Source organism: Burkholderiaceae bacterium DAT-1 (assembly GCA_019084025.1).
Taxonomy (GTDB): domain Bacteria; phylum Pseudomonadota; class Gammaproteobacteria; order Burkholderiales; family Chitinimonadaceae; genus DAT-1.
Window position 1 is genome coordinate 56,628 of sequence record JAHRBI010000004.1, and the last position, 55,435, is coordinate 112,062.

The 55,435-nt window shown below is 54.7% G+C and carries 60 protein-coding genes and 3 tRNA genes (2 of these 63 only partly in view); 50 read left to right on the top strand and 13 right to left on the bottom strand.

Annotated features, from left to right (window positions below):
* Positions 1 to 192, bottom strand: the start of a protein-coding gene (locus KSF73_08750) for a glycosyltransferase family 39 protein (protein ID MBV1775804.1). The gene continues 1,473 nt to the left of window position 1, outside the view; the window shows 192 of its 1,665 coding nt (coding positions 1–192); its start codon is at positions 190 to 192; its stop codon lies beyond the left edge, outside the window.
* Positions 193 to 259: 67 nt separating this feature from the next.
* A complete protein-coding gene (locus tag KSF73_08755) occupies positions 260 to 877 on the bottom strand; it encodes a Smr/MutS family protein (GenBank protein ID MBV1775805.1) in 618 nt (205 codons plus the stop codon).
* A gap of 121 nt (positions 878 to 998) precedes the next feature.
* Here KSF73_08755 and KSF73_08760 point away from each other — a divergent pair, with 121 nt between their 5' ends.
* Positions 999 to 2,660, top strand: a complete 1,662-nt coding sequence (locus tag KSF73_08760) for a hypothetical protein (protein MBV1775806.1) — start codon at positions 999 to 1,001, stop codon at positions 2,658 to 2,660.
* A 71-nt stretch (positions 2,661 to 2,731) separates the two neighbouring features.
* On the opposite strand, the gene trxB is transcribed toward KSF73_08760, so the two are convergent.
* A complete protein-coding gene (gene trxB / locus KSF73_08765; protein MBV1775807.1) occupies positions 2,732 to 3,682 on the bottom strand; it encodes a thioredoxin-disulfide reductase in 951 nt (316 codons plus the stop codon).
* A 318-nt stretch (positions 3,683 to 4,000) separates the two neighbouring features.
* Here trxB and rpsB point away from each other — a divergent pair, with 318 nt between their 5' ends.
* The 22 genes from rpsB (at position 4,001) to ung (ending at position 24,388) form a co-directional block, all read left to right on the top strand.
* On the top strand, positions 4,001 to 4,720 hold the full coding sequence (rpsB, locus tag KSF73_08770; protein MBV1775808.1) for a 30S ribosomal protein S2: 720 nt from the start codon (positions 4,001 to 4,003) through the stop codon (positions 4,718 to 4,720).
* Between the two features lie 97 nt (positions 4,721 to 4,817).
* Complete coding sequence (gene tsf, locus KSF73_08775) at positions 4,818 to 5,690, top strand: translation elongation factor Ts (protein ID MBV1775809.1); 873 nt, start codon at positions 4,818 to 4,820, stop codon at positions 5,688 to 5,690.
* A gap of 153 nt (positions 5,691 to 5,843) precedes the next feature.
* Positions 5,844 to 6,563, top strand: coding sequence for a UMP kinase (gene pyrH / locus KSF73_08780; GenBank protein MBV1775810.1), 720 nt, complete (start codon positions 5,844 to 5,846; stop codon positions 6,561 to 6,563).
* A 77-nt stretch (positions 6,564 to 6,640) separates the two neighbouring features.
* Positions 6,641 to 7,198 carry a ribosome recycling factor gene (frr, locus tag KSF73_08785; GenBank protein MBV1775811.1) on the top strand — a complete coding sequence of 186 codons (558 nt, stop codon included), beginning with the start codon at positions 6,641 to 6,643 and terminating at the stop codon, positions 7,196 to 7,198.
* An 81-nt stretch (positions 7,199 to 7,279) separates the two neighbouring features.
* Positions 7,280 to 7,963 (top strand): di-trans,poly-cis-decaprenylcistransferase, encoded by a 684-nt coding sequence (uppS, locus tag KSF73_08790; GenBank protein MBV1775812.1) that lies wholly within the window; start codon positions 7,280 to 7,282, stop codon positions 7,961 to 7,963.
* A gap of 1 nt (position 7,964) precedes the next feature.
* Entirely contained in the window at positions 7,965 to 8,789 is an 825-nt protein-coding gene (locus KSF73_08795; GenBank protein ID MBV1775813.1) for a phosphatidate cytidylyltransferase, read from the top strand.
* Between the two features lie 51 nt (positions 8,790 to 8,840).
* Positions 8,841 to 10,028: a 1-deoxy-D-xylulose-5-phosphate reductoisomerase gene (ispC, locus tag KSF73_08800; protein MBV1775814.1), complete on the top strand. Its 1,188-nt coding sequence runs from the start codon at positions 8,841 to 8,843 to the stop codon at positions 10,026 to 10,028.
* Entirely contained in the window at positions 10,025 to 11,386 is a 1,362-nt protein-coding gene (gene rseP, locus KSF73_08805) for an RIP metalloprotease RseP (GenBank protein ID MBV1775815.1), read from the top strand. The genes ispC and rseP overlap by 4 nt, the downstream gene beginning before the upstream one ends.
* Positions 11,387 to 11,456: 70 nt before the next feature.
* A complete protein-coding gene (gene bamA, locus KSF73_08810; protein MBV1775816.1) occupies positions 11,457 to 13,739 on the top strand; it encodes an outer membrane protein assembly factor BamA in 2,283 nt (760 codons plus the stop codon).
* Positions 13,740 to 13,769: 30 nt separating this feature from the next.
* Complete coding sequence (locus KSF73_08815) at positions 13,770 to 14,279, top strand: OmpH family outer membrane protein (GenBank protein ID MBV1775817.1); 510 nt, start codon at positions 13,770 to 13,772, stop codon at positions 14,277 to 14,279.
* 17 nt (positions 14,280 to 14,296) lie between these two features.
* Positions 14,297 to 15,340: a UDP-3-O-(3-hydroxymyristoyl)glucosamine N-acyltransferase gene (lpxD, locus tag KSF73_08820; GenBank protein MBV1775818.1), complete on the top strand. Its 1,044-nt coding sequence runs from the start codon at positions 14,297 to 14,299 to the stop codon at positions 15,338 to 15,340.
* 14 nt (positions 15,341 to 15,354) lie between these two features.
* Positions 15,355 to 15,792: a 3-hydroxyacyl-ACP dehydratase FabZ gene (gene fabZ / locus KSF73_08825; protein MBV1775819.1), complete on the top strand. Its 438-nt coding sequence runs from the start codon at positions 15,355 to 15,357 to the stop codon at positions 15,790 to 15,792.
* Positions 15,793 to 15,807: 15 nt separating this feature from the next.
* Positions 15,808 to 16,584 carry an acyl-ACP--UDP-N-acetylglucosamine O-acyltransferase gene (gene lpxA, locus KSF73_08830; protein MBV1775820.1) on the top strand — a complete coding sequence of 259 codons (777 nt, stop codon included), beginning with the start codon at positions 15,808 to 15,810 and terminating at the stop codon, positions 16,582 to 16,584.
* A gap of 24 nt (positions 16,585 to 16,608) precedes the next feature.
* Positions 16,609 to 17,781, top strand: coding sequence for a lipid-A-disaccharide synthase (lpxB, locus tag KSF73_08835; protein MBV1775821.1), 1,173 nt, complete (start codon positions 16,609 to 16,611; stop codon positions 17,779 to 17,781).
* Positions 17,778 to 18,368 (top strand): ribonuclease HII, encoded by a 591-nt coding sequence (gene rnhB, locus KSF73_08840; protein MBV1775822.1) that lies wholly within the window; start codon positions 17,778 to 17,780, stop codon positions 18,366 to 18,368. The genes lpxB and rnhB overlap by 4 nt, the downstream gene beginning before the upstream one ends.
* Before the next feature lie 140 nt (positions 18,369 to 18,508).
* A complete protein-coding gene (gene motA, locus KSF73_08845) occupies positions 18,509 to 19,369 on the top strand; it encodes a flagellar motor stator protein MotA (GenBank protein ID MBV1775823.1) in 861 nt (286 codons plus the stop codon).
* A gap of 28 nt (positions 19,370 to 19,397) precedes the next feature.
* Entirely contained in the window at positions 19,398 to 20,285 is an 888-nt protein-coding gene (gene motB, locus KSF73_08850; GenBank protein ID MBV1775824.1) for a flagellar motor protein MotB, read from the top strand.
* A complete protein-coding gene (locus KSF73_08855) occupies positions 20,282 to 20,998 on the top strand; it encodes a hypothetical protein (protein ID MBV1775825.1) in 717 nt (238 codons plus the stop codon). The genes motB and KSF73_08855 overlap by 4 nt, the downstream gene beginning before the upstream one ends.
* Positions 20,983 to 22,386 (top strand): hypothetical protein, encoded by a 1,404-nt coding sequence (locus KSF73_08860; protein ID MBV1775826.1) that lies wholly within the window; start codon positions 20,983 to 20,985, stop codon positions 22,384 to 22,386. The genes KSF73_08855 and KSF73_08860 overlap by 16 nt, the downstream gene beginning before the upstream one ends.
* Before the next feature lie 33 nt (positions 22,387 to 22,419).
* Positions 22,420 to 23,199 carry an RNA methyltransferase gene (locus KSF73_08865; GenBank protein ID MBV1775827.1) on the top strand — a complete coding sequence of 260 codons (780 nt, stop codon included), beginning with the start codon at positions 22,420 to 22,422 and terminating at the stop codon, positions 23,197 to 23,199.
* A 99-nt stretch (positions 23,200 to 23,298) separates the two neighbouring features.
* A complete protein-coding gene (locus tag KSF73_08870) occupies positions 23,299 to 23,703 on the top strand; it encodes a PilZ domain-containing protein (protein MBV1775828.1) in 405 nt (134 codons plus the stop codon).
* The gene (gene ung / locus KSF73_08875) at positions 23,624 to 24,388 is read left to right on the top strand and encodes a uracil-DNA glycosylase (GenBank protein MBV1775829.1); all 765 of its coding nucleotides are present in this window, start codon (positions 23,624 to 23,626) and stop codon (positions 24,386 to 24,388) included. The genes KSF73_08870 and ung overlap by 80 nt, the downstream gene beginning before the upstream one ends.
* A gap of 11 nt (positions 24,389 to 24,399) precedes the next feature.
* On the opposite strand, the gene lplT is transcribed toward ung, so the two are convergent.
* Positions 24,400 to 25,683, bottom strand: a complete 1,284-nt coding sequence (gene lplT / locus KSF73_08880; GenBank protein ID MBV1775830.1) for a lysophospholipid transporter LplT — start codon at positions 25,681 to 25,683, stop codon at positions 24,400 to 24,402.
* 199 nt (positions 25,684 to 25,882) lie between these two features.
* On the opposite strand from lplT, the gene KSF73_08885 reads away from it, so the two are divergent.
* The 11 genes from KSF73_08885 to KSF73_08935 all read left to right on the top strand — a co-directional run bounded on the left by KSF73_08885 (position 25,883) and on the right by KSF73_08935 (position 33,465).
* Positions 25,883 to 26,509, top strand: coding sequence for a DedA family protein (locus KSF73_08885; protein MBV1775831.1), 627 nt, complete (start codon positions 25,883 to 25,885; stop codon positions 26,507 to 26,509).
* A gap of 148 nt (positions 26,510 to 26,657) precedes the next feature.
* On the top strand, positions 26,658 to 27,884 hold the full coding sequence (locus KSF73_08890) for an aspartate kinase (GenBank protein ID MBV1775832.1): 1,227 nt from the start codon (positions 26,658 to 26,660) through the stop codon (positions 27,882 to 27,884).
* 77 nt (positions 27,885 to 27,961) lie between these two features.
* Positions 27,962 to 28,055, top strand: a tRNA-Ser gene (locus KSF73_08895).
* Between the two features lie 16 nt (positions 28,056 to 28,071).
* Positions 28,072 to 28,148: transfer RNA gene (locus KSF73_08900), tRNA-Arg, on the top strand.
* A 60-nt stretch (positions 28,149 to 28,208) separates the two neighbouring features.
* A tRNA-Arg gene (locus KSF73_08905) sits at positions 28,209 to 28,285 on the top strand.
* A gap of 499 nt (positions 28,286 to 28,784) precedes the next feature.
* On the top strand, positions 28,785 to 29,444 hold the full coding sequence (locus KSF73_08910; GenBank protein MBV1775833.1) for a hypothetical protein: 660 nt from the start codon (positions 28,785 to 28,787) through the stop codon (positions 29,442 to 29,444).
* Positions 29,445 to 29,608: 164 nt separating this feature from the next.
* On the top strand, positions 29,609 to 30,481 hold the full coding sequence (locus KSF73_08915; GenBank protein ID MBV1775834.1) for a MotA/TolQ/ExbB proton channel family protein: 873 nt from the start codon (positions 29,609 to 29,611) through the stop codon (positions 30,479 to 30,481).
* 3 nt (positions 30,482 to 30,484) lie between these two features.
* Positions 30,485 to 30,913 (top strand): biopolymer transporter ExbD, encoded by a 429-nt coding sequence (locus KSF73_08920; protein MBV1775835.1) that lies wholly within the window; start codon positions 30,485 to 30,487, stop codon positions 30,911 to 30,913.
* Between the two features lie 31 nt (positions 30,914 to 30,944).
* A complete protein-coding gene (locus tag KSF73_08925; GenBank protein ID MBV1775836.1) occupies positions 30,945 to 31,373 on the top strand; it encodes a biopolymer transporter ExbD in 429 nt (142 codons plus the stop codon).
* Positions 31,374 to 31,441: 68 nt separating this feature from the next.
* Positions 31,442 to 32,677, top strand: a complete 1,236-nt coding sequence (locus KSF73_08930) for a hypothetical protein (protein MBV1775837.1) — start codon at positions 31,442 to 31,444, stop codon at positions 32,675 to 32,677.
* A gap of 182 nt (positions 32,678 to 32,859) precedes the next feature.
* Positions 32,860 to 33,465, top strand: a complete 606-nt coding sequence (locus KSF73_08935) for a peroxiredoxin C (protein MBV1775838.1) — start codon at positions 32,860 to 32,862, stop codon at positions 33,463 to 33,465.
* A 77-nt stretch (positions 33,466 to 33,542) separates the two neighbouring features.
* Here KSF73_08935 and KSF73_08940 read toward each other — a convergent pair whose 3' ends face one another.
* Genes KSF73_08940 through KSF73_08950 form a run of 3 tightly spaced genes read right to left on the bottom strand, consistent with a single transcriptional unit; the run spans position 33,543 to position 36,448 of the window.
* Positions 33,543 to 35,156 carry an NAD+ synthase gene (locus KSF73_08940; protein ID MBV1775839.1) on the bottom strand — a complete coding sequence of 538 codons (1,614 nt, stop codon included), beginning with the start codon at positions 35,154 to 35,156 and terminating at the stop codon, positions 33,543 to 33,545.
* Between the two features lie 6 nt (positions 35,157 to 35,162).
* Positions 35,163 to 35,855 (bottom strand): SAM-dependent methyltransferase, encoded by a 693-nt coding sequence (locus KSF73_08945; GenBank protein MBV1775840.1) that lies wholly within the window; start codon positions 35,853 to 35,855, stop codon positions 35,163 to 35,165.
* A 17-nt stretch (positions 35,856 to 35,872) separates the two neighbouring features.
* The gene (locus KSF73_08950) at positions 35,873 to 36,448 is read right to left on the bottom strand and encodes a Maf family nucleotide pyrophosphatase (protein ID MBV1775841.1); all 576 of its coding nucleotides are present in this window, start codon (positions 36,446 to 36,448) and stop codon (positions 35,873 to 35,875) included.
* A 59-nt stretch (positions 36,449 to 36,507) separates the two neighbouring features.
* On the opposite strand from KSF73_08950, the gene KSF73_08955 reads away from it, so the two are divergent.
* The 8 genes from KSF73_08955 (at position 36,508) to fabF (ending at position 43,153) form a co-directional block, all read left to right on the top strand.
* On the top strand, positions 36,508 to 37,023 hold the full coding sequence (locus tag KSF73_08955; GenBank protein MBV1775842.1) for a DUF177 domain-containing protein: 516 nt from the start codon (positions 36,508 to 36,510) through the stop codon (positions 37,021 to 37,023).
* 43 nt (positions 37,024 to 37,066) lie between these two features.
* The gene (rpmF, locus tag KSF73_08960) at positions 37,067 to 37,246 is read left to right on the top strand and encodes a 50S ribosomal protein L32 (GenBank protein ID MBV1775843.1); all 180 of its coding nucleotides are present in this window, start codon (positions 37,067 to 37,069) and stop codon (positions 37,244 to 37,246) included.
* A 106-nt stretch (positions 37,247 to 37,352) separates the two neighbouring features.
* Positions 37,353 to 38,384 (top strand): phosphate acyltransferase PlsX, encoded by a 1,032-nt coding sequence (gene plsX, locus KSF73_08965; protein ID MBV1775844.1) that lies wholly within the window; start codon positions 37,353 to 37,355, stop codon positions 38,382 to 38,384.
* 167 nt (positions 38,385 to 38,551) lie between these two features.
* Positions 38,552 to 39,511, top strand: a complete 960-nt coding sequence (locus KSF73_08970; GenBank protein ID MBV1775845.1) for a ketoacyl-ACP synthase III — start codon at positions 38,552 to 38,554, stop codon at positions 39,509 to 39,511.
* A gap of 182 nt (positions 39,512 to 39,693) precedes the next feature.
* A complete protein-coding gene (fabD, locus tag KSF73_08975; GenBank protein ID MBV1775846.1) occupies positions 39,694 to 40,626 on the top strand; it encodes an ACP S-malonyltransferase in 933 nt (310 codons plus the stop codon).
* 54 nt (positions 40,627 to 40,680) lie between these two features.
* Positions 40,681 to 41,424, top strand: coding sequence for a 3-oxoacyl-ACP reductase FabG (gene fabG, locus KSF73_08980; protein ID MBV1775847.1), 744 nt, complete (start codon positions 40,681 to 40,683; stop codon positions 41,422 to 41,424).
* A 112-nt stretch (positions 41,425 to 41,536) separates the two neighbouring features.
* The gene (gene acpP / locus KSF73_08985) at positions 41,537 to 41,776 is read left to right on the top strand and encodes an acyl carrier protein (protein ID MBV1775848.1); all 240 of its coding nucleotides are present in this window, start codon (positions 41,537 to 41,539) and stop codon (positions 41,774 to 41,776) included.
* A gap of 135 nt (positions 41,777 to 41,911) precedes the next feature.
* On the top strand, positions 41,912 to 43,153 hold the full coding sequence (gene fabF / locus KSF73_08990) for a beta-ketoacyl-ACP synthase II (GenBank protein MBV1775849.1): 1,242 nt from the start codon (positions 41,912 to 41,914) through the stop codon (positions 43,151 to 43,153).
* 75 nt (positions 43,154 to 43,228) lie between these two features.
* Here the strand turns inward: fabF and KSF73_08995 are convergent, their stop codons facing one another.
* Together KSF73_08995 and KSF73_09000 are read right to left on the bottom strand one after the other, a co-directional pair.
* Complete coding sequence (locus tag KSF73_08995; GenBank protein ID MBV1775850.1) at positions 43,229 to 43,927, bottom strand: hypothetical protein; 699 nt, start codon at positions 43,925 to 43,927, stop codon at positions 43,229 to 43,231.
* Positions 43,912 to 44,832 (bottom strand): LysR family transcriptional regulator, encoded by a 921-nt coding sequence (locus tag KSF73_09000; GenBank protein MBV1775851.1) that lies wholly within the window; start codon positions 44,830 to 44,832, stop codon positions 43,912 to 43,914. The genes KSF73_08995 and KSF73_09000 overlap by 16 nt, the downstream gene beginning before the upstream one ends.
* Before the next feature lie 363 nt (positions 44,833 to 45,195).
* Between KSF73_09000 and KSF73_09005 the strand changes: the two genes are divergently transcribed.
* Complete coding sequence (locus KSF73_09005) at positions 45,196 to 45,489, top strand: hypothetical protein (protein ID MBV1775852.1); 294 nt, start codon at positions 45,196 to 45,198, stop codon at positions 45,487 to 45,489.
* Between the two features lie 156 nt (positions 45,490 to 45,645).
* On the opposite strand, the gene fnr is transcribed toward KSF73_09005, so the two are convergent.
* Positions 45,646 to 46,392, bottom strand: coding sequence for a fumarate/nitrate reduction transcriptional regulator Fnr (fnr, locus tag KSF73_09010; protein MBV1775853.1), 747 nt, complete (start codon positions 46,390 to 46,392; stop codon positions 45,646 to 45,648).
* A 164-nt stretch (positions 46,393 to 46,556) separates the two neighbouring features.
* On the opposite strand from fnr, the gene KSF73_09015 reads away from it, so the two are divergent.
* The 3 genes from KSF73_09015 (at position 46,557) to KSF73_09025 (ending at position 47,860) form a co-directional block, all read left to right on the top strand.
* Positions 46,557 to 47,228: a sulfite exporter TauE/SafE family protein gene (locus KSF73_09015; protein ID MBV1775854.1), complete on the top strand. Its 672-nt coding sequence runs from the start codon at positions 46,557 to 46,559 to the stop codon at positions 47,226 to 47,228.
* A 4-nt stretch (positions 47,229 to 47,232) separates the two neighbouring features.
* A complete protein-coding gene (locus KSF73_09020; GenBank protein MBV1775855.1) occupies positions 47,233 to 47,478 on the top strand; it encodes a hypothetical protein in 246 nt (81 codons plus the stop codon).
* A gap of 118 nt (positions 47,479 to 47,596) precedes the next feature.
* A complete protein-coding gene (locus tag KSF73_09025; GenBank protein MBV1775856.1) occupies positions 47,597 to 47,860 on the top strand; it encodes a hypothetical protein in 264 nt (87 codons plus the stop codon).
* Positions 47,861 to 48,019: 159 nt separating this feature from the next.
* On the opposite strand, the gene aroC is transcribed toward KSF73_09025, so the two are convergent.
* Complete coding sequence (gene aroC, locus KSF73_09030; GenBank protein ID MBV1775857.1) at positions 48,020 to 49,117, bottom strand: chorismate synthase; 1,098 nt, start codon at positions 49,115 to 49,117, stop codon at positions 48,020 to 48,022.
* Between the two features lie 188 nt (positions 49,118 to 49,305).
* On the opposite strand from aroC, the gene KSF73_09035 reads away from it, so the two are divergent.
* The 3 genes from KSF73_09035 to KSF73_09045 all read left to right on the top strand — a co-directional run bounded on the left by KSF73_09035 (position 49,306) and on the right by KSF73_09045 (position 51,567).
* Complete coding sequence (locus KSF73_09035) at positions 49,306 to 50,007, top strand: CoA transferase subunit A (protein MBV1775858.1); 702 nt, start codon at positions 49,306 to 49,308, stop codon at positions 50,005 to 50,007.
* Between the two features lie 10 nt (positions 50,008 to 50,017).
* Positions 50,018 to 50,674, top strand: coding sequence for a 3-oxoacid CoA-transferase subunit B (locus KSF73_09040; GenBank protein ID MBV1775859.1), 657 nt, complete (start codon positions 50,018 to 50,020; stop codon positions 50,672 to 50,674).
* 179 nt (positions 50,675 to 50,853) lie between these two features.
* Entirely contained in the window at positions 50,854 to 51,567 is a 714-nt protein-coding gene (locus tag KSF73_09045) for a cytochrome b/b6 domain-containing protein (protein MBV1775860.1), read from the top strand.
* Between the two features lie 271 nt (positions 51,568 to 51,838).
* Here the strand turns inward: KSF73_09045 and KSF73_09050 are convergent, their stop codons facing one another.
* Positions 51,839 to 52,441, bottom strand: coding sequence for a response regulator transcription factor (locus KSF73_09050; GenBank protein MBV1775861.1), 603 nt, complete (start codon positions 52,439 to 52,441; stop codon positions 51,839 to 51,841).
* Here KSF73_09050 and KSF73_09055 point away from each other — a divergent pair.
* A complete protein-coding gene (locus tag KSF73_09055) occupies positions 52,434 to 54,275 on the top strand; it encodes a sensor histidine kinase (protein ID MBV1775862.1) in 1,842 nt (613 codons plus the stop codon). The two genes, KSF73_09050 and KSF73_09055, sit on opposite strands and share 8 nt — an antisense overlap.
* Before the next feature lies 1 nt (position 54,276).
* On the opposite strand, the gene KSF73_09060 is transcribed toward KSF73_09055, so the two are convergent.
* Positions 54,277 to 55,435: the 3' portion of a hypothetical protein gene (locus tag KSF73_09060; GenBank protein ID MBV1775863.1), read on the bottom strand. It continues 2 nt past the right edge of the window; 1,159 of the gene's 1,161 nt are visible here — the last part of the coding sequence; the start codon is cut by the window's right edge — 1 of its three bases falls inside, at position 55,435; it ends in the stop codon at positions 54,277 to 54,279.

Sequence of the window (55,435 nt, forward strand, 5' to 3'; positions counted from 1 at the left end):
CGCGTTCAGTCGCGGCGTCGTGAAGTCGCCGGATACCGCCATTTCGCGGGCGATTTCGGCGTAGCGGCCTTCATCCGGGTGGATCAGCGCGCGATATTGCAGGGTGCCAAACCACAGCAACAGCAATGCCAGAGGCAATAGCCAGCGAATGGGGTGGGCGATCTGGAAGCGATTGGCGTTTGCATGTTTCATGGGGGCGGCACTTTAGCGGAAAGTGACCCGCCTTGCGAGTCTCGCGCACGGGATCGCACAGGATGGGTCAGTCATTCGATTTTCCGGATCGTAGCAGGATTAAGACTGCGCCGCTGCCACCCGAGTGATGCGGGGCTTCGCAAAATGCCAAAACTTCGGGCTTTTGCATCAGCCAGTTGTGGAGTTTGAGCTTGAGTACGGGTTGACCGGATGACGATCCGAATCCTTTGCCGTGAACAATACGGACGCATTTGATACGGCGTGCACTCATGTCCTGAATGAAGGCGACAACCGCGCTACGAGCGGCATCTGTATTCAATCCATGCAGATCCAGATTGGCGCCGGGTATCCACTGACCTTTGCGCAGTTTCTTGAGCGTATCCAGACGCTGCCCCGGACGTGCGAACATCATGTCGGGAGCGTCTTCGGGGCTGGCCCAAGGCCACATATCACTGACGTCATCCCCATGCAGCATCTCCTCCATGATGCTGTGACGCCGGCGGGTATCTGGCGGCAGGGGAGGATGCGCAACGCGCGGCGCGTGCTTAAGCGGTTTAACGTCCTGCGTGGCCTTTTTCCATGCGGACTGATCGCACACGACTGGCGTCGGCTTGATGATGTCGGCCGCGCGTACTTTTAAAGTCGCTTTCAATGCCTGCAGGGATTGTTTATGTGTGTCTTTCACGCGATTGCCGGGGGGAGGTTGGGTTGATTCGTCAGTTTTTGGTGTTTAGCAATTTCAAATGTAAATAAATTTTGTCAAAATCCGCATTTTTGTGTCTGATTTTTTCAGGTTCGAGTGATCCATGTATTTTAACCGACCCAGCGAACTTTCCCGCCTGTCACCGTGGTTTTATCTGCTGGTGTTTCTGCTGTTTGCAGTGCCGGGCATGATCGGACGCGAGCCTTGGAAGCCGGATGAGGCCTACACCCTTGGTTTGGTCAAACACATGGTCGATACCGGCGACTGGGTGGTGCCGACCCTCGCGGGCGAACCTTTTATGGAGAAACCGCCGATTTTCTTCATGCTGGCGGCGGCTTTTGCCAAGTGCTTAGGTTCCAGCGCGCTGTCGCTCGTTGACGCTGCCAGATTCGCTAGTCTCGTCTCGCTGGCGCTCGCCGCATGGGGATGCGCGCGCGTAGCGCGGCAAGTGGGGGCCAGTAGCGAGATTGCCGTGATCGGCATGTTGCTGGCGGGCGGCTTGATCATTAATGCGCATTTACTCATTACCGACCTCGCCTTGCTGGCGGGGACGAGTCTGGCATTGGCCGGCCTGACTGATCGCCAGTTTCGTAAGCGAAGCGCGGCCTTGCTGGGCGTAGGCGCGGGTATTGCGTTCCTGTCGAAAGGCTTGCTAGGCCCCGGTGTGCTGGCCATCACCGTACTGTGTCTGATCGCGCTTGATCCTGACTGGCGCAGTCGCAGGGCGGTCAATTATCTGATGCTGGCGGCCTTGTTTGGCGCGCCGCTGTTCATCATCTGGCCCTGTGCACTCTGGCTGCGTTCGCCTGAGTTGTTTCATCAATGGTTCTGGGTAAATAATTTTGGCCGCTTTACCGGGGCGCAGCACCTTGGCCCCAAGCCCGAGAAGGGCGGGTATTGGGCGATTCTTGCCTGGGCGGCTTTGCCCGCGTGGCCGTTAGCCTTGATTGCAGCCATACGCGGCCGAATCTGGGCGAATGCAGAAGTGCGTCCAGTCTGGCTGTATCTGATCGTGACATTTGCGGTGCTGTCCGTCGCGGCGGATGGCCGGATGCTGTACGCCACTCCGATGTTCCTGCCGATTGCTGTGCTGGCGGGATTGAATCCCGTGACGCCAGGAAAGCGAACGGGTGCGTGGGTGATGCTGGCGGTGCTTCTGCTGCTGAATGGGCTGCTCTGGTATTCCGTCTTGCACCTGCATGGTGCAATTGCCACTGAAGTGAAAGGGCCGTTTGAACGCATGGTCGTGACGATGCGCCCTGCTGATCATCCAGTTTGGCAGACTTGGCGAGCTGTCAGTGCGGGTGTGGTGAGCATCGGCTTGATTGTCTGGTTCGCGCGCGATCGCTCACTCGGACGATTGGCATTCATGCGTGCCTGGCTGGCAGGTATGGTGGGCATCTGGATGAGTTTCGCGATGCTTTTATTGCCATGGCTGGCTGTCGGCAATGACTACAAGGGCATGATGCTGGACGTGGGGCGGGTACTTCGTGAGGCGCACGCCACCTGTCTGGCATCCGAGCGCATTGGCGAACCGCAGCGCGCATTGCTCGATTACTACATTGGCGTGTTGCCTCAGCGTCTTGAAGTGGGACGAGGTCAGTCATGCGACTGGCGGATCATTCAGTACGAAACGCCTGATCGGGGCAAGGATGTATTACCCGGATTTGATCGCATCTGGACGGGAAGCCGCGTGGGTGATCAGAAGGAATGGTTTGTGCTGTGGCGCAGGCAGGCTTTAAACGCTCCGGTAAGCCCGAAATAACAATATTGACTATGAAAAAACGCCTGCATGGAATGTGCAGGCGTTTTGCGTTGTGCGGATGCTGAAGGATATTAAATCGAGTCCAGATAGCGATCGGCGTCCAGAGCAGCCTGACAACCCGTTGCGGCACTGGTGATGGCTTGACGGTAAATGTGGTCCTGCACGTCACCTGCAGCGAACACGCCCGGAATGCTGGTGGCAGTTGCATTCCCTTCGCGACCACCATGGGTAATGATGTAGCCGGTGCTGTCCATCTCAAGCTGACCCTTGAACAGGTCGGTATTGGGCTTGTGGCCGATAGCAATGAACAAGCCGGTTACCGTAATGTCGCGGGTGCTGTCATCCTTGGTGGATTTCAGTCGCACGCCGGTAACGCCCGTGTTGTCACCCAGGACCTCATCGACGGTGCTGTCGAGTGCCAGTGTAATCTTGCCTGCCGCAACCTTTTCCATCAGGTGATCCACCATGATTTTTTCAGCGCGGAAGGTATCGCGGCGATGGATCAGGGTGACGTGAGCGGCGATATTAGCCAGGTAGAGGGCCTCTTCTACGGCGGTATTGCCACCGCCCACAACGGCTACGTTCTGGTTGCGGTAGAAGAAGCCGTCACACGTCGCGCATGCTGACACGCCGCGGCCCTGAAAGGCCTCTTCGCTAGGCAGGCCGAGGTATTGTGCGGATGCACCGGTTGCAATGATCAGCGCATCGCAGGTGTATTCGCCACTGTCGCCAATCAGGCGAATCGGCTTCTCGGTGAGCTTGGCGGTATGGATATGATCGAACAGAATCTCGGTGCCGAAACGGCGTGCGTGCTTTTCAAAGCGAGCCATCAGCTCCGGGCCCTGAACGCCATCGGCGTCAGCAGGCCAGTTATCGACTTCCGTTGTTGTCATGAGCTGGCCGCCCTGTGCAAGACCAGTCACCAGGGTCGGCTTGCGGTTGGCGCGGGCGGCGTAAACGGCGGCGGTGTAACCGGCAGGGCCCGAGCCCAGGATCAGAAGACGGCTGTGCGTGGTGGTCATGTTGCTTACCTCTGGGTTGAGCGCAGCAGAGCGCTTGGTGTTGTAGCCCGCAGTGTACCGGGCGATTCGCGCAATAGTATAAACTTCCGCAATTCCATCAATAAATTGATTTTCGCAATCGAGCTGATCAATTACGGTGATGACCTCTTGTCTTGTTTGCTGCTAACTTGAGGATTTTGCGAAAGTATGTGTATAATGCCGGGCTAATTCGACCATGGTGGTCGGATAATTTGCTGTCTGCGAATGCCAGGGTGCACCGGGTTACGATTCGGGGTGTTGGTCGCAGACAGATATAACCCTTGCATTTGGAGCACATTCATGTCCGTTAGCATGCGCGATATGCTGGAGGCCGGCGTTCACTTCGGTCACCAAACCCGTTTCTGGAACCCGAAGATGGCTCAGTACATCTTTGGTCATCGCAACAAGATTCACATTCTGAACCTCGAAAAGACTCTGCCGATGTTCGAGTCCGCGACCACCTTCGTGCGTCGTCTGGCTGCAAACAAGGGCACCGTTCTGTTCGTGGGTACTAAGCGTCAGGCTCGTGACATCGTCCGTGAAGAAGCCATCCGCGCTGCCGCACCGTTCGTTGATCACCGCTGGCTGGGTGGCATGCTGACCAACTACAAGACGGTCAAGCAATCCATCAAGCGCCTGAACGACCTGCAAGTTCAATTGGCAGATGCAAACAACGGTCTGAACAAGAAGGAACTGCTGACCCTGAGCCGCGAAGTCGAGAAGCTGGAAACCTCGCTGGGCGGTATCAAGGATATGGGCGGTCTGCCGGACGCTATTTTCGTGGTTGACACCGGCTACCAGAAGGGTGCCGTGGTTGAAGCCCAGAAGCTGGGCATCCCGGTCATCGGCGTGGTGGATACCAACAATTCGCCAGAAGGCATCGATTACGTCATTCCGGGTAACGATGACTCCGCACGTGCGATCCGCCTGTACGCTCGTGGTATCGCTGATGCGATCCTCGAAGGCCGTGCCCAGGCAATCCAGGAAATCGTGGCTGCTGTCAGCGGCGAAGCTGCTTAATTTAGCGCAGTTTCATCGCGTTGAAACACGATTCCGCGACAAAGGGGCGTTTCGCCCCTTTTTTGCAACTTGATTGATCAGATTCAGGAGTACGAACATGGCGGAAATCACCGCAAAGATGGTTGCCGAGCTGCGCGAATTGACCGGCCTCGGTATGATGGATTGCAAGAAGGCACTGGTTGAAGCCAATGGCGATCTGAAGGCCGCTGAAGAAGCGCTGCGCATCAAGAGCGGCAACAAGGCCAGCAAGCTTGCAGGCCGTACCGCTGCTGAGGGTACCGTTGCTGTTTTCGTTGATGGCAAGGTTGGCGCACTGGCTGAAGTAAACTGCGAAACTGACTTCGTGGGCAAGGATGAAGGCTTCTTGGCTTTCGCCAAGCTGGCTGTTGAAGCCATCGTCAAGGGTAATGTTGATTCCGTGGAAGCCCTGGCAGATGCCAAGACTTCGACTGGTGAAACCGTTGAAGAAGCTCGCAAGGCCATTATCGCCAAGCTGGGTGAAAACATCGGCGTGCGTCGCTTCCAGCGTTTCAGCACCGAAGGTCATCTGGCAACCTACCTGCACGGCTCCAAGATTGGTGTTGTGGTTGACATCACCGGTGGCGACGAGCAACTGGGTAAGGACATCGCCATGCACATCGCTGCACTGAAGCCGAAGGCTCTGGATGCAAGCGGCGTGGACGCAGAGTCCATTGCGACCGAACGCCGTGTGGCAATCGAGCGCGCCAAGGAAGCCGGCAAGCCAGAAGCCATGCTGGAAAAGATTGCCGAAGGTACCGTTGCCAAGTTCCTGAAGGACGTGACGCTGCTGGGTCAGCCGTTCGTCAAGGACGACAAGGTCACCATTGAGCAACTGCTGAAGAACAACAACGCCAAGGTGAACGGTTTCACCATGTTTGTTGTGGGCGAAGGCATTGAGAAGAAGGTTGTCGACTTCGCTGCTGAAGTCGCTGCTGCTGCCAAGGTCTAATCCGACCTGCTGGCCTATACAACCGCCCGCCAGTTCGGGCGGTTGTATCGCATCTGGACTACGTGTTCATGGTGCATACTGATTCAAATCATCAGCCGCAGATGCTGATGAGCAAAAATAGCCTACCCATCTCCTTCATATGAAAGGTCTCCCATGTCCGCTACTCCCGTATACAAGCGCATTCTGCTCAAACTGTCTGGCGAAGCCCTGATGGGCGATGACAGCTACGGTATCAATCGTGCAACGGTTGAGCGCATCGTGAGCGAAGTGAAGGAAGTGGCTGGTCTGGGTGTGCAGGTGGCCGTTGTCATTGGCGGCGGTAATATCTTCCGTGGCGTAGCACCTGCAGCTGCGGGGATGGATCGCGCGACTGCCGACTATATGGGCATGCTGGCTACCGTGATGAATGCGATGGCCATTCAGGATGCTATGCGCCAGCAAGGTCTGGTGAGTCGTGTGCAATCCGCGCTGACCATCCAGCAGGTGGCAGAGCCCTACATTCGCCCGAAAGCCATTCAGTATCTGGAAGAAGGCAAGGTGGTGATCTTTGGTGCAGGTACAGGTAATCCTTTCTTCACTACGGATACCGCAGCAGCCTTGCGCGGCATGGAAATGAATGCTGATGTGGTCTTGAAAGCGACAAAGGTGGATGGCGTATACACCGATGATCCGAAGAAGAATCCGGATGCAGTCCGTTATTCTTCGCTGACATTTGATGAGGCCATCCAGAAAAACCTCAAGGTGATGGATGCAACAGCACTGGCTTTGTGCCGCGACCAGAACATGAATATCCGTGTGTTCAGCATCTTCAAGCAGGGTGCACTCAAGCGCGTTGTACTGGGTGAAGATGAAGGCACACTGGTGCATTGCTGATGTACAGGGTAAGCTTCACCGCTTGCCCTTTGTAGTTATGTAGAATTTGAACGGTTAAGACATACAGGAGCGCGTCAATGATCGCCGACGTGAAACAAACCGCCGACCAGAAAATGCAGAAGTCGGTTGAGAATCTGAAGAACAATTTGCAGAAAGTCCGCACCGGCCGTGCACATACCGGCCTGCTGGATCACATCCACGTGGATTACTACGGTGCGCCAACTCCGATCAATCAGCTCGCAAATATGAATCTGATTGATGCGCGCACGATCGGGGTGTCCCCGTATGAGAAGAAAATGTCAGGTGCTATCGAAAAGGCCATTCGTGACTCCGATCTGGGTCTCAATCCGGCCACGATGGGTGATCTGATCCGCGTGCCAATGCCAGCGCTGACCGAAGAGCGCCGTCGCGACCTGATCAAGGTTGTGCGCGGTGAAGCAGAAGACTCCCGTGTTGCAGTCCGCAATGTGCGTCGCGATGCCAATAACGATCTGAAGTCGCTGCTCAAGGATAAGGATATTTCCGAAGACGAAGAGCGTCGCGCACAGGACGATGTTCAGAAGCTGACCGACAAGTACATTGCCGAAATCGACAAGGTACTGGCCGCCAAAGAGCAAGAACTCCTGACAGTCTGAGGTCGTTTCGTGGTTTCCTTTGCCAGTTCGACCCGGGACATTCCGGATGTGAGTCAGGTGCCAGCGCACATTGCCATCGTCATGGATGGCAATGGCCGCTGGGCGCGCAAACGCATGCTGCCACGAGTAGCGGGCCACAAACGCGGACTGGAAACTGTCCGCGAAATGGTCAAAGTGTGTAGTAAGCTCGGGATTCGCTATCTGACGCTGTTTGCATTCAGTAGTGAAAACTGGCGTCGCCCCTCTGATGAAGTCTCCTTCCTGATGGGCTTGTTCCTGACTGCGCTGGAACGGGAAATCGAAAAGCTGTCAAAGGCAGACGTTCGCCTGCGTTTGATCGGTCGACGCGATCGTCTGCAGCCACGTATCGTCGAACTGATCGAAGCGGCCGAGCAGCGTACGGCGAATAATGAAGGTCTGACACTGACCATCGCAGCCGATTACGGCGGTCGCTGGGATATCCTTCAGGCGACACAGGCGATGCTCAAAGACAAGCCTGAGCTTGCCAGCGGGTTTGCCGAATCAGATTTCGAGCCATACCTGTCGATGAGCTGGGCGCCTGAGCCGGATCTGTTTATCCGGACTGGCGGCGAACAGCGCATCTCCAATTTCCTGTTGTGGCAAAGTGCCTACACAGAATTTTATTTCACCGACATTCTCTGGCCGGACTTTGACCGTGCAGCACTTGAGGCCGCGATTGCATCGTATCGCACCCGTGAGCGCCGCTTTGGTCGTACCAGCGAACAGGTTCAGGACGCCAGCTAAGATGCTGAAAGCCCGTATCATCACCGCACTGGTGTTGTTGCCCATTGTGCTCGCCTGCCTGTTTGCAGGTTCCTCATTGCTATGGGGCGGCTTTGCCCTCTTTGCGCTGACCGTTGGTGCGTGGGAGTGGGGACGCTTTGCCCGGCTGGAATCCGCTGAATCCAAAGTGTTCATCGCCAGTTTTGCGCTGATGGGCGGAGCATTGCTTGCGCTTCCCCCGGCCATTACGGTCGTCTGGGCGCTGGTATTCGATATCTTTGCGCTGGTGTTCTGGTTAGCGGTCATTCCACTCTGGTTGGCGCGTAAATGGGCGCTTGCTCCAAAATGGCGTGCCGCGATCGTCGGTATGCTGGTTTTGATGTCTGCATTGTCCGCAGTGACACGCCTTCATGCACTTACGGATGGCCCCTTGGTGCTGCTTATGACGCTTGCCATCGCATGGATTGCGGATGTCTCTGCATATTTCGCCGGCCGTGCCTTTGGCAAGCGCAAACTTGCGCCTTCGATTAGCCCCGGCAAGTCCTGGGAGGGCGTGTATGGGGCGTTGATTGCAGTCACGCTTTACGCGCTGGCTTTGCATCAACTCAATGTACCGGTTTATGGAAAACTGCCCTTGTACGTGCTGATTCCGGTATTCCTGCTATTGACCGCTGTCAGCGTCATGGGAGACTTGTTCGAGTCGCTTCTCAAGCGTATGGTGGGCATGAAAGACAGTAGTCAGTTGCTGCCCGGTCATGGTGGTGTGCTGGATCGTGTAGATAGTTTACTGGCACTCGCACCGCTGTCGGTCTCCCTGTTATTCTTTTACGCAAGATTTGCGCCCTGAGCGGCGTATTCGCTTGCGTTCAGCCTTTCTCAGATTGCCATGTCCCAACCGATTCGTACCTTAACCGTTCTGGGTTCCACTGGCAGCATAGGCGTCAGTACGCTCGACGTCGTCGCCAGACATCCTGATCGCTACACAATTCATGCGCTGACCGCAGCGTCGCGCATTGATGCGCTGGTCGAACAGTGTCGCGTGCATCGCCCGCGCTTTGCGGTAGTCTCGGATGCGTCCGCCTATGGTGCGCTTAAGTCTGCCCTTGAAGCGGCCGGGCTGCATGATATCGAAGCAATGGCCGGGACCGATGCCCTAGTTCAAGTTGCTACACAGCCAGAAGTAGACATGGTGATGGCCGCCATTGTTGGCGCAGCCGGCATGCCGCCTACCATTGCTGCTGCGCGAGCAGGCAAGCGCATCTTGCTTGCCAATAAAGAAACGCTGGTCATGGCCGGGGCGCTCTTCATGCGCGCTGCACGTGAAGGCGGTGCAGAACTGCTTCCCATCGATAGCGAACATAATGCGATTTTCCAATGTCTGCCACAGCCATTTTCTGGTGATGTCCGCCAGGGCGTCCGCCGGATTTTGCTAACTGCCTCTGGCGGCCCATTCCGTGGCATGAACCCGGAACAATTGCGCGATGTCACGCCCGAGCAGGCGGTGAAGCATCCAAATTGGTCGATGGGACGAAAGATATCGGTTGATTCGGCCAGCCTTATGAATAAAGGTCTGGAAGTGATCGAGGCACGCTGGCTGTTCGATTTGGCACCGGATGATATTTCCGTGGTTGTGCATCCGCAAAGCGTGGTGCATTCAATGGTTGAATATCTGGATGGATCTGTGCTTGCGCAAATGGGTAACCCTGATATGCGTACACCGATTGCGTATGGCATGGCGTGGCCAGAGCGCATCGATGCAGGCGTGACTTCGCTGGATCTGTTTCAGGTCGCCCGATTAGACTTTCAGGCGCCTGATCTGCAGGCCTTCCCATGCTTAAAGCTTGCGTTTGATGCCTTAAAGATGGGGGATGCTGCACCAGCCATGCTGAATGCGGCTAACGAGGTGGCTGTGGCCGCGTTTCTGGATCGTCAAATACGGTTTGATGAGATTGCCGCAGTTAATGCCAGCGTATTGGATGCCGCACCGCAAACAGGTCACGTAGCTGAACTGGATGCACTGGTTGCGGCTGACCATGAAGCCCGTGAACGCGCGCGGAGTTGGATTGCACAGCGGAGCCGTGCATGAGCACACAAGCCTGGTTGCTGGTATTGCCCGCCTTTATCATCGCCATTGGCGTACTGGTCACCGTACATGAATTCGGGCACTACTGGGTTGCCAAGCGTTGCGGCATCAAAGTGCTGACGTTCAGTATTGGTTTTGGTCGGCCGCTGGCTCAGTGGCAACGGGGCGAGACGACGTGGCAAGTGGGGGCGATTCCACTGGGCGGTTATGTCCGTATGCTGGGTGAGCACGATGATGAGATTGATCCGTCCGAGCTGACCCGATCATTTAATCGGCGTCCCGTCTGGCAGCGAATGGCGGTACTGCTGGCGGGTCCAGTCGCCAATTTTCTCTTTGCCATCGTCATCTACTGGCTTATGTATATGGTCGGCGTGACAGTCCTGCGGCCGGTTATGGGCGATGTATTTCCGGGTTCTGTTGCTGCGCGTGCGGGCCTTGAGCAAGGCGATCAAGTGATTGCCATTAGCGGTGAGGCCGTTAGTTCCTGGGATGATATCTATTCCGGTTTGATCCGCGCAGCTGTCTCCGGGCAAGATGCTTCATTGCTGGTGCGGAGAACGTACGGTATGGACATGCTGATCAAATTGCCAACACGTTCCATGATGTCGGATGCCTTTGTGGAGCGTCCGGATGCTCAGCTCGGCATTTCACCGTTAGTCTCAACCCGTAAAATCGGATACGTCGAAAAAGGCAGTCCCGCTGAAAAAGCTGGACTGAAAGTCGGCGATGAACCCGTGGAAATCAATGGTCAGCGGGTTAAAACGTGGTTTGATTTTGTAGAGACGGTCCGGTCACAGCCGGGCGTTCTGCTGCATCTCTCGGTGCGACGGGGCGGTGAACTAATCCCGCTACAAATAATCCCAGTAATAGCAAGCAAGCATGGCGCGGCCTCGGGACGAATTGGGGCTGCACCTGAACTGGATCATGCGGCTTGGGCGTCATTGCGCTTCGAGCAGCAACTTAACCCACGTGAAGCACTGGGACAGGCACTGAGCGCTACATACAATAGTGCGGCATTTCTGCTGAAAATGGTTGGCAAGATGCTGACAGGCGATGTATCAACTCGACAGCTGTCCGGGCCGGTTTCCATGGCAAAATCCGCTGGTGAAACCGCTGCACTGGGGATCCAGACTTACTTGCGGTATTTGTGCATGATCAGCATCAGCCTTGGTGTGATGAACCTGTTGCCTATCCCTGTGCTGGACGGTGGCCATTTGATGTATCATCTCGCCGAACTTTTGCGGGGCAAGCCTGTGTCCGACCGAGTAGCTGAATTTGGCCTTCGAATCGGCATAGGACTTTTAGTCAGCCTGATGATGTTTGCGCTCTGGAATGATCTGACGCGCGTCTCCGGCGGTTAAACTGGCTCGATCCACCCGACAAACCCTTTGATAGCGCTCGCCACCTGAATGTGGCTGTGCAAGATTGAGTATGAGACCGAACCCACTTACGCTCGCCGTTATTGCTGCACTTGGATTGTCGATTCCCGCTCGCGCGTTCGAGCCCTTTGTCGTCAAGGAAATTCGTGTTGACGGTATCCAGCGTACCGAGGCTGGTACGGTGTACAACTACCTGCCCGTCAAGGTCGGTGAAAAAATGGATAACGACCGCGCTAGACAGGCCATTAAGGCGCTGTTTGCGACCGGTTTCTACAATGATGTCCGCATCGAGTCTGAAGGTGATGTACTGGTTGTGTCAGTCGATGAACGACCAGTGATTGCCAGTATTGAAATCAAGGGTGCAAAAGAGTTTGAAAGTGATCAGCTCATCAAGGCACTCAAGGAAAATGGTCTGGCGGAAAGCCGCGTTTTCGATCGTTCCATGCTGGATGCGGCTGAGCAAGAACTGAAAAAGCAGTATTTCAGCCGTGGCAAGTATTCGGTCAAGATCAATACCGAAGTGATGCGTCTGGAGCGTAACCGTGTTGCAATCTCCTTCGATATCTCCGAAGGCTTGGTAGCGAAGATTCGCCAGATCAATATTGTCGGTAATGAAAAGTACCCGGAAAGCGAGCTGAAAGACGGTTTCCAGCTGGGTCTGACGAATTTCTGGTCCTGGTTCTCCAAGAACGACCAGTATTCCAAACCAAAAATGCAAGATGATATGGAGAAGATGCGCTCCTGGTATATGGATCGCGGCTTTTTGGAATTTAACGTCAGCTCGCAGCAGGTGGCGCTGTCGGAAGATAAGAAGGACATCTTCCTGACGGTGAATCTGTCAGAAGGTCAGCAATACCGCGTAAAAAGCGTCAAGGTAGCCGGCGAGCTGGTGGTACCAGAGGCCGAGTTGCAGTCGCTGATCGAAATCAAGGCTGGCGAATTGTTCAACCGCACGCACATTGATGAAGCGGTAAAGCGCATGACAGACCGTCTGGGAGATGAGGGCTACGCATTCGCCAACATCAATCCGGTACCGGAAGTCGACAAAGAAAAGAACGAAGTTGGATTCACGTTCTATATCGATCCGGGTCGCAAGGTCTATGTTCGCCGCGTCAATATCATGGGCAACACCCATACCCGCGATGAAGTCGTGCGTCGTGAAGTACGCCAGCTTGAAGGCACGATGTATTCGGGTTGGAAAATCAAGCGCTCCAAGGAGCGTCTGGATTTAACGGGCTATTTCTCTGACGTCAATATCGAAACCCCATCCGTTGCGGATAGCAACGATATGGTCGATCTGAATATCACCGTTACCGAACGTCAGACGGGTAGTGTTCAAGCAGGCCTGGGTTATTCGCAGTTCGATGGATTGACGCTGACGGGTTCGTTCTCGCAAACCAATATTTTTGGTTCGGGCAATATTTTCGAGTTGAGTGCGAACACCAACCGCTATTACAAGACGGCTTCACTGTCATTCACTAATCCGTATGCAACGCCGGATGGCGTATCGCGTGGCTTCGATATCTATCGTCGTAACACAATGGCGAATACGGCTACGCTTGCTGCGTATGCCAGCGATGCGGTGGGTGGCGGTCTGCGCTGGAATATGCCGATCTCGGAATTCGAATCGATCTCTGCCTCGCTGAGCGGCGAGCGCAATACCATTTCGCTGTACTCCAATAGCCCCGCCAGTTACGTCGACTTTGTGAAGCAATATGGCGATACAACTGAAACGCTGATCGGGTCGCTGGGCTGGGCAAGTGACACGCGCGACAGCTCTATTTTCCCGACTCGCGGTACCTTCCGCCGGGTGTACACGCAGGCGGCATTGCCAGTAGGATCGATGCGGTTTGTGAAGGTAGGGTTCCAGAACCAGTATTTCTATCCGCTAAACCGTAACTTCACGCTGTACTGGAATTTCCAGTATGACCAGGGGCACGGTTATAGTGGCAAGGCATTGCCGTTCTATCAGGTCTTTACTGCGGGCGGCTTTGGCACGGTGCGTGGTTACGAGGACGGGACACTCGGTCCGAAAGATCAGTACGGCAATGCGGTTGGTGGTGCTTTACGTCTAGTGAATAATTTCGAAGTGCTGATGCCAATGCCCGGCATGAAAGCGGATAAGTCCACACGTTTGTCGGCCTTCCTTGATGCCGGACAGGTCTGGATGGAGAACTCCAAGCCACGCTATACGGATTTGCGCTATTCTGCCGGTATTGCCTTGCAATGGACGTCACCGATGGGGCCAATGAAGTTTAGTCTGGCCCGAGCACTCAACGCGCTGGATGGTGATAAGAAGCAGGCATTCCAGTTCACACTGGGCAAGGTATTCTGATGACAGTTTGGGCCTGATCGGGAAGGTATTATGAAGATGCTTCAACGCGCATGCGCGCTCTTTTTGCTGCTGACCATTGTAGTGCCGGTCTCGGCTGCCGACTTGAAGATCGGGTTTGTGGACTATAACCGCATCATCCGCGAAGCACGCATTGCCGAGCGGATTGCCAAAAAGCTGGAAAAGGAATTCGCGCCGCGCCTGGCTGAAATCAATAACCGGAGCGAAGATATTCGCTCCCGTCAGGCCGATATCGATCGATTGGGTTCGTCGCTGCAGGGAGCCGAGTTGCGCGAACGTGAGCGCGAACTTGCACGTAAGAGCGAAGATCTAAATCGCCTGCAGCGTGATTTCCGCGAAGACCAGAATAAGCGTCGCAATCAGGAAATAGCAGGATTGCAGGAGCACGCGTTCAGCATCATTACGCAGATTGCAGTCAGCGAAAAATATGATCTCATTCTGCAAGATGCACTGTATTTCAATCCACGTCTCGACATTACCGATAAAGTGCTTGAGCGCCTCGTCAGAGTGATGCCGAACTGATGGTATCTGTGAAACCGATGTATACCCTTTCCGAGTTAGTTGAACAGCTGGGTGGGGAAGTGCGGGGGGAAGACTTTCGCGTCGAGCGTGTTGCTTCTCTTGAGTCCGCGACTGCGCAGGATCTAGCCTTCATCACGGGGGCGAAGTATGTCAGTAAACTGACCGCATGTCCGGCCGGTGCGCTGATCGTGCCTGCGACGTTGCCAGATTGCGATACGCGGCCGCGAATTGTTGCCAAAGATCCCTATCTCTATTTTGCTCAGGTCGCGGCACTGCTGAATCCGGTTACCGTACCACCCGCGGGCATACATGCGAGCGCAGTGGTCGATGCATCTGCCATTTTGGCCAAGGGCGTCAGCATCGGACCTCAGGTGGTGATCGGAGCAAATGTCCGTATTGGCGAGGGCTCAGTCATCCATCCCGGTGTGGTGATCGGGGAAGGTGTGGTCATTGGCGAGGATTGCATCCTGCATCCCAATGTAAGCATCATGCATGGCACGATCATGGGTAATCGCGTCATTATTCATCCCAACGCCGTCATTGGTTCCGATGGCTTCGGCAACGCCTGGGCGGGCGATCACTGGGAGAAAATCCCGCAAGTTGGCTGCGTCCGCATCGGCAATGATGTCGAGATTGGTGCCTCCACTACCATAGATCGCGGGACGCTGGATGATACGGTGATTGAAGAGGGTGTCCGGCTCGATAATCAGATTCAGATTGCGCATAACGTCCACATTGGCAAACACACCGCCATGGCGGGCTGTGTTGGCGTGGCAGGATCGACCCGAATTGGCGCGTACTGTACCTTCGGTGGTAGCGCCATGATTCTGGGGCACCTGGACATTGCCGATCGTGTCAATGTGATGGCCGGGACGCTGGTGGGTAAATCTATCAGGAAGCCTGGCACCTACACCGGCTGGTATCCCGTGCAGCCACATGAAGACTGGCTAAAGAATGCTTCGCACCTCAGACATATGGATGCCTTGGCAACCCGTCTGAAGGAGCTGGAAAAAAAAGTGGCAGCATTTGAACGTCTGCCCAACACTGGAGAGAGCGCGTGAGCGAACTGAATTCAATGGATATTCTGGGCATTCTGGAACATCTACCGCATCGTTACCCATTTTTGCTGGTCGATCGAGTGACCGAGCTTGTTCCGGGTGAACGCATCGTTGCACTGAAAAATGTGACTTACAACGAGCCCTTCTTTACAGGGCATTTCCCGAAATACCCGGTAATGCCGGGTGTACTGATTATCGAAGCGCTGGCTCAAGCGGCTGGCGTACTGAGTTTCAAGTCGACTGGCGAGCGCCAGGATGACGGTTCGCTCTACCTGTTTGCAGGCATCGATAATGCCCGATTCAAGGCTCAGGTGACGCCGGGTGACCAATTGGTTCTGAAGGTTTCAATTGAACGTAAGCTGCGCAATATCTGGAAGTACAAAGCTGTTGCGGAAGTGGCGGGCAATGTGGTGGCCGAAGCGGACATCATGTGTGCTCAGACTAAAGCGCGTTGATTGACCGGAGTCCGAATGGCGAACATTCATCCTTCTGCAGTGGTTCATGAAGATGCCAAACTGGCTGACGATGTGCGTGTTGGCCCGTTTTGTGTCATTGGTGAGCACGTTGAAGTCGGTGCCGGCACCGTTTTTGGTCCAAATTGCGTCGTTGAGGGGCACACACGCATTGGCGAGCGCAATACGTTTCATGGCTCCGCGCATATCGGTTGTGCGCCACAAGATAAAAAGTATGCTGGTGAGCCGACCCGCTTGGTGATTGGCAATGATAATGCGATCTTCCAGTTTGTGACGATCTCGACAGGTACTTCGCAGGATCAGGGGCTGACCCGGATTGGCGATCGTAACTGGATCATGGCCTATGTGCACATCGCACACGACTGTATGCTCGGCAACGACTTGATTCTGGCGAACAACGCGACGCTTGCCGGACATGTGCATGTCGATGACTGGGTCTTTTTGGGCGGATTTACGACGGTGCATCAGTTCTGTCGTATTGGTGCGCATGCCATGACCGCATTTACGGCGGCAGTGAGTCAGGATGTACCACCTTACGTCACGGCTGCGGGAAATCGCGCAAAGCCTGCCGGTATCAATTCGGAAGGATTGAAACGTCGTGGATTTACGTCTGATCAAATCATGGATATTAAGCGAGCCTACAAGCTGATCTACCGTCAGGGGCTGTCGCTTGATGAGGCCATGGCCGAAATTTCTGCAAAAATCGACACATCACCAGTATTGAAGCCCTTTGTAGAGTTTGTATCCTGCTCGGAACGTGGCATCATTCGCTGATAGCCTAAAACAGTGACAGGTTCAATGCAGCAAGAACAGCTTTTTGAGCGGGCTTCCGGGCCACGCATTGCCATTGTCGCCGGAGAAGCCTCCGGCGATTTACTTGGTGCCAGTCTGGTCGCAGCCATCAAGCGACGACTGCCGGATGCGCAGTTCGCCGGTATTGCCGGGCCCCAGATGCAGGCTGAAGGCGTGAAATCCATCTGTGCGATGGAACGGCTCTCAGTGATGGGATACGTCGAAGTACTCAAGCATCTGCCCAGCCTACTTCGCCTGCGTCGCGACCTGAAAAAGCGCTTATTGCGTGAGCGCCCCGATGTATTTATTGGGGTTGATGCGCCCGATTTTAATTTTTCGATCGAAAAGACGATGCGATCGGCGGGTATTCCTTCGCTGCACTACATTAGCCCGTCAATCTGGGCATGGCGGCCCAAGCGCATCAACAAGATTCGCAAATCCAGCAGTGAAGTGCTGTGTGTCTTTCCCTTCGAAAAGCCGATCTATGATCGCGCCGGGTTAAAGGCAAGTTATGTCGGACATCCTGTCGCTGACGAAATGCCCGTGGTGGTCAAGCAGCACGAGGTGCGAGAGCTCATTGGCGTAGGCGCACAGCAGAAGGTCCTCGCATTTTTGCCGGGCAGCCGGCAAAGTGAGGTGGCACGCCATGCCGAGTTGTTCATTCAAACAGCCAAGATGATTTGCGCAACTTGGCCGACCGCGCAGATTCTCGTTCCACTGGTGACTCGGGAAACGCGTGTACTCTTCGAGAACGCCATTTATGCGCATAAGGCACAGGATCTCCCCATTCGCATGATGTTTGGTCATGCTCAGGAAGCCATGCAGGCCGCCGATGCAATTCTGGTGGCGTCAGGTACGGCTACGCTCGAGGCGATGCTGGCCAAGCGACCGATGGTAGTGACTTACAAGCTGAGTCCTACGACGTACCGCATGGCTAAGCGCAAAATGCTGCTGCCGTACGTGAGCTTACCCAATGTGCTGGCGGGCGAATTCATTGTGCCGGAGTTTATTCAAGACGATGCGACGCCCGAGAATCTCTACCAGGCGCTGCGAAATGCACTTGAGGATCGTACCTATGCGGCAAAGCTGGAAGCGAGATTCACTGAGCTGCATCAATCCTTAAAGCAGAATGCTGCCGAGCGCGCGGCCGATGCTGTACTTGCTTGGATACGTCGATGACGACTCATCTGATTGCTGGCGTGGATGAAGCCGGACGCGGGCCATTATCCGGGTCGGTCTTTGCTGCTGCGGTGATTCTGGGTGAGGGTCATGGCATCGTGGGACTGGCAGATTCCAAAAAGCTTTCAGAAGCTGCACGTGAGCGCCTCAGTCTGCAGATTAAGGAGCGCGCGCTAGCTTGGGCAGTTGCATCGGCAGATGCTGGTGAAATTGACCGCCTCAATATCCTTAAAGCCACCATGCTGGCGATGCAGCGCGCGGTCAATGCGCTCAGCGTAGTGCCGCATCATGTCCAGATTGATGGCAATCGCTGCCCAATCCTGCCAATGACATCCGAAGCGATTGTAAAGGGTGATGCCAAGGTACAGGTGATCTCCGCCGCCTCCATCCTGGCAAAAGTTGCGCGCGATGCCGAGGCGATGGCAATGGATGTCATGTACCCGCAATTTGGTTTCGCTCGCCACAAAGGTTATCCCACCCCCGAACATCTAGCGGCGCTTGAGCAATTCGGGCCCTGCAAAGCGCATAGACAATCGTTTGCCCCCGTCAGACTTGCCATGGGGAAATGCCAGGGCGAGCTCTGGTAAGTTAGCAACCTGTCCTAGGTTGTGGTGGGACAGAAATCTTCCCCATTCTTTTTGTCATTCCGGAAATCCGCCGTCTACACTGACATTGGCAGTGACCCCGTTGAGGTTGGTCAGTGCCTCAACGGAGGGGGTTGCCCGCGATGTTTGTCGTCATTGGCTACATTTTTATGCTGCTTTGTATCTTTGGTGCTTATGCGGCGCACGGTGGTGAACTGCATGTGCTCTGGCAGCCGGTTGAGTTAGTGATCATCTTTGGTGGTGCGATTGGCGCCATGATCGTAGGTTTTGGTGGCCCGCCGCTCAAGGCTACGGTGAAAGCACTCCCGACCGTGTTCAAGGGGTCTCCGTTCAGCAAGGCGTTTTATATGGACCTGTTCGCCTTGATGTTTGAGATTCTCTCCAAGGTGCGTAAAGAAGGTCTGATGTCCATCGAAACGGATATTGAAAATCCGGACAGCAGCCCACTTTTTTCCAAGTATCCCAATATCTTGCATGATCATCATGTGGTTGAATTTATTACGGATTATTTGCGATTGATGGTGGGTGGCAATCTGAATGCATTTGAAATTGAAAATCTGATGGATGTCGAAATTGAAACCCACCATCACGAGGCGGAAGGGCCTTCCGGTGCAATTGCCAAACTGGGGGATGCGCTGCCTGCCTTCGGTATTGTGGCTGCGGTGATGGGCGTTGTGCATACGATGGGTTCACTTCACTTGCCACCGTCAGAGCTGGGGAAGCTGATTGGTGCGGCGCTCGTGGGTACGTTTATGGGTATTTTGCTGGCCTATGGTTTTGTTGGCCCGCTTGCCACTATTCTCGAGGCCAAAGCCAATGACAGCACCAGAGTGTTCCAAACCATCAAGGTAACATTGCTGGCAAGTTTGAATGGCTATGCACCACAGGTTGCTGTGGAATTCGGTCGGAAGGTGCTGGAGTCTGGTGTCCGTCCATCCTTCGCCGAGCTTGAAGAGTTTGTAAAGAACGCCAAGGGTAAGTAAACCTGCGTGAATGTGAAGGGAGACGCCGGTGAGTGATGATTCCCAACGGCCCATTATCGTCAAGCGAATCAAAAAGGGCGGCCATGGACACCATGGTGGCGCCTGGAAGATCGCCTATGCCGACTTTGTAACGGCGATGATGGCCTTCTTTCTTCTGATGTGGCTGCTTGGCTCAACGACTAAAGGTGATTTAAAAGGGATTGCCGACTACTTCCAGAACCCGTTCAAAGTTGCAATGGCGGGCGGGAGCGGGGCGGGCGAATCCCAGTCGATCACGCAGGGCGGTGGTTTGGATCTATCCAAGCAGGCTGGGGATATTCGTCGTGTCCGTGCGAAGGACGTCGAGAAAAAACGTCTACAGTCGCTGAAGGCCAAAATTGAAAAAGCGATTAATCAATCTGATGGCAAGCTGGGTCAATTCAAAGACCAGATCATGTTGGATGTCACGCCCGAGGGGCTTCGTATCCAGATTGTTGATCAGCAGAACCGGCCAATGTTCAAGAGTGGTAGTTCTCAGCTTGAAACGTACGCTAACGATATCCTGAAAGAGCTAGCCAGCATTCTCAATGATGTCCCCAATAAGCTCAGCTTGTCAGGGCATACCGATGCATCGGGATTCAGTGCGGGCGAGAAGGGATTCAGTAACTGGGAACTATCGGCTGATCGCGCCAACGCCTCCCGTCGTGCATTATTGAATGGCGGAATGGAAACCGAAAAAGTATTGCGGGTGGTGGGACTAGCCGATGCAGTGCCATTCGATAAAGATAACCCCGCGAATCCGGTAAACCGGCGTATCAGTTTAATTGTACTGAATCGAGAAGCCGAGGAAGGCATTCTGAAGCTCGCGGGCAAGCAGGCAGGTGAAGGCGGAGACGCGGAGCAAGGGGATAAACCGGCTGAGGCGGTTGGCCCATGAAGACTCGGTCACCTATTCCAATCGCACTCTTTATTCAGGCCACCTCACTCGCGCTCGCCTACGTGTCGGTCGAGGATAAGGCGCTGTATTTACAGCCAATCATTGCCGTGTTGCTGTCATCTGCCTTGAAGCAGCCATGGTGGTGGCGCGTGATACACGCCACATTTTTCCCGCTCCTCCTGCTGATGCATATCGTACCAGTCCCGTCTTGGTTCTGGTTGGTCATGTTCATATTGAGCTGGTTTGTATTTGGGGGCGTTCACCGCAATCGAGTCCCACTCTACTTGAGTAGTCAGCGAGCCGTTTCCGCGCTGTGCGAAGTACTCCCCATGGGGGCGCATGTGCTGGATATCGGGTCGGGTACCGGAACGGTGCTTATTGGATTATCACGTCGCCCGGATCTTAAGTTGAGTGGGGTCGAGCACGCATGGGGCCCCTGGTTGCTGGGGCAGATCCGCCTGCGCCTTGGCCGCATTCAGGCACGACTGGATAGAAAAGACATGCTGGCGATGGATTGGCGTCCATTTAATGTGGTGTATGCATTTCTGTCCCCGGCGGCGATGCCAGATGTATGGGCAAAAGCAGAGCGTGAGTTAAGTAGTGGCGCATGGCTGGTCAGCAATAGTTTTCCTGTTGAGGGACGACCCGTTGATCGCGTCATCGAAATCGGCGAATCAGAGGGAGCTCGCCTTTACCTATGGCAGATGCCCTGAAGACACCGGCAGTTGCCGGAAACAATGATGCGTGGCTTGCCTGGTGGCTAGCCCGCCCCATTCCTATTCTGAAATCCACCAAGCGGATGTTCAAGCAGCTTGCTGGCAGGCTCGCATCCGTGCGCATGGATGAAGTGGTATCGGCAGTCCTGAAAGATCCTTTACTCACGGCATACGCTTTACGTGCAATTAATCTGCGCGAACGTAGCAGTCTGGCAGCAGATATTGTCTCTATCGAAGCGACTGTGCTCATGATGGGGATGGAAAACCTGATTCACCAGTTTTGCGAGCTGCCAGAAGTGGAAGAGATTCTGCTTCCGGGGCATCCCAAAGTGTATGCCGAGCTATTGGGCGAAGTCGCTACTGCCAGATTTAGCGCGAGAGTAGCCAGAACAATGGGGGGGATGCGTTACGACGCCCGTCTGGACGAAATATTTGTCACGGCGCTGGTCGCACGGTTACCCGCTATGCTGCGCTTACTCGAAAAGGGCTATGCGGAGAAAGTGCCAAGCTGCGATCCTGCCACCATGACACTGCAGCTCTTTACCCGCTGGCGACTTCCCGATGTGTTTACCGCTTTATTGGATGAAAGCGGCACGCTGACCCAGCGAGCCCAGTTGCAACAGGCTGTGCTTTATATGTGTGACTCTCTGCAAGCCGGATGGTGGGCCGCGGGAGTAGATGAATCCTTGGATGTTATCTCCCGTACCCTCAGTACGGACAGGCAGGCTGTATGGGCTGAAGTAACACGCATCATGCTGCACTTCGCTCATAAAGATTGGCCTTACAAACAGATCTATTCGCCAGCGCGCTGGCTGGCCATGCTGCCCGGACCGTGGCCTGATGAACGGCCTAAACCTGCCCAGACTGCGAAGCCCAGTTTTGGCGATTACTGTCGCGAGATCAAACGCGCAGGCGAGGGGGATGCAAGTTTCAATCAGATCATGGCGTTAACCATTCGCGCGCTGTCTGACGCTGTGCTGCTGGAACGAATCTGCTTCATGCTGCTGATGCCGGGACATAACGCCATCAAGACCCGCTATGTGATTGGCGCCGAAATGAGTGATCCCTTGCGCACCTTGCAAGTGGAACTAGAGGCGCCTCATCTAGTCACCAAACTGATGCTCAAACAGCAGTCCTTCTGGATGACAGATCAAAACCGCCCGCAGTATGCCAAGCTGGTGCCATCTGCACTTTTGCAGGCCGTTGGCAAAACGGAGTTTGCCGTGATGTCGCTCCATGTCGAAGAAAAACCGGTGGGGCTGTTTTATGCAGACAAAAAAGGCGCATCGCTCTCTGAAGCCCAGTACAATGCGTTCAAACAAGTCTGTCTATTGACAGCCCAAGCCCTGACCACTCAGGCACGCAGACTGACCGCTAAAAAGTAGATGCGTGCCTCTTCGTATTGAGCCCGTGCATTCATGGAAGTTATCCGTTCCAGACAAAATTTGCAGATTAAAAGTTGTGCAAAACTCATCGAAAGCAGGCGTGAGCGCCTAAAAACCGGCCGCGCAGTACTGGATGGCATTCATCTCATTGAGGCCGCGCTCGACGCTGGCATGCAGATAGAACGCGTCCTGGTGGCAGAGTCAGCCTCAATCAAGCCGGAAATCGCCATCCTGATGACCCGATGCGATGGCGTAAGTATCATTGACGACGCCTTGTTTCGTGAATTAAGCGATTTAGACAGTATGACCGGTGTGCTGGCCATTCTGGCTGTACCCAAGATGCGTACTTGCGTGCGTCAAGGATGGGTACTCGCCCTCGATACAGTGCAGGATCCTGGCAATGTAGGTTCGCTCATGAGGACTGCGGTTGCTGCCGGTGTCGATCAAATCTGGCTGGGGGAGGGATGCGCGGACATTTGGTCGCCCAAGGTGCTTCGCGCCGGTATGGGCGCACACTTCTCGGTTGATATGGTGGAGCGCGTAGATTTACCTACGCAACTGAAGGCATTTGGCGGGGATATTGCAATAACTGGCCTGGATGGAAGCCGTAGCCTCTATGAATCCAATCTCACGGCAGACTTGGTGCTGGTGCTCGGGAATGAGGGGCAGGGTGTATCCATGGCGGTTCGCGAGTGTGCTGATGTTGTGTTGAAAATTCCCATGGCGCCGGGCATCGAGTCGCTGAATGTTGGCGCTGCGGGGGCAATCTGCATGTATGAACGTGTACGCCAGCATGCGCACACGATCGGCTAGGGGCAATTCATGACCTCGGGCGCATCACTTGAACTGACATTGCGTTGCCCGATTGCTTGGCGTGATCGAGCAGCGTTACCCCTTAATCCGGTCCTGGTCATGAGCGTACTCGCTGATATGGAGGCCGCAGCAGCTATGCCCGAATCCGGGGAGGATGCGCTTAGCCGCATTATCCCCAGACTTGATCTAGGTTTGCAGTTGCTTGCCGGTTTGTGGGCTGAAAAGCACGATCTGCTGCCGTGTGAGGATGTTCAGGTGAGTCTTGAGGGGGCGTCGTGGAAAAGCGAGCAGCCGCCCTGTCCGGGCGCGGAGGGATACGTTTGGCTCACGCCCTCCAGGCAGTTGCCGCTGCCTTTGATCTTGCCTGCACGGGTTCTCTCTGCGGATGATGGTTTGACCTGTGTTGTCTGGCAATTTACATCGGATGTCGAGCAGGACTGGTTTTCCCGAACGCTGTTCAGATATCATCGGCGCGATATTCAAACAAGAAAGCGCGAAGGTTGATTGCATGAAGTGTCTACCCGAATCCTGGAAATCATTACTCGAGACTCGGGTACCACAAACAACATGGTCGGCAATTGAGGCATTTCTACTTCATGAAGAAGCTGCAGGGAAGATCATTTATCCGCCAGCGGATCAGCGATTCTCCGCGCTGACCCTTACGTCGCCTGATGCCGTCAAAGTGGTAATTCTTGGGCAGGATCCCTATCACGGCGAAGGTCAGGCGCATGGTTTATCTTTCTCTGTGCCCAAGGGTGTTCGCCCCCCGCCTTCCTTGCAAAATATCTTCAAGGAAATACAGCGCGATTTGGGATATGCGCCACCGGGGCACGGTGATCTGAGCGCCTGGGCCCGTCAAGGTGTCTTGTTGTTGAATACCGTGCTCTCTGTTGAGGCCGGTAAGGCAGGCTCACATCAGAAACGTGGCTGGGAGGATGTGACCGACGCCCTTGTGCGCGGATTGTCCAGCACGCACGAGGGGATTGTATTCATGCTATGGGGCAGTCACGCCGAAAAAAAGGCGAGCCTGATCGATGCGAGCAAGCACCTTATTTTACGTAGTCCACATCCTTCGCCATTATCAGCCTATCGCGGCTTTATCGGAAACGGCCACTTTTCCGCCGCGAATCGATTTCTTGTCCAGCATCAGCAATCAGACATTAACTGGAAGCTCGACTCATCCATTTGATTCCAAACAGGCTAGTCTTGCATTAAGCCCGCCCGAACCCCGCGGCGATAGCGGATGATAATGTATGTCATGGTTAAGGCGAGCAAACTGCCAAAACCAATGATGATGCCGATCATGGGCGGCAAACCTGTCGCGAAAAACTGTCGAGCGGGGCTCGTCAAGGTGTCTGGTATCGGCGTGCTCAAATAGCGAACCACCAGCGCGTGAGCACCGACCAGGACTAGAATGCCGAGATTCTCGTTGAAGTTCTGCACTGCGATGGAATGCCCTGCACCCATCAGCATGTGCCCGCGATGCTGCAGCATGGCATTCAGCGGAACCACAAAGAAACCGCCGAGTGCGCCAACGGCAAAAATAAATACCGCCGCGACATGTACGTTGTACACGAAGATCATGCTCACCATCATCACACCCATCAGGACGCCAGCAGGCAATACACGGAAGGCCTGTTCAAGTTTGATGTAGCGTCCTGCGAGAATGGCACCAAAAGCCGTCCCAAAGGCGACGACTGCGACCAGACGGGTTGCCTGTTCCAAATTGAATGACAGCCAGAGTACGGCCCAGTTGATGACCACTAGCCGCATTGTGGCGCCCGCACCCCAAAATAGCGTGGTGACAGCAAGCGACAGCTGTCCCTGTGGATCCAGCCACAGGCGTTTGAGGCAGTCAATAAACTCGCGAATGAGCAAGAGCGGGTTCAGGCTTAATGGCTTGATCACGACGTCAAGCTTTGGAATGTAACGATTGATCCAAGCTGCACTGAGGTAGAGTAGCGTAATGACGCAAATCGCCAGAATAGATGCGTCAAGCGGGAATCCATAACCATGCAGCAGCGCATTCATACGGGGACCTGCCAACAGGCCGCCTAATACAGTGCCGAAAATAATCGCACTGACCGTGGCACCCTCTAACCAACCGTTTGCCTCGACCAATCTATTGTGAGGAAGATATTCCGTAATGAGGCCATACTTGGCTGGAGAGTACACTGCCGCACCAAATCCAACCAAGGCATAGGACAGGATGGGGGGCATACCGACCAGCATGCCGATGCATCCGGCCAGTTTGATCGTATTGCAGATCATCATGGCACGGCCCTTATGCATAGAGTCGGCGAATGACCCTGCAAATGGCGCAACCAAGACGTAGGACACAGTGAACGACCACAGCAGCATCGACTGATGCCACTCCGGCGCATGCTGACTTTTAAGGAGTGCCATTGCGGCAATGAACAGTGCATTGTCTGCAAGCGCAGATAGAAATTGTGCACCCAGTATCGTGAAAAAGCCGCGATTCATTAAGCGTTTATACCCGTTTCACGTCTGGTTTCATGAAGATACATGGTGAGAAATCCCATCTAAGATGGGGCATTTATACCATGAATGTGTGCAAGTTGAAGTGGCGCATTTCAATTTGTAATACGCGCTTGTCCGAACGCAAAGGGAAAAATCGAGCCTGTGATATGATGCCGGCCTGTTTTGTCACCCGGCTTGCCCTATGGACTTCCTCTCGCCACTACTGGCCTGCTTTACTGAGTATGGTTATCTGGCGGTTTTTTCTGTTCTGATGCTGTGTGGATTCGGGATTCCGATTCCTGAAGACGTCAGTCTGGTTGCTGGTGGCATCATTGCCGGACTCGGCTACGCAAATCCCCATTTGATGGTGCTTGTTGGATTGGCCGGCGTGTTGGGGGGGGATGCGTTGATCTTCTTTATCGGGCGGCATTATGGCAATCGCGTGCTTGCCTATGGTCCTGTTTCAAGATTCATGACCCCCGACCGTGTTGACGCAGTAGAGCGAAAATTTACTCATTACGGTAAGCGGATGATGTTCATGGCACGTTTTCTTCCGGGCATGCGCACAGCAATTTTTTTATGTGCAGGCATGTGCGGTAAGGTGTCGGCCAAACGCTTTTTCTTTTCGGATGGACTTGCCGCGTTGCTCAGCGTGCCATTTTGGGTTTACCTCGGGTATGCCGGAGCCAGCAATCGAGACTGGCTGCTCATGTGGATGCACCGGGGGCAGCTCAGCATCCTGTCTGTCGTGGGTGTGATAATTGCACTTCTGTGCTGTTATTCGCTCGTAAAACGGATAAAACGAAGTAAATCGTGCATTTGCAAATAGAAAATCAAGGGCCTTCGGGCCCTTTATTTCTTGTTATGCTGCGTTGCACTAAGTCTTGGGCGCAAAAGTTCTAATTCTGCGCATTCTATGCACTTGTTTTAACCAACGGCATTGATTAGATTGGTAGTTTTTTTGCCCGAGGGAAGACATGGCGCTCATAGTACAGAAGTATGGCGGCACCTCAATGGGCTCGCCTGAGCGTATCAAGAATGTTGCGCGCCGGGTGGCCCGGTATCGTGCCGAGGGGCATGATCTGGTAGTTGTGGTTTCAGCCATGAGTGGCGAAACCAATCGCTTAATCGCACTGGCAAAGGAAATTCAGGCCAGTCCGGATCCACGTGAGCTGGATGTCATTATTTCGACTGGCGAACAGGTCACTATTGGCCTGTTGGCCATGGCACTGAAAGACTTGGGTCTGGATGCGCGCAGTTACACAGGCGCCCAGGTCAAGATTCTGACCGATAGTGCCTTTACTAAAGCCCGTATTCAGCATATCGACGATGCCGCCATGCGCGCAGATCTCGCTGCTGGCCGCGTGGTGATCGTGGCTGGCTTCCAGGGTATGGATGCAGAAGGCAACATCACCACGCTGGGTCGCGGCGGTTCCGATACCACGGGTGTGGCGCTGGCTGCAGCGCTTAAAGCCGAAGAGTGCCAGATTTACACGGACGTGGATGGCGTGTACACCACCGATCCGCGTGTCGTGCCGGAAGCACGCCGCCTGAAAACGGTGACCTTTGAAGAAATGCTGGAAATGGCCAGCTTGGGCTCCAAGGTTCTGCAAATTCGTTCGGTCGAATTTGCCGGTAAATATAAGGTCAAGTTACGCGTACTGTCCTCCTTCCAGGATGAAGGCGAGGGCACGCTGATTACGTTTGAGGAACAAGAGAACATGGAAAAGGCGATTATCTCCGGTATCGCATTCAATCGAGATGAGGCGCGTATCAATGTGGTGGGCGTGCCGGATAAGCCTGGCATGGCCTATCAAATTCTTGGCCCGATTGCGGATGCAAACATCGACGTCGACATGATCATTCAGAATGTCGGCGCCGAGGGAACGACTGATTTCTCCTTCACGGTTCACCGCAACGATTTCAATCGCGCACTGACGATCCTGGAAGGCGTGCAGGCGCATATCGGCGGCAAGTCGGTATCTGGCGATGACAAGATCTGCAAGGTCTCTGTCGTGGGTGTTGGCATGCGTTCGCACGTCGGGATTGCGTCCACCATGTTCCGCACGCTGGCGGAGGAGGGGATCAATATCCAGATGATCTCGACGTCGGAAATTAAGATTTCCGTTGTACTGGACGAGAAATATCTTGAGCTGGCCGTCCGTGTCTTGCACAAGGCATTCGGACTGGATCAGGAGTTCTAAACACTCCACCGAAAAAAAGTTGCAATTAATGCTTGACGTGGGCGTGTAGGCTTGTAATAATGCGCCCCTCTTGTGACGGAGAAGTGGCCGAGAGGTCGAAGGCACTCCCCTGCTAAGGGAGCATACGGGCCAAAACTCGTATCGAGGGTTCGAATCCCTCCTTCTCCGCCAGTAAGAAAAAATGGATGCGCCCGTAGCTCAGCTGGATAGAGTACTTGGCTACGAACCAAGGGGTCAGGAGTTCGAATCTCTTCGGGCGCGCCAACCAAATTAAACAATTGTGAATGCTGTAGACTATACTGATATTCTCAATTCAAAGATAGTGCGCCCGTAGCTCAGCTGGATAGAGTACTTGGCTACGAACCAAGGGGTCAGGAGTTCGAATCTCTTCGGGCGCGCCAATTTAAAAAAAGCCACGCATTGCGTGGCTTTTTTTTATTTTTATCTCGTCAATCGTCATGTCAAATATTTCCGACTAGCAAAGTGCGAGTGATGCAAAATAGCAACAAACCATGTTGGTGTGCCACTGGTACGTAATTGATTTTTAAGGCTAAAATATCAATAGCACAATGGCATGAGTGGATGGCTTAATATTGTGCGGCGCACAACCTTTTTTCGTTGCCCTGCGATTACGAAGTGACTAATATCCGACGTCTGTCCATTACAGGTTGTATACGCAAGTTGATTCTGGTCAAATATATATAATGATCAAGTGGACTTGTTGTGGTATTGATCTGGTATGGTGTAGGATTGCATTGCATTAGTTGGCTGTGTGTGGGACGCTTCAGTTATGTCTGCTTCAGTAGAAGCGCATACTGATTATGTGCCAAGGAGTCGATGCCGAAAGGTATCGTGTTGCTTAATCCTACTCGAACGCATGTCGAGTAAAGAGGGTCAAACATGGATTATGCGCAAGAACAGAGGAATCCGAGAAAGCACGTTGTTGGCTTCTCGATTGTGATTCTTCTGCACGTTGTGTTGATTTATGCCTTGATGAACGGGCTCGGGCGCAAGATTGTCAAGCTTGTGCAAAAGCCTATCGAGGTGAAAATTGTCGAAGAGGTGAAGCCGCCTCCTCCCCCTGAAACCCCGCCGCCCCCGCCTCCCAAGACGGATGCGCCGCCTCCTCCGTTTATGCCGCCGGTTGAAGTACAGGTTCCGCAAGCGCAGGTTGTAACGAACACCCCGCAAGTTAACACGACAAGTGTCGTGCCTACTGCGCCGGTTCGTCCTCAGCCTCCCGCTCCGTCAGCGCCCGCTCCGGCACCGGCTCATGCGAAGGCAAGTGCTGCATCGTGTCCTAACTGGGAAACTGCAGTTAAGGATTTCAGCATCAAGCTGTCGAAACTTGCCGAAGAAGAAAATCTTTCTCCTGGCAAAGTTGAAATCGACCTTGAAGCTTCGGTTTCCGGCGATGGCGCACTCAGCGAGCCCGTTATACTTAAGTCAACTAATTCAGCTGTGAACAATCTTGCTAAACAGCTTGCTCGTAGACTGAAGTGTAATAGTGGCGGAAGCTCGAAGATTCAAGTTCCACTGGTGTTCTACATTCCCGACTAAGCAAAACCAGCGTCTGGTGTGTAAATCCCCAAGCGGAAACGCTTGTTAGTAGTTGAAAAGTTTTAATGAGTTCCGGTGCAGTGCTTTGTACTGCATGCCGGGTTAAGTGGTAGTTTTTGACTTTCGATTATCGAGTCAACCTAGCTTAAGGAGCTGGAAGGATCATGTCTGTAGCAAACCGTTTGTCCGCACTCATTGCGGCAGTTGCTCTTGTTGCGGCACCGGCGGCAACGCTTTTCGTTTCCCAAGCAGCGTACGCTGAAGATGCAGCGCCTGCAGCTGCAGCCCCTGCTGCTGATGCTGCTGCTCCGGCCGCCGCACCTGCAGCAGAAGCTGCTAAGGATGCAGCTGCCCCTGCAGGCGAGCAACATACGCCTAACGAACTGGTGCACGCTTGGGAAAGTGGTGACTCCGTATCCCACGGTACCTTCATCATCCTGCTGATTATGTCGGTTGCATCTTGGTACATTCTGTTCACCAAGCTGTGGGAACAGTCAAAGCTGAATCGTCAGGCTAAAGCTGCTCGTGAAAACTTCTGGAGCTCCGGTTCCGTGAAGACTGGCGTTGGCGCCCTGGATGACGGCAGTGCTTTCCGCTACATTGCTGAAACCGCTCTGACCGCCTCTGAGCACCATGAAGGTGCGCTGCTTGAGCAGATCGACCTGAACACATGGGTTGGTAATGCGATCGAGCGTTCGGTTGATAACGTTAACAGCCGCCTGCAAGATGGTCTGGCCGTTCTGGCAACCGTGGGTTCCACCTCGCCGTTTATCGGTCTGTTCGGTACCGTTTGGGGTATCAAGAACGCGCTGGGTACCATCGCTCAATCCGGTCAGCCGTCAATCGACAAGGTTGCAGGTCCGGTGGGTGAAGCGCTGATCATGACTGCTTTCGGTCTGTTCGTTGCTGTTCCTGCAGTTCTGGCATACAACTGGCTGATCCGCCGTAACAAGGGTGCGATGGAACAAGTTCGTGCATTTGCTGCTGATCTGCACAATGTTCTGATCGGTGGCGGTAAGGCTGCAAAGCGAGGCTAAGCCATGAGTATGAGTGTCGGGAGTGATTCGGGTGATAACGACTCAATGGTGTCGGAAATCAACACCACTCCACTCGTTGACGTGATGCTGGTGTTGCTGATCATCTTTTTGATTACGATTCCTGCAGCCGAACTTGTGAAGAAGGTGCCCCTCCCGAGGGAAACGATTACGCTGAACCAGTCCAAACCCGCAGATATTAATATCTCGGTGGACAAGGATGGCGAAATCTACTGGGGTATCCAGCATGTCGCCAGTAATGACGAACTGATGGATCGCCTGAAGAAGGAAGCCGTGAAGGTTCCGCAACCGGAAATCCATATTCACGGCGACCCCAACGGCCATTATGATGCGGTGGGTCGTGTGGCTACGGACTGTCAGCGTATGGGTATTCTGAAGGTAGGCTTCATTACCCAACCGCCGGACCGTGGCTGATACAACCCTCTAGAAAAGGAAGGAACGAACCATGGGCATGAGTGTTGGCTCTGGTAACTCCGGACAGATGGAAGTCATGGGGGAAATGAACACCACGCCGCTTATCGACGTGATGCTCGTTTTGCTGATCATGCTGATCATGACGCTCCCCATTCAGCTTCACTCTGTGAAGCTGGACTTTCCGCCGCCCTCGCAAAATACGAACGTGGAAGAGCCGGAAAAACATACCGTGATGATCGATTTCGATAACACGATATATCTGGATCAAAACGTCGTAGATATGGCGACGCTGGAAGGCAAACTGACTCAATATGCATCCGGTCCGCTGGAAAATCAGCCTACAGTGCTGATTCATCCGGACAAGATGGCATCCTACAAAGTGGTGGCAGCTGTATTGGCTTCATCGCAGCGTCTGGGTGTCACTAAGATCGGCCTGCTCGGTGGCGAGCAGTTCATGTAAGTCTGATACCGACACCGCATTGCGGTGTCGGTTTCTTTTATTCGCAAGATTCTGGATCAAGAACATAAATGAAGCGTACCCGCCCTTTATACGCAGGTCTGTTGGTATGGACCCTTCTTGGATTCCCGCTTGTTTCGCATGAAATGTCCAGCCCTGTCGCTGCGCATGCGGACGAAGCTTTGCGTGCAGATGTGGCTAAGCCCCTGCAACAAGCTGGTGCACTGATCAAATCCGGGAAGTACAAGGATGCATTGGCCAAAATTCACGATGCCGAAGGCGTGAGTGGCAAGAATGCTAACGAAACATTCATGATTGAGCGCATGCGCTTGAGCGCGGCCATGCCTGCAGGTGATTTGCAGCAGGCCAGCAAGGCCGCGGATGTCGTCCTTGCCTCAAGCAAGCTTTCTTCGAATGAGAAGCTGCAAGTCATGGAAGGTATGATCAGCCTGTATTCCCGCGCGGGTAATAATCAGGCTGCAGCGAGCTGGGTTGCACGCTACATGAAGGAAGGCGGCAATAATCCTCGCATTGCTGCTATGGCCAAGAACCTGCGCTTCTACAGTGGCGACTATGCAAACCTGGCTAAAGAACTGGGTGCCTCGGTTCGTGCTGAAGAAAAGGCTGGTCGTCGTTCATCTGAAGAAGATTTGCAACTGCTTGCCAATTGCTATCTGAAGTTGAAGGATGAGGCTGCGTATGCCGGTACCATGATTCGTCTGGTATCGCTGTATCCGAAAAAAGATTACTGGACAAATGTCTTATCTCAAGTGCGCCGCAAATCAGGGTTTGCTAATCGCTTGTCACTCGATCATTTCCGCCTGAAGTTGGCAACTGACAACCTGAAGACTGCTCCCGAATATATGGAGATGGCTCAGCTTGCTGTCCAGGAAGGATTTAACACTGAGGCCAAGAAGGTGGTTGATGCTGCCTATGCCGCTAACGTGTTTGGATCAGGGCAGGATGCTGATCGTCAAAAACGTCTGCGCGACATGGTTGCTAAGCGCCTTGCAGATGAAGGCAAAGCTGCCGCGCAGCTGGAAGCCGATGCAAATGCCAATGCGGACGGTTCGGCCGCAATTAATGTTGGTTTGAACCTGATTCAGCAAGGACAAACCGCAAAGGGTGTGTCTTTGGTTGAGGCTGGCCTGAAAAAGGGTAACTTCAAGCGTGAGGATGATGCCAAGCTGCGTGCAGGTATCGCATTTGTGGTTGCTGGTCAGAAAGCCAAGGCTGCACAGGTACTGAAGGGTGTGAATGGCAACGATGGCTCGTCCGATCTTGCCAAGCTGTGGGCGATCAAATAAGCCTACCTATGTTTGCACGAAAAAACGGGTGCTAGTTAGCGCCCGTTTTGTTTTTCTGGCGCAGTTTTATTTTACGAAGTGCAGGAGTCTTGTCGATTGACGATGAGTTTCCTGCAGCGTACATTTTCGGCGACGAAATCCGTATTGGCATGATTGACATGCTTGAATCAAAGGAGAAGAAGATGGCCGTTTTGGTTGGCAAGCAAGCCCCTGATTTTACTGCAGCTGCAGTGCTCGCAACCGGCGAGATGAATGAGCAATTCACATTCTCGGCTGCCGTTAAAGGCAAATATGCAGTGCTGTTTTTTTACCCGCTGGATTTCACTTTTGTCTGCCCTTCAGAGCTGATTGCCTTCGATCATCGAATCGAGGAATTCAAAAAGCGCAATGTCGAAGTGATTGGCGTGTCCATTGACAGTCAGTTCACGCACGCTGCCTGGCGCAATACGCCGGTAGATAAGGGCGGCATTGGTCCCGTGAAGTACACACTGGTCGCTGACATCAAGCATGAAATTTGTCAGGCATACGATGTGGAGCTGGCAAGTGACGGGGTTGCACTGCGTGGTTCATTCCTCATTGATCGCAATGGTATGGTGCAGCATCAGGTGGTGAATAACCTGCCGCTTGGCCGTGATATTGATGAGATGCTGCGTGTTGTGGATGCCTTGCAGTTCACAGAAGAGCATGGTGAGGTTTGCCCCGCAGGCTGGAAGCAAGGCAAGGCCGGTATGGCAGCGAGTGCTGATGGTGTGGCAGATTACCTAGCAAAGAATGCTGCGCAACTGTAATCCACGTTGCTTGAATGAAAAAGCCGCCCAGTGATTGAGGGCGGCTTTTGTCTGTTCATGGCTGCCTGTTGTAATGGTTATTTCAGAAAGCCATTGGTAATCGGATAGCGCCAGTCCTTGCCGAAACCGCGCGGGGTAATCCGTGCGCCAACGGCAGACTGCCTGCGCTTGTACTCATTCACTTTGAGTAGTTTCACCACGCGCATCACATCGGCCTCGGCAAAGCCTGCCTTGATGATGTCGGCGATGGATTCATTGCGCTCGACATAGCGCTCCATGATGGCATCGAGCACTTCGTAAGGCGGCAGACTATCCTGATCGACCTGATTGTCGCGCAGCTCTGCCGAAGGCGGACGGGTGATGATGCGCTCGGGAATGATCGCGCCCAGCGTATTTCGGTAGCGGCACAGGCGGAACACCAGCGTCTTGGCAATATCCTTGAGTACGGCATAGCCGCCGCACATATCGCCGTACAAAGTAGCGTAACCCGTGGTCATTTCCGACTTGTTGCCTGTTGTCAGGACGAGTCGGCCCGTTTTGTTCGACAAGGCCATCAGCAGCACACCACGAATGCGGCTCTGCAGATTTTCTTCGGTGGTATCTACCGGTAAGCCTGCGAACTGAGGTGCTAGTGCCTCAAGGAAGCTATTGAACATGGGTTCGATGGTGATCTCGTCGTATTGCACGTTCAGGCGCTTAATCATGTCGCGCGAATCATCCAGCGAAATATCTGCTGTATAGCGAGACGGCATCATAACGGCACGTACGTTATCCGCGCCCAGGGCATCCACAGCAATCGCTAGCGTCAGGGCAGAGTCGATCCCGCCTGACAGGCCGATGATAGCCCCCGGAAAGCGGTTCTTGCGGATGTAATCGCCGGTCGCCAGCACAAGCGCCTGATACACCGCAGCTTCCTCGTGAAGAACAGGTGCGATCTCGGACGATTGCAGATCGCCATCGCGGTATTCGAACACCCCACTGGCGGCGCTGAATGCCGGCAGACGCGCGACGATCTCGCCATTGCGGTTCATTGCGAATGAACCGCCGTCAAACACCAGTTCATCCTGTCCGCCAACTGCATTGCAATACACAATCGGCAACCCGGTTTCTTCCACACGATCGCGTACGATGCGCTCGCGTTCATCTTCCTTGCCCACATGGAATGGTGAAGCGTTGGGTACCAGAATGATATCCGCGCCGCAATCCGCGACTTCTGCGGCAGGTTCGAGATGCCAGATATCTTCACAGATCAGGATCCCGACATTTACGCTGCTACCGTCGTAACAGGCTTGTTCGAATACCAGCGACATGGCGCCCGGCGTAAAATAGCGGCACTCGTCGAACACTTCATTGTTCGGCAACTCCATCTTGTCGTAGCGACCCAGATAATTGCCGTCCCGCATCACGGTGACGCGATTGAAGCGCTCGTTCCCATCCATGTACGGGTGACCAATAACCAGCGTCACGTCGTCTGATGCATCCAGTAAGCGGTCGAGCTGTTCATTGCAGGCCCGATAGAAGCTGGGGCGCAGCAGCAGATCCTCTGGCGGGTAGCCGCTAATGGCGAGCTCAGGTACGAGCAGAATGTCTGCTTTTGCCGCTCTCGCCTTGTCGATCTCGGCGAGTATTTGATCGGTATTGCCTTTGAGGTCACCAACGGTGCCATTGAACTGGGCGATATGAATTTTCATGGGAGCCTACTTTCCGGCGTACAGCACAAACATGGCCGGACGTTTATTGAGTTCGGGGCGGGGATCGCGTTTCCAGCCTGATACCGGTTTACTGATGATCAGCTCATCCTCGGTAGACAGGTCGCGTGCCACGGTCAGCATGGTATCAGGTCGGCAGCTCTGCAGGATGGCATCGACCATGGCTGGATTGCGGTAAGGCGTTTCGATAAACAGTTGCGCTTCGTCCAGCTTGGATGAATCCTGTTCGATGGCCTGCAGGCGCGCTTTGCGCTCTGCGGCGTCTACAGGCAGGTAGCCATGGAAGCGGAAACGCTGGCCAGTTGCACCGGCAGCCATCAGTGCGAGCAATATCGATGACGGTCCAATGAGCGGGGAAACACGGAATCCACGCGCATGGGCCAGGCGAACAAGCAATGCGCCCGGATCGGCCACGCCGGGACAGCCTGCCTCACTCAGGATCGCGACATCATGCCCCGCTTCCAGTGGTGCCAGCAGGGCCGCTACAGCACTTGCGGGCGTATGTTCGTTCAACTCACTCATCTGCAGCGTCGAAATCTGCCGCTCCGGACCGTACTGCTTCAGAATGGCACGCGCCGTTTTCGGGTGCTCAACCACCCAGTGCTGGATGCGGTTGGCAAGCTGGATAACATCTGGCGGCAGGATGCTGCTCAGAGGAGACTCGCCCAGCGGGGCAGGCATCAGATACAAAGTGGCGCTCACAGTGAAAATCCTTCCCTGCGCAGCATATGACAGAGTTCGATTAGTGGCAGGCCGATGATGGCAGCGGGATCAGAGCCTTGCATGGACTGGATCATGGTCACGCCCAGACCTTCGGTTTTGGCACTGCCGGCGCAATCATAGGGTTGTTCGCGCTCGAGATAGTTGCGAATCTCGTCATCGCTATAGTTACGCATCGTGACATGCCAGGGCACTACAACTTCCTGTGTCTGGCCCGACTGACTATTAAATAGACAGAGCGCAGTATGAAAGACAATGGTCTTGCCGCGCATGGCGGTCAGTTGCGAAAATGCCCGCTCGAAGTTTCCAGGCTTGCCAAGTTGCACGCCATCGAGCAGCGCAACCTGATCCGAGCCTATAATCAGCGCGGCAGGGTAGGTGGAGGCCAGCGATTGCGCTTTGATGCGTGCCAGGCGACAGGCGGTTTCAGCTGCTGTCTCACCGGCAAGCGGGGTTTCATCACAATCGGGTTTGGCTACACTGAAGGTAATGCCAAGGCGCTCAAGGAGTTCGCGGCGATAGCGCGAAGTTGAGCCGAGGACCAGGGGCAACATCTTGGTTATCCTGAAATTTTTTTGACTGTACACGTTTGGCAGTATATCATCCCACGTTTATGTCTGACCTCGTATTCGATAACGCCGACTTCTGCCGACAGAATCAGACCCGTGAGGGTACTCTGTCGCTTGAGATGCTGCCTCGTGTAGCAGAGAGTGCGTTGAGTGCGTCGAGCATTCAGTACGGACTGGCAGGCGGCACCGATTGGCGCCACCGCAAAACCATCGATGTGCGCATTGTGGGTGAGCTTCAGCTTACTTGCCAGCGCTGCATGAAGGTTATGCCGTTCGAAGTGGATGTGACATCGCGCTTTACGTTGTTCAAGGATGAAGCCGCGTTAGACGCTGCTGAGCTGGAAGACGAAGATCTGGAAGGTCTCTTGATCGAGCAAGAGTTTAATGCACTCGCGCTGATCGAAGACGAGATTTTGCTGACGCTGCCCTATGCCCCGGCGCACGATGCGTGCGAAAACCCGGACATGGCAGTAGAGCAGCGGGGCGCTGTGCCCGAAAAGCCGAATCCGTTTGCTGTACTCGCTGGCCTGAAAGGCAAGCTGAAGTCCGGTGATCAGTGAGTTGGCAACAAACAGAAATTGACTTGATCGTAGGAGCATTACCATGGCCGTTCAACAGAACAAGAAATCCCCGTCCAAGCGCGGCATGCACCGTGCTCATGACTTCCTGACCGCACCTGCGCTGGCTATCGAGCCCAGCACTGGTGAGGCTCACCTGCGCCACCACATCAGCCCGAACGGTTTCTACCGTGGCCGTCGCGTGCTGAAGGCCAAGGGCGAGTAATTTTGCCAGGCTGTCATGGTCTGACTGTTTTATGCAGTTGACTTAGAAGAGGCGCACTCCAATCAGGGTGCGCTTTTTTGTTAAGAGGTATCGTGCAAGCATGTCGATGGAAATTACCGTAGCAGTTGACGCCATGGGTGGCGATCACGGCGTGCATGTTACCGTGCCGGCGGCACTGTATTTCCTTGAGAAGCACCCGGATGTGAATGTGGTGCTGGTCGGATTACAGGATGCCATCGAAGCCGAGTTGAAGGCGAATCGGGCCCAGACAGGGTCGCGCCTGCGTATTCATGCCGCCAGTGAAGTGGTGGCGATGGACGAGCTGCCCCAGCTGGCGCTCAAGAATAAAAAAGACTCCTCCATGCGGGTGGCCATTAATCTGGTCAAGCAGGGGAGTGCTCAGGCGAGCGTGTCGGCCGGTAATACCGGTGCGCTGATGGCCACAGCGCGTTTCGTATTGAAGATGTTGCCCGGGATTGAGCGGCCTGCTATTGCCAAGATGATGCCGGGCGTGGCCGGGCCAACCTGCGTGCTTGACCTTGGCGCGAATATTGATTCTACCCCGGAACAGTTGCTGCAGTTCGGCGTGATGGGAGCCAGCCTGTATTCGGCAATCCGTCAGGTGGAGCACCCGACTGTCGGTATCCTGAACATCGGTTCGGAAGACATGAAGGGTACGGAAGCCATCAAGCAGGCGGCTGAGCTGCTGCGTGCATCTTCGTTGAACTTCAAAGGCAATGTCGAAGGAAACGATATCTACAAGAGCACAGTGAATGTGATCGTGTGTGATGGTTTCATCGGCAATGTGGCGCTCAAGGCCAGCGAAGGGCTTGCCAAGATGCTGGGTGATTTCCTGCGCGAGGAGTTTACGCGGAACTGGTGGCGCAAATGCATTGCAGTGCTGGCCATGCCGGTGCTCGATAGTTTCAAGAAGCGGGTCGATCCGCGCCGTTTTAACGGGGCAAGTCTGCTGGGTTTGCGCGGCATCGTGGTGAAGAGCCATGGCGGGGCAGATCGCATGGCGTTTTATTTCGCCATGGAGCAGGCACTTGAGGAAGTACGATCCGGCGTAATTCACCGAATCGCCGAATCGGTAACAGGACACAGTGATACATCCTCGGATACACTGGATGTCTGACGCAGACCGGATGCCTCGATGCATCCGGCTGCACATGCAGTACCCAATACAATAATTCGAGGTCGGTCCGCCGGGAGCGGGCTGGCTGACACCCAAGTTCCCCACAGGGGAGTCGGGCCGGCAATACACGCGAAGCGGATGCCGGCGCAGATGTATGGAGATCATCGATGCCTTTTTCCCGCATCATCGGGACCGGCAGCTATTTGCCTGCGCGGATCCTGACCAATGCCGAGCTTGCTGCTCGTGTGGATACCACTGATGAGTGGATCGTTACCCGTACCGGCATCCGCGAACGCCGGATTGCCGATGAGTCGGAATTCACAAGTGACCTGGCCTACAAGGCCTGTCTGGCTGCGCTGGATAATGCGGGTCTGCAGCCGTCCGATATTGATTTGATCATTGTCGCGACCACCACCCCGGACATGGTATTTCCCAGTACCGCTTGTATCCTGCAGGATAAACTGGGTCTGCATAATTGTCCGGCGTTCGATCTTCAGGCGGTGTGCGCTGGATTTGTGTATGCCTTGTCAACCGCCGACCAGTTCATCCGCAACGGTCAGGCGAAGCGCGCGCTGGTGGTGGGTGCTGAGGTTATGTCACGTCTGCTTGACTGGACTGACCGTACAACCTGTGTGCTTTTTGGTGATGGTGCCGGTGCAGTCGTGCTTGAGGCCAGTGATGAGGCCGGTATTGTGGCTACCCGGCTCAAGGCCGATGGCCGTCACCGGCATATTCTGTGCACACCCGGTGGTAGAGGATCGCCCGAAAGTGCAGCAAAGGCTTGGTTGCACATGGAAGGGCCTGCCGTCTTCAAATTCGCGGTCAAGGCGCTCTCCGAGCTTGCATCCGAAACGCTGAATGCGGCGGGTATTCCGCAATCCGAACTGAAGTGGCTGGTGCCGCATCAGGCCAACGTCCGCATCATCGAGTCTACCGCCAAGCATCTGGGGTTGCCGATGGAGCGCGTAGTGCTGACGCTGGCCCGCCATGGCAATACCTCGGCTGCTTCGATTCCGCTTGCGCTGGATGAAGCCGCGCGGGCCGGTACATTCCAGCGGGGTGATCTGATGATGCTGGAAGGCATCGGCGGTGGCTTTGCCTGGGGGGCTGCCCTGCTGCGCTGGTAGGGTGTTCGTGCTGCGTTTTGCAATATTTCACCTGTATGATTGCGCTCAATCGAGCGTTCGCTTGCTGTTCATCTTGATCAAGCACAGGTAAGATCGCGTCCACTCGTGCGGATTGATTCCGTATTTTTGCCGAAGATGCGCGGAAATCCGCGCAACTCGGTAGCAACAAGGGACACAGAAACATGAAAGTTGCTTTCGTTTTTCCGGGACAGGGATCGCAATCGGTGGGCATGCTGAATGCCTTTGCCGATCTGCCAGAAGTGCGTACAACCCTCGAGGAAGCAAACGATGCGCTGGGCTTTGATATCGCTGGCATGATTGCCAGTGGCCCCGATGCAGACCTGGGTTCCACGATTAATACTCAACCCGCCATGCTGACTGCCGGTATTGCTACCTGGCGCGCCTGGTTGGCTACAGGCGGTCGTCAGCCTGATGTGCTGGCTGGACACAGTCTGGGTGAATACTCCGCGCTGGTTGCTGCAGGCAGTCTCGGATTTGCCGATGCCCTGCGCCTGGTGCGCCTGCGTGCCGAAGCTATGCAATCCGCTGTGCCGGTAGGCGAAGGTGCCATGGCCGCCATTCTTGGCCTGGAAGACGATGTCATTCGTGCTGCATGTGCTGAAGCTGCACAGGGCGAAGTGGTTGAAGCAGTGAATTTCAATTCGCCGGGGCAGGTGGTGATTGCCGGTGGCAAGGCCGCTGTCGATCGCGCCATTGTGCTGATGAAAGATAGAGGTGCCAAGCGTGCTCTGCCACTGCCTGTTTCTGTACCGTCGCATTGCGCGCTGATGAAGCCGGCGGCAGAACGTCTGGCGGCTGCACTTGCTTCGATCCAGATCAATTCTCCAGCCATTCCGGTTTTGCATAATGCGGATGTGGTGTCGCATGCGACCCCTGCTGCTATTGCCGATGCACTGGCACGCCAGCTGTACAGTCCGGTGCGCTGGGTGGAGACCGTTCAGGCATTTGCTGCGACTGGTGTGACGCTGGTTGCCGAGTGCGGTCCGGGTAAGGTGCTAGCTGGTCTGACCAAGCGAATCGATGGCAATCTGCAGGGGATCTCACTGACAGATGTGGCGCAGTTTGATGTGCTCAAGGCTGCGCTGACCGCCTGAGCCAGACCCGATAAGGATGGCCTGCGTGAATCACGCAGGCAGTGAGGAGACATAATGAGTCTGCAAGATAAAGTTGCACTGGTAACCGGTGCTTCGCGTGGTATCGGTCGTGCGATCGCTGAGACACTGGGTAAAGATGGCGCAACCGTTATCGGTACCGCAACCACTGAAAATGGTGCGGCTGCTATTACCGAATACCTGGCTGCTGCCGGTGTAAAGGGTATGGGTATCGCTCTGGATGTGAACAGTGCTGAGGCCATCGACGCTGCGCTCACCCGCATCGAGAAGGAATTCGGTACAGTACAAGTTCTGGTGAATAATGCCGGTATCACGCGCGACCAGCTGCTGATGCGCATGAAGGAAGACGAATGGGATGCGGTGCTGGACACCAATCTCCGCTCAGTCTATCGCCTGTCCAAGGCCGTGCTGCGCGGCATGATGAAGGCTCGCTGGGGGCGTATCGTCAGCATCTCTTCCGTCGTTGGCAGTACTGGCACACCGGGGCAAACCAACTATGCGGCAGCCAAGGCCGGTATTGAAGGCTTCAGCCGTGCACTTGCACGCGAAGTGGGTAGCCGCAATATTACTGTGAATGCAGTGGCCCCCGGCTTCATTGATACCGATATGACCGCCGTGCTGCCGGATGACTATAAGCAGAAGCTGCTGAGCCAGATTCCGCTGGAGCGCCTCGGTCAGCCGCAGGAAATTGCGGATGCCGTGGCATTCCTGGCTTCCGATCGTGCTGCCTACGTGACAGGAAACACCCTGCACGTCAATGGCGGCATGTTCATGAACTGATTTTTACATTGCCACTGGGCAGTTTTGCCCGCGTGCATTGCGTATGCTGTGCATTTTTTTGATAGAATGCCGGCGCTTTTGACCATCCAATACGAAAGGTTTGGGATCAAGAATGGAAAATATCGAACAACGCGTCAAGAAGATCGTTGCCGAACAACTGGGCGTAAACGAAGCTGACATCAAGATTGACTCGTCCTTCGTTGAAGATCTGGGCGCTGACTCGCTCGATACCGTTGAACTGGTGATGGCACTGGAAGAAGAATTCGAGTGCGAAATCCCTGATGATGAAGCAGAAAAGATCACCAACGTTCAGCAAGCCATCGACTACGTCACGGCTCACCTGAACAAGTAACTCCACACCGCTGGAGTCGAAACCCCTGCAGTGGCGTGCCTTCTTCAAGTCGCCCTCAGGGGTTTTGTCGCATTTTTCACCTGTTTCGAGCGAACGCTTGTTCGGAATGGGTTTTGATCCATTTGGAGGATTTCCGTGTCCAAACGCAGAGTCGTGGTAACCGGCCTTGGCCACATTTCGCCGGTAGGTAATGATCTCGCCAGCGGCTGGGCTAATCTGCTCGCAGGCAAGAGCGGTATCAGCACCATTACCCGTTTCGATGCCAGCGATATGGCATGCCAGATTGCCGGTGAAGTCAAAGGATTTGACATCACTCAATACATTTCCGCCAAGGAAGCCCGCCGGATGGATATATTTATCCATTACGGCATTGCAGGCGCCTTGCAGGCAATTGCCGATGCAGGACTTGATGACGTACCGGGTCTCGATAAGACGCGTGTAGGCGTCAATATCGGCTCCGGTATCGGTGGTCTGCCACTGATCGAAAATACCGGCGTGGACCTGATCAATGGTGGCCCACGCAAGATTGGCCCGTTCTTTATTCCGGGTTCGCTGATCAACCTGATCGCAGGCCATGTGACCATCCTGAAGGGCTATCAAGGGCCGAGCTACGGCATCGTGTCAGCCTGTACGACAGGTGCGCATTCCATTGGTGATGCGGCTCGCGTGATTCAATACGGCGATGCAGATGTGATGGTGGCTGGTGGTGCCGAGGGTGCCATTTCCCGTCTGGGTATTGGCGGCTTTGCTGCCATGAAGGCACTGTCTACCCGTAATGATGATCCGGCAACCGCATCGCGTCCATGGGATAAGGGCCGTGACGGCTTTGTCATGGGTGAAGGTGCTGGCGTACTGGTGCTGGAAGAGTACGAACACGCCGTGAAGCGTGGTGCGCGTATTTACGCGGAGCTGGCCGGTTTCGGTATGAGCTCCGATGCGCACCATATCACCGCACCGAATGCAGAAGGTCCGGCACGTGGTGTGGCGAATGCACTGCGCGATGCGGGCATCAACGCTGATCAGGTAGATTACGTCAATGCGCACGGTACATCGACACCGCTGGGTGATGCGAATGAAACTAATGCGCTGAAGCTGGCATTTGGTGATCACGCCAGCAAACTGGCTGTGAACTCCACCAAATCCATGACAGGCCACTTGCTGGGCGGTGCGGGCGGTGTCGAAGCGGTGTATTCCGTGATGGCGCTGTACAATCAGGTGGCGCCACCGACGATCAATCTGTTTGATCAGGATGTGGAAGGCGGCTGCGATCTGGATTACGTGGCGAACACCGCTCGTGACATGAAGATCAATGTAGCGATTTCCAATTCCTTCGGATTTGGTGGTACCAACGGTACGCTGGTATTCAAGCGCGTATAAGTTGTGCTGCGATATGCTCAAGAAGAAGCCGCCAGACATGGCGGCTTTTTTTCGTTAGAGATCGATGCGTGACGATTAATCGGCTTGCCCGGCAGGCGTCGCCTTCATCAAACCGGCAATACTGCGGGCAAGTTGGCAAGCGGGTGAGTCTTTGCTTGTCCATGCAGAGAATGCCGCAAGTGGATTGGCACTTTTGAATGCCTCGTTTTGCGGCTGCGTAGCAAGATACGCTTCAGCTAGACCCTGTAAGGCCGCACTCGCTTGCTGATGATTGGCGAGCCAGCTTCCAAGTGCATCCTTGCCGCCGAGGACGGACTGACCAAGTTGCATGATCTGCGCGCCGGTTATGCCTGAGATCCCTGCCATAAAGTCTGCGGACAATCGATCGCCTGCATGAAACCATGCGCCAGGAAAAGGGGCAAGTGCATTCAGGATGGGGGCCTGAGCCGCCACTTCAGGTGCCGTGCCGCCAACGATGCAGGCGAAGCCGAACTCTGCGGCAAATGGATGATCCTGCAGATGAAGTGTTGCGCATGCCCCGGGATAGCGTAGAACTTCAATGGACTTGCCAAACCACAGTACGGAGTCCTGCTGCCGGGATGGGACGGGTACACTGGTCAGCCAGCAGACGGAACCGGCTGGCAAATCCTGAATCGTGATATCTGGCCATGGTAAGGCATGTTCATCGGCAAAACGGTGACCTTTGAATCCCTGACGAACCAAGCGTTGCAGCACGCTTGGCGGAATGTGTGAGGCAATCAAGGTTGGATACATGGTGTACACCCCAGTGCGCGAATCACGTCCGGACGCGATAATTGTTCGATAAACCATTTAAGCGCATTACCCGTCGACTTGCTTGACCAGGCCGTATGTAAGCGTGCATTTCGGCTCATGCCGTTAACTGGAATGGCAACGAGTTCCCCGCTGTCCAGAAAAGGTTGAACCAGGGGCTGGGGGACAAAGCCCACCCCCAAGCCTGCAAGTTGCGCCTGTATTTTTGTTTCATGGTCAGGCACGGTCAGTGTGGGCTGGCCGGTCAGGAGCATGGATGTACGTGCTTGGAGTGAACGAGAGGTATCGGCAACGCTCACGGCGCGAAACTGGCGAATTTCATTCATTTCCAGTGGCCGGCCGAGCAGGGCAAGCGGATGAGTGGGTGGAATTGCGAATAAAAGGACAAGATCACCTAAAGGGACGTGTTTAAAGGTGCCAAGCGGAGGGGCTTCATCTGGTGCACCAATCGACAGATCAACCCGCCCCGTATAGAGCGCATCCCAGCTGCCACCAAATCCTTCGCGCGAAAAACGCAGGCGGGTTCCACTGCCGAGTAAATCGAACTCATGTATCAGGGGCATGAACCCATTGATGCAGACGAGGTCGCCCACTGCAATTCGCAGCTCGGGTTCCCAGCCATGGGCAACATGCTTCACACGCGCTTCGAGCGCCCACGCCGCATCTAACAGGGTGCGCCCCTCGCGAAGCAACTCCTGTCCGGCAGGTGTCAGTTTGGCGCGATGACCGCTACGGTCGAATAATGCTACGTCCAGCTCCTGCTCAAGCTTCTGGATGGTATAGGTAACTGCAGAGGGAACGCGGTGCAGGGTTTCCGCTGCGGCGGCAAAGCTGCCCTTACGATCAATGGCATCAATTACCGCGAGTGCATCCAGGGTCAAGCGCATGGGCATGGTCTTCATGCTCTAAGAAAAGTGGGTGGATGAGGCATTATCACCTGAAGCGAGGGTGTTCTGGAAATCTGACATTCAAGCTGTTGATTTCTTGATGCATTCCATCTGTCTGATTTTTGCCATGATGCAAGGCACGCCGTCCGTCGGATTTTGCTATGCAGCAAATTGAAAGACTGAGATGAGTATTTGCCTATCTTGTAAGTTGCTGCGCTGCACATTATTCGCCATTGTTTCTTGTGCAAGGTTCATTTCCTCATCTTACTGATTTACAAGCTATTTGACGTTTATCAATGCAGGAGTAGGATGAATCTCAGGCGCTTAACCTGTATCCCGAAGCGGGTTCATGGAGAGGACAAAATGAAGATCAAAACGATGTTAGTGCTGTGGCCCTCTTTTGTGATGGCCGGTATTCTGAATTCGCTGTTTTTTACGCTGTTTGACCCACTTGAGCTGTTCTCTAGTGGTGAGCCGTTGTTCCAAAGCAGAATGGTGGCTTACTCGGTGGGCTTTTTCGCGTTTTGGATTTTTGCGGGTTGTTCCAGTGCGTTGACCTTATTCTTTGAGCGCGATAGAGAACAGGTAAATCGATACTGCGCTGTCGATTTCAATAAGCCGGTTCGCAACGACGATCACGGGACGCTTGCCCACTAATTGTCTCCACCGTTGGCGGGGTGATTGAGGGCATTGCGTAGCTGGATGAACCAGTCGTTGGATGTAGTCTGTCTCGCGCTTGGCAAAAAGGACACCTGCAGGTGTCCTTTTTATCTGTGCTGCGAAATGATGCACCCGTGATGGGTGAGCGGTAACTTATTCGTGATTACCGCTGCAGCCTGATAAGAGCTGCTTCAGTAACGGGATGTCGATGAGCTCAACGTATTTGCCTTGCACCTTGATCATGCCATCTGCCTGGAATTTGGAAAAGGTACGACTGACCGTCTCCAGCTTCAGCCCCAAATAACTGCCGATCTCCTCGCGTGTCATGCGCAGGTGGAATCCCTTGGGAGAGAACCCGCGGGCATGAAAACGCTGGGAAAGATTCAAGAGAAATGCTGCCAGACGTTCTTCTGCACGCATATTGCCCAGCAAAAGCATCAGACCCTGGTCGCGAACGATTTCCTTGCTCATCAGCTTGTAGAAGTGACGAGTAAGCGACGGAATCTGGCGAGAGAGTTCATCAAGCAGCGCAAAAGGCAGTTCGCAGACTTCGCAATCTTCGAGGGCGATGGCATCACATCCGTGAATTTCGTTGCCCATGGCATCCAGGCCAATCAGCTCGCCGGACATGTGGAAACCGGTCACTTGCTCGCGTCCATCTTCTGACGTGACGGTGGTTTTGAAGAAACCAGTGCGTACGGCATAAAGCGACTTGAAGGCATCGCCGCTGCGGAACAGCGCTTCACCACGCTTGATGGGGATGCGCTGCTTGATCACTTCATCAAGCTGATCGAGCTCTCCATGGCTCAGACCCAGAGGCAAACACAGTTCCCGCAATGAGCAGGTAGTGCAGTGTGTTTGCAGTTCACGCAGGGGAACGACTTCGATGGGCGTGATCATGGACGACATGGCGTGTGCGCAAAAGTGACAAGGCCTATAGTTTGCCGCGTTCGGGCAAACTCCACAACCAAAGCTTGTTCACAATGTTTACTCAGGATGGGGAATTGCGCGATTTTAGTGGATGAGCTGTCGTAAAAATGCACTGCTCAGGTAAGATTCGTACCATGGAACATACCTTGATTTCCCTGATGTGGCCTTGGTTTGTCGCGGGCTGGCTAGGCGGAGGCCATTGCCTCGCGATGTGTGGCGGACTGGGTGTTGCCGCTGGTCTGGGCGCCCGGGGAAGGGGACAATGGATACGATTGCTCGTGATGAATGCCGGGCGAATCACCTCGTACATGATGGTGGGTGCATTACTGGGCGCCATCATCTCAGTTGCGAGCAGGGTGGGAATGGCCTTGGTGCTCCAGAAGTCCTTATATGTGGCATCGTTGATACTGCTTGCATGTATGGGGGCGTACATTGCAGGTGCTGCGGCTTGGTTTGTGAAAATTGAACGGAGCGGTGCTGTATTTTGGCGCCTCTTGCAGCCTGTCTGGGCATCACTTTTTCCGCTCAACACTGTGCCCCGGACGTTTGTTGCCGGGCTGTTATGGGGCTGGTTGCCTTGTGGACTGGTCTATACCGCAGCGATTGGTGCTCTCGCTTCCGGTCGTGGAGACCACGGAGCTGCCGTGATGCTGGCGTTTGGTTTGGGTACCCTGCCCAATCTTCTATTGCTTGGCGTGGCCGGGAAGGTGACGCAGGAATGGCGGAAAAAATCATGGGTTCGTAAAACTGCTGGCGGTCTGCTTGTTGCCTTTGCGCTATATAAACTTGTGGCGATGCTTGCATAATTACATGCAACTGCTTGTTTTTGCTTGGATGTCCATCTATACCGGCATTTGTCGAAAAAAACTCGGTGGCGATTGTTGCGATTGTCCGTCAATGTGTGGCAGCATTCGTGCAGCTGTTTGGCAGTGCGACGCAGAAGGTGTCACGGAAAAAGCGCAAAATCGGCAAAAAATGCAGATGATGATGAACAACATGATCATCTGTACACGATTGTCGGATTTTGATGCTTTTATTTTCCTTGGAAGCTGCTAGAATCTGTGCCGCCGGTCTTCATTCGTGAAGTGCCATTGCTTTTTAGTACGAAAGTTTCCGGTTTGATTCCGGGTGCTTTTTGATTTGTGGTCCTACTTTTAACGTTAAAGGTAAAACGATGAAACATTCCCTGCTCGTCGCTGCTCTGCTGGCTGTTGCCCTGACCGCTTGTGGCAAGAAGGAAGAAGCTGCTGCTCCGGCACCGGCTCCTGAAGCTGCTGCTCCTGCTGCTGCCGCTCCGGCTGCTCCGGCTGCTGACGCTGCTGCTGCTCCGGCCGCCGCTCCGGCTGCTGACGCTGCTGCTGCTCCGGCTGCCGCTCCTGCTGCTGACGCTGCTGCCGCTCCGGCTGCTGCTCCGGCTGCTGACGCTGCCAAGAAGTAATTCTTCGGTAGACAGCGAAAGCCGACCTTCGGGTCGGCTTTTGTTTTTCGTACGGCCAATTGACGGTTGATTGAATAAACGATTGGTCTGTACAAAATAAAACGCCCGGCAATTGCGGGCGTTTTTGCATGGTAGGGCAGCAAACTGGATGGTGGATGCTCAGGCCTGTGGCGGAATGCGTGGCGTGCTGACATGTACGTCGGCATTCTGGGCTCGGTGACGTAGTGCATGGTCGATTAGAACCAGTGCCAGCATGGCCTCTGCAATGGGGGCGGCGCGTACGCCCACGCAAGGATCGTGACGACCTGTAGTGGACATGTCGGTTGCCTGTCCATCCAGATCAATCGAGCGACGGGGCTGTGGAATGCTGGCAGTGGGCTTGAGTGCCATACTGACTCGAATCTGCTGCCCGCTGGATATTCCGCCGAGAATGCCGCCTGCGTGATTACTGGCAAAGCCTGCCGGTGTCAATTCGTCGCCGTGTTCGCTGCCCAGCTGATCGATCACGCCAAATCCGTCGCCAATTTCTACGCCCTTGACTGCATTGATGCTCATCATTGCATGGGCGATATCGGCATCCAGACGGTCATAGACCGGCTCGCCCCAGCCAACAGGCACGCCGTCTGCCACGACATCGATGCGTGCACCCACAGAATCCCGCCTGGCGCGAATGTCATCGAGATATGTTTCGAGTTGTTCGGTCATATCCGGATTGGCTGCGAAGAAGGGGTTGCTGTCGACATGTTCCCAGCTTACGAATGGGATCTTGATGCGCCCCATCTGGCTCATGCAGGCGCGGATGGTGATGCCGAAATGTTCGCTTAGCCATTTCTTGGCGATTGCGCCGGCTGCCACGCGAACTGCTGTTTCACGGGCGGAGCTACGGCCACCACCACGGTAGTCGCGGATGCCATATTTATGCCAGTAGGTATAGTCTGCATGTCCGGGACGGAAGGTTTGCGCGATTTTGCTATAGTCCTGACTGCGTTGATCCTGATTGCGGATCAGCAGTGCGATGGGCGTACCGGTTGTTTTGCCTTCAAATACACCGGATAGAATTTCGACTGTATCGGGTTCCTTGCGCTGTGTGACATGGCGTGAGGTACCGGGTTTGCGGCGGTCCAGCTCTTGCTGGATGTCTGCTTCGCTAATGGATAGGCCGGGCGGGCACCCGTCGACAATACAGCCAATCGCAGGGCCGTGACTTTCACCAAAGGAACTGACGGTAAACAATAAGCCAATCGAACTGCCGGACATCTGTGCATTCCTGAGTGGGAGAGACACGGGCCGCTTGCCTTGTGGCCGAGTCTCTTGGATGATTCGGGTTTCGCGCAACCGGTCGATTCTAGCACAGTCGGAACGACCATCCGGATCATCGCGGTCCGGTCCAAGAATCACAGCGTTAGCAGCGTACCCAGGCTGCATCCACACAGGAGAGATAACCCATGTCAGGGTTCAACAAGGTAGTACATACATACGAAGAAGCGCTCGCCGGCTTCCAGGACGGCATGTCCGTCATGGTGGGCGGGTTTGGTTTGTGTGGTATTCCGGAGGGACTGATCCACAAGGTATACGAGATGGGCAACAAGGGTCTGACCGTTGTGTCCAATAATGCCGGCGTGGATGGCTTCGGCCTTGGCAAGTGGCTGGAAAAACGCCAGATCAAAACCATGATCGCGTCTTACGTGGGTGAAAATGCCCTGTTTGAACAACTGCTGCTGTCGGGCGAGATGGAAGTGATCCTGACTCCGCAGGGCACGCTGGCTGAAAAGTGTCGCGCCGGTGGTGCAGGGATTCCGGCCTTCTATACCGCAACGGGTTACGGTACCGACATCGCAGCGCACAAGCCGACTGCAGAGTTTGATGGTCGCATGTATGTGCTGGAAAAGAGTCTCACTGCCGACTTTGCACTGGTGAAAGCCTGGAAAGCTGACGAGTACGGCAATCTGGTGTTCCGCAAGACCGCGATGAACTTCAATCCGGTGATGGCGACTGCTGGCCGCATTACCGTGGCTGAAGTGGAAGAAATTGTGCCTGCTGGCTCGCTCGACCCGAATCATATCCACACACCGGGCATCTACGTGAACCGTGTGATCAAGGGTTCATTCGAGAAGCGTATTGAGCAACGTACCGTTCGCAAGGCTTGAGGAGACAGATATGGCACTTTCACGTGAACAAATCGCCATGCGTGTGGCACAGGAGCTGCGCGATGGTTATTACGTCAATCTGGGGATCGGCATTCCGACCCTGGTGGCGAACTATGTACCGGGCGGCATGGAAGTGATGCTGCAATCGGAAAACGGTCTCTTGGGCATGGGCCCGTTCCCGTTTGAAGAAGATGTGGATGCTGACCTGATCAATGCAGGCAAGCAAACGGTGACAGCTGCCAAGGGCGCTGCATTTTTCAGCTCGGCTGATTCATTTGCCATGATTCGCGGCGGCCACGTTGACCTCACGGTGCTGGGCGCATTCGAAGTGGACGTGCAGGGCAGCATTGCCAGCTGGATGGTGCCGGGCAAGCTGGTGAAGGGTATGGGCGGTGCGATGGATCTGGTGGCGGGCGCCCTGAACATCGTGGTCACCATGTCGCATACCGACAAGGCTGGTAATTCCAAACTGCTGAAGAAGTGTACCCTGCCGCTGACCGGTTTTAACTGCATCAAGAAGGTGGTGACCGATCTGGCCGTGATCGAAATCCGTGATGGCAAGTTCTACTTGCTGGAACGTGCGCCGGGCGTGTCGGTCGATGAAATCGTCGCCAAGACCGAAGGCGAGATGGTGGTGCCGGAGCACGTGCCGGAAATGCAATTCTAAGCCGTCCTGTTGCATGTACCATACAGGCCGCCCGAATTGGGCGGCCTTTTTGTCGGCAACGCAGATGTGCGGTTTGATTAGAGTCAAACAAGCATTTGATTGGTGTTTGAATATTCCTATATGTGCTTGCTGATGAACTGATCATCTGCGAATGTACGTTTTTTCCGGGAGAATGCAGCATGCACAAGATTCGCCTGTGGGATGTCCCCACCCGCCTATTTCACTGGTTGCTGGTGTTGGGTGTGGCATTGCTTTGGCTGACGGCAGAGCAGGGTGAGCTGGTGGCGAAAGTATTGCCGGGCATTGAGACGACACGTTTGCATTCCTGGCTGGGCTACGGCGTACTGGGTTTACTGGTGTTTCGATTGATCTGGGGCGTGGTGGGTAGTGACACCGCACGATTTGCGCAGTTTGTGAAAGGCCCTAAAGCGATTCGCGCCTATGTGCGCGCATCCAAAGCAGGGGAGCCTACGCATGTCATCGGGCACAATCCCGCTGGTGCGCTGATGGTGGTGGCTTTGCTTGTGCTGCTGCTCACTCAGGCGGTGACCGGCTTAGGGGCGTATGACGACATCGATTTCCAGGGGCCACTGGTGAATGCGCTGGGCGAAGAGGTGAGTCATTTATTTAACAAGATTCACCATCTGAATTTCAATTTGATCATTGCTGCTGTTGCGGTGCATGTGGCCGCAATTGTCTTCTACAAGAAGGTCAAGCGCGACGATCTGGTTACGCCGATGATTCGCGGCAGTAAAGAGGTGGATGCATCCATTGCTCAGCCGCGTATGCGACCAATATGGCTCGCGCTTCTCGTTGCGCTGATTGCGGCCGCAGTCGTATGGGGGGGTATCGAATGGGCTGGCGCGATTGGAGTGGTGCAGACATCGGGCTAACACCGCTGTAGCGGGGTAAGCATTCGCTGTTTGTCCTGCCAGATCGTGTTTTGTCGTGGCTGGACGCCTTTTGTCGAGCGCGACTCCCTTTTCGGATGGATGCAGGCCAGAATACAGGTATACGCACGGCGAGGTGTGCTCGCGGGAGCGCTGACGCACTTGGCAAGCCCGCCGTGGGTATCTGAAATGTGCGCGTAGTTGGTGCCGGTCTGGTCAGTTGCGTGCAACTGACCTCAGGTCAAGGCGCTCCCGCCTCCTTGCCTTTCCATGCTTAGGCGAGCAGTTGCAGTTCCCGTGCAGCCTGAACCAGCAGCATGGCATTGTTGACATGAAACTTTGCCATGAGATTTTCGCGATGCTTGTCCACGGTTCTGGATGAAATCTGCAGGCGTTCGGCAATTTCGACGCTGGATTGACCAGTGGCGATCGCTTGCAGAATCTGGAATTCTCTGGCGGTTAGTTCGACTCTTGCCGATCGCAGCCGTTCTCGCGCCGTGGGACAAATATGCTGATGTCCCGCCGCTACACGTGAGATGCCTGTTAGTAGTTCGTCCGCTTCGCTCTCTTTGAGCATTACACCATCGGCGCCTGCGTCCACCAGATGCTGCAAAACGGCGCCGGACTGGATGCCTGTGACCACCATGACACGCAATGCAGGATAGCGTTTCTTCAGCCATGCCAGCACCGCTGCGCTATCTTCCCCCGGCATCTGGTAATCCATCAGTACCATGTTGACGTCATGCTGTTGTACAGTCTGCTTGAGGGTAGAGGCATCCCCGACCTCGGCAACGATTTGCCAGTCAGGCTTCTGCGAGAGCAACATTTTCAGGCCCTGTCTGAACAGGGCGTGATCGTCGGCAATAATGATGCGCATGGCAACTGCCTATCTAAAACTGTACAAGTGGACTATTTTCGCTGCTTTGCTGCTATTCGCCAAGGTAGGATGGGCTGCGCACGCCTCGGATTTGCGGATTCAACCACTCACGGTGCGCTTGCAGGCTGCATCTGAGGCACTGTGTCCGGGGGAAACGGTACCTCAGATTATTCCATCCGAGGCGACATGGTGGCAGATAGACATCGATGCTGATCACGATGTGCGGTTGCTTGGCCTTGGTGTTCCCGATATTGAATTCGCCTCGCTTTACACAATCTCTTCGGGGGATACGCGCTGCCTATATCGATTGGTGCCGGGGAGTCGTTATGCTGATCGCCCCTGGCCATCACGTATGGTGCAGCTACCGATTCCCGCCTCGACCGAACGTACTCGCTACGTGTTGGTCTGGCATGCCCATGCCAATACACCCCTGGCGCTGACGCTGCAGACGCCACTTGCTGCGGAACAGGCGCTGAGTGTCGATAATTTGCGCATTGGTTTGGTGACGGGATGCTTGCTGGCGCTCTTTTTACTTGCCTGTATGCATTACGCCATCGAGCAACAGCCTGCCTATCTCTACTATGCCGTGACTGTGGCTTGTGCGTCGGTGTTTCTGTTGCAGATCGGCGGCTTTCTGTTTGTCTGGTGCTGGCCTGACTGGGGGAAGTTCAATCAGGCGGTACCGGTCTGGCTGCAGGTGGCCATTCATTGCTCGCACGCAGCGTTTACGGTGCATTTGTTTGATTTGCGCAGACGTGCGCCATGGCTGTGGCAAGCCTATCTGTTTGTCATGCTGATGACGCCTAGCGCGGCACTGGTCTTCCAGCTGACGGGTAGCCTCCTATTGGTCTATCCGATGCTGGCGTTTTACGTGCCCTTACCCATTCTGGCTGGCGCAGTCGCCATGCGGCAGCGCTTGCCATCCGCACGGACGTATCTGGCCGGTGCGCTGTGCATGCTGGTCTGCGTGAATGGCCTCTTTGCATTGAGTGTCATGGGCATTTTGCGTGACTGGCCGACGTTTGTGTTTCCGCAGATTGGCTATTTGCTGGAAGCCCTCTGTTTTGCAGCGGCAGTGGGAATGCGCATGTTTACGCTGCAGCGAAGTCATGCACGTCAGCTGGAGGCTCGCCTGCATGAGGCAGAGCAACTCGCTCAGCTCGAGGCCGACAAGCTTGAACTGCAGCAAAAGCATGTTCACCAGCAGATGGAGATGGCTGCCGCAGGCCATGATTTGACGCAGCCGATTGCAGCCATTCGCCTTGCCATTCCTGCATTGCGTGCTCAGGCAGGGCTGACGAGTGTCGGTAGCCATATCGAGCAGGCGCTGAATCATACCGAGTCGCTATTGCGCGAACTCATGGGGCAGGCACGATCCGGACATTGTGCAACCCGACTTGATCTCAATGAAGTACTGATCGGCGTATATCAGCGGCACAGGATGGCGGCAGAAGCAAAAGGATTGCGACTGCGCTATGTCGATACATCACTGGATGTAGTGGCATCGGATACCGTGTTATTACGACTGCTGGATAACTTGGTTGGCAATGCCATTCGCTATACCCATTCAGGTGGGATTGTGCTGGGAGCCAGACGCCGCGGTGCCGATATCGTGCTGCAGGTATGGGACAGTGGACCCGGTTTACCTGAGGTCGATCGCGAGCGGTTGATGCGCCCTTTTCAGCAAGGTGGTCGTTTCGCGCAGGAGCGGCAGGGCTATGGGCTTGGCCTGTATATTGTCCGGACATTATGCGAGCAGTCCGGCTATGGATTTGCGATTGCATCCCGGCCGGGTAAGGGAACGGTGATGAGCATCACTGTTCCCGGAACATAAGTCAGGCTGCCACTTGCGGGGTAGGGCGAGTTGGCGGGTCGCTGAATACGGCATGCATGCTGAGATCAAAGCTGTCCACTTTTTCCCCGAAACAGCATGGGTGCGGTAGATCAATGCTGGCTTTCTCGAGTGCAAGGGATGCCAATTCCATGTGTAGCGGGTTGACTGAGAACCAGTCGAACCGCATCAGATGGCGCTCGCCCCGTTTGTGAATGGCCTGGTAGAGCGCGATGGCTTCTGCAAAACACCCGAACACCACGCCGCGGGAGAGCATGAGCTTGCTCCAGGCCAGTGGCCCCAGAACGTAGTGCAGGCGCTTACCGAATGCATTGCCAGCATCTTGGCGTACGACCAACTCGCGAACCTTTGCATGGGTATCGATGTCCAGATTAGCTGGTTCTGCCACATCTACCACCAGAAGCTTGCGCCCCGGACGACGCAGACTTTCGATGCAGGCCGGTGTGAGCTTGGCGGTTTGGCTGTGTGTACAGGCAATGACGGCATCTACTTTACCCAGTCCGCGAATCTGTGTGCCGACTTCGATGCCGTATTGTTGCTTGATCTCCGCCAGTGCCGAAACATTGCCACCGTACCCTACCACTTCGTGTCCGGCTGCAATCAGGCGATCGGTTGCTGCTTCGCCGAGAATGCCATAGGGTCCGATGACCAGTACGCGGGAGCGCTTGTTCAGACCCGCCTTGTTCATGGCGCGCTCGATGTCGCGCCACAGCATGTTGGCTGTGCCATTGTCGCCAATGGTGAACAGTAGATTCGGAAAATGCGCCTTGAGCGTGCGGCCATCGCGACCAAACAGACGTTTGGTGGATGCGGCAAGCAGTACAACTCGAGCGCCGCGCTTTTCTGCCCATTCACAGGCGCTGATGAAATGTGCCTGTGCTTTGCGCCGGCCTTCGCGCGTCATGAGCTCTTCGGCTGTGACATCAATACCGCGTACCCGGGCTGCGACACCGTTGTGGTAAACGCGCGGGCCGTTGGCATGACCACTGGCCGGGCGCCAGCGCCCGAAGAAGCGCTGCCGTTCGGCTTCGTCGCGCAGATTGCTGATGAATACGACGTCCACAACGGGTTGTCCGGTCAGGATGCGCCACCAGGCACGATAATCACAGATTGCCACCAGCCAGCGCCACAGTTCTCCGAGC

What these genes read in the sequence shown, in the direction of transcription:
- KSF73_08950 (MBV1775841.1), bottom strand. Translation starts at nt 36,448, where the DNA reads ATGTTGCCCCTGGTCCTCGGCTCAACTTCGCGCTATCGCCGCGAACTC.
- KSF73_08885 (MBV1775831.1), top strand. Translation starts at nt 25,883, where the DNA reads ATGGACTTCCTCTCGCCACTACTGGCCTGCTTTACTGAGTATGGTTAT.
- fabD (MBV1775846.1), top strand. Translation starts at nt 39,694, where the DNA reads ATGAAAGTTGCTTTCGTTTTTCCGGGACAGGGATCGCAATCGGTGGGC.
- KSF73_09015 (MBV1775854.1), top strand. Translation starts at nt 46,557, where the DNA reads ATGGAACATACCTTGATTTCCCTGATGTGGCCTTGGTTTGTCGCGGGC.
- motA (MBV1775823.1), top strand. Translation starts at nt 18,509, where the DNA reads ATGTTTGTCGTCATTGGCTACATTTTTATGCTGCTTTGTATCTTTGGT.
- frr (MBV1775811.1), top strand. Translation starts at nt 6,641, where the DNA reads ATGATCGCCGACGTGAAACAAACCGCCGACCAGAAAATGCAGAAGTCG.
- bamA (MBV1775816.1), top strand. Translation starts at nt 11,457, where the DNA reads ATGAGACCGAACCCACTTACGCTCGCCGTTATTGCTGCACTTGGATTG.
- fnr (MBV1775853.1), bottom strand. Translation starts at nt 46,392, where the DNA reads ATGATCACGCCCATCGAAGTCGTTCCCCTGCGTGAACTGCAAACACAC.
- lpxA (MBV1775820.1), top strand. Translation starts at nt 15,808, where the DNA reads ATGGCGAACATTCATCCTTCTGCAGTGGTTCATGAAGATGCCAAACTG.
- tsf (MBV1775809.1), top strand. Translation starts at nt 4,818, where the DNA reads ATGGCGGAAATCACCGCAAAGATGGTTGCCGAGCTGCGCGAATTGACC.
- KSF73_09055 (MBV1775862.1), top strand. Translation starts at nt 52,434, where the DNA reads ATGCGCATGGCAACTGCCTATCTAAAACTGTACAAGTGGACTATTTTC.
- KSF73_08865 (MBV1775827.1), top strand. Translation starts at nt 22,420, where the DNA reads ATGGAAGTTATCCGTTCCAGACAAAATTTGCAGATTAAAAGTTGTGCA.
- rnhB (MBV1775822.1), top strand. Translation starts at nt 17,778, where the DNA reads ATGACGACTCATCTGATTGCTGGCGTGGATGAAGCCGGACGCGGGCCA.
- KSF73_08970 (MBV1775845.1), top strand. Translation starts at nt 38,552, where the DNA reads ATGCCTTTTTCCCGCATCATCGGGACCGGCAGCTATTTGCCTGCGCGG.
- fabG (MBV1775847.1), top strand. Translation starts at nt 40,681, where the DNA reads ATGAGTCTGCAAGATAAAGTTGCACTGGTAACCGGTGCTTCGCGTGGT.
- KSF73_08855 (MBV1775825.1), top strand. Translation starts at nt 20,282, where the DNA reads ATGAAGACTCGGTCACCTATTCCAATCGCACTCTTTATTCAGGCCACC.
- acpP (MBV1775848.1), top strand. Translation starts at nt 41,537, where the DNA reads ATGGAAAATATCGAACAACGCGTCAAGAAGATCGTTGCCGAACAACTG.
- fabZ (MBV1775819.1), top strand. Translation starts at nt 15,355, where the DNA reads ATGGATATTCTGGGCATTCTGGAACATCTACCGCATCGTTACCCATTT.
- KSF73_08915 (MBV1775834.1), top strand. Translation starts at nt 29,609, where the DNA reads ATGTCTGTAGCAAACCGTTTGTCCGCACTCATTGCGGCAGTTGCTCTT.
- KSF73_09000 (MBV1775851.1), bottom strand. Translation starts at nt 44,832, where the DNA reads ATGCGCTTGACCCTGGATGCACTCGCGGTAATTGATGCCATTGATCGT.
- KSF73_08870 (MBV1775828.1), top strand. Translation starts at nt 23,299, where the DNA reads ATGAGCGTACTCGCTGATATGGAGGCCGCAGCAGCTATGCCCGAATCC.
- uppS (MBV1775812.1), top strand. Translation starts at nt 7,280, where the DNA reads ATGGATGGCAATGGCCGCTGGGCGCGCAAACGCATGCTGCCACGAGTA.
- KSF73_09025 (MBV1775856.1), top strand. Translation starts at nt 47,597, where the DNA reads ATGAAACATTCCCTGCTCGTCGCTGCTCTGCTGGCTGTTGCCCTGACC.
- KSF73_08815 (MBV1775817.1), top strand. Translation starts at nt 13,770, where the DNA reads ATGAAGATGCTTCAACGCGCATGCGCGCTCTTTTTGCTGCTGACCATT.
- KSF73_08795 (MBV1775813.1), top strand. Translation starts at nt 7,965, where the DNA reads ATGCTGAAAGCCCGTATCATCACCGCACTGGTGTTGTTGCCCATTGTG.
- aroC (MBV1775857.1), bottom strand. Translation starts at nt 49,117, where the DNA reads ATGTCCGGCAGTTCGATTGGCTTATTGTTTACCGTCAGTTCCTTTGGT.
- KSF73_08890 (MBV1775832.1), top strand. Translation starts at nt 26,658, where the DNA reads ATGGCGCTCATAGTACAGAAGTATGGCGGCACCTCAATGGGCTCGCCT.
- trxB (MBV1775807.1), bottom strand. Translation starts at nt 3,682, where the DNA reads ATGACCACCACGCACAGCCGTCTTCTGATCCTGGGCTCGGGCCCTGCC.
- KSF73_08945 (MBV1775840.1), bottom strand. Translation starts at nt 35,855, where the DNA reads ATGCCTGCCCCGCTGGGCGAGTCTCCTCTGAGCAGCATCCTGCCGCCA.
- rseP (MBV1775815.1), top strand. Translation starts at nt 10,025, where the DNA reads ATGAGCACACAAGCCTGGTTGCTGGTATTGCCCGCCTTTATCATCGCC.
- KSF73_08760 (MBV1775806.1), top strand. Translation starts at nt 999, where the DNA reads ATGTATTTTAACCGACCCAGCGAACTTTCCCGCCTGTCACCGTGGTTT.
- KSF73_08910 (MBV1775833.1), top strand. Translation starts at nt 28,785, where the DNA reads ATGGATTATGCGCAAGAACAGAGGAATCCGAGAAAGCACGTTGTTGGC.
- KSF73_08860 (MBV1775826.1), top strand. Translation starts at nt 20,983, where the DNA reads ATGGCAGATGCCCTGAAGACACCGGCAGTTGCCGGAAACAATGATGCG.
- KSF73_09050 (MBV1775861.1), bottom strand. Translation starts at nt 52,441, where the DNA reads ATGCGCATCATTATTGCCGACGATCACGCCCTGTTCAGACAGGGCCTG.
- KSF73_08940 (MBV1775839.1), bottom strand. Translation starts at nt 35,156, where the DNA reads ATGAAAATTCATATCGCCCAGTTCAATGGCACCGTTGGTGACCTCAAA.
- ung (MBV1775829.1), top strand. Translation starts at nt 23,624, where the DNA reads ATGTCGAGCAGGACTGGTTTTCCCGAACGCTGTTCAGATATCATCGGC.
- lpxB (MBV1775821.1), top strand. Translation starts at nt 16,609, where the DNA reads ATGCAGCAAGAACAGCTTTTTGAGCGGGCTTCCGGGCCACGCATTGCC.
- plsX (MBV1775844.1), top strand. Translation starts at nt 37,353, where the DNA reads ATGGAAATTACCGTAGCAGTTGACGCCATGGGTGGCGATCACGGCGTG.
- rpmF (MBV1775843.1), top strand. Translation starts at nt 37,067, where the DNA reads ATGGCCGTTCAACAGAACAAGAAATCCCCGTCCAAGCGCGGCATGCAC.
- KSF73_09005 (MBV1775852.1), top strand. Translation starts at nt 45,196, where the DNA reads ATGAAGATCAAAACGATGTTAGTGCTGTGGCCCTCTTTTGTGATGGCC.
- KSF73_09040 (MBV1775859.1), top strand. Translation starts at nt 50,018, where the DNA reads ATGGCACTTTCACGTGAACAAATCGCCATGCGTGTGGCACAGGAGCTG.
- pyrH (MBV1775810.1), top strand. Translation starts at nt 5,844, where the DNA reads ATGTCCGCTACTCCCGTATACAAGCGCATTCTGCTCAAACTGTCTGGC.
- KSF73_08955 (MBV1775842.1), top strand. Translation starts at nt 36,508, where the DNA reads ATGTCTGACCTCGTATTCGATAACGCCGACTTCTGCCGACAGAATCAG.
- KSF73_08935 (MBV1775838.1), top strand. Translation starts at nt 32,860, where the DNA reads ATGGCCGTTTTGGTTGGCAAGCAAGCCCCTGATTTTACTGCAGCTGCA.
- KSF73_08995 (MBV1775850.1), bottom strand. Translation starts at nt 43,927, where the DNA reads ATGTATCCAACCTTGATTGCCTCACACATTCCGCCAAGCGTGCTGCAA.
- KSF73_08930 (MBV1775837.1), top strand. Translation starts at nt 31,442, where the DNA reads ATGAAGCGTACCCGCCCTTTATACGCAGGTCTGTTGGTATGGACCCTT.
- rpsB (MBV1775808.1), top strand. Translation starts at nt 4,001, where the DNA reads ATGTCCGTTAGCATGCGCGATATGCTGGAGGCCGGCGTTCACTTCGGT.
- KSF73_09020 (MBV1775855.1), top strand. Translation starts at nt 47,233, where the DNA reads ATGCAACTGCTTGTTTTTGCTTGGATGTCCATCTATACCGGCATTTGT.
- lplT (MBV1775830.1), bottom strand. Translation starts at nt 25,683, where the DNA reads ATGAATCGCGGCTTTTTCACGATACTGGGTGCACAATTTCTATCTGCG.
- KSF73_08925 (MBV1775836.1), top strand. Translation starts at nt 30,945, where the DNA reads ATGGGCATGAGTGTTGGCTCTGGTAACTCCGGACAGATGGAAGTCATG.
- KSF73_08920 (MBV1775835.1), top strand. Translation starts at nt 30,485, where the DNA reads ATGAGTATGAGTGTCGGGAGTGATTCGGGTGATAACGACTCAATGGTG.
- KSF73_09045 (MBV1775860.1), top strand. Translation starts at nt 50,854, where the DNA reads ATGCACAAGATTCGCCTGTGGGATGTCCCCACCCGCCTATTTCACTGG.
- KSF73_09035 (MBV1775858.1), top strand. Translation starts at nt 49,306, where the DNA reads ATGTCAGGGTTCAACAAGGTAGTACATACATACGAAGAAGCGCTCGCC.
- lpxD (MBV1775818.1), top strand. Translation starts at nt 14,297, where the DNA reads ATGTATACCCTTTCCGAGTTAGTTGAACAGCTGGGTGGGGAAGTGCGG.